Below are 55,237 nucleotides of genomic sequence, written 5' to 3' on the forward strand. Positions count from 1 at the left end.
CGAGGCGTTCCAGGGCATCACCGTCAACGGCCCGCTCGCCAGGACGGTCGAGGACGCCGCGCTGCTCCTGGACGCGGCGAGCGGCAACCACGAGGGCGACCTGCACCGGCCACCGGCCGTGCGGGCCGCCGAGGCCGCGACCCGTGATCCGGGGCGGCTGCGGATCGCGCTGTCGCTGCGGATGCCGTTCACGGCGACGTCCAAGCAGCTGCACCCGGTGGTGCGGGACCGCGTGGTGGCTCTCGCGGGGCGGCTCGCCGCGCTCGGGCACGACGTGGCGGAGGCCGATCCGCGCTACGGGCAGATCGGCCTCGCGTTCGTGCCGCGCGCGACGGCGGGCATCGCGGAGTGGACCCACAGCGTGCCGGACATCGCCCTCCTGGACCCGCGCACGCGGGAAGCGGCGCGCATGGGGCGGGTGTTGGGCGGCGCGCCGCTGCGCCTGGCGCGCCGTGCGGAGGCCGCGTTGCACCGCAGGGTGGGCGCGGTGTTCTCGACGTACGACGTGGTGATCGCCCCGACGACGGCCGCTCCCCCGCCGCGCGTCGGCACGCTGGCCGCGATGAACGGCTGGCGGACCGACCGGGCGATGATCGCCGCCTGCCCGTACGCGTGGCCGTGGAACGTCCTGGGCTGGCCGGGCGTCAACGTGCCCGCGGGGCGCACCCCGGGCGGGCTGCCCGTGGGCGCGCAGCTGCTCGGTCCGGCGGGCAGCGAGCCGCTTCTGGTGTCCCTGGCCGCGCAGTTGGAGGCGGACCGGCGGTGGGACGAGGAGTGGCCGACGCCGGTCCCGGACGTCGCACCGGCGCCGTAGCCCCCACCGCGGGTGCAGGAGCGCGCGCCGCGGGTTCAGGAGGACTCACCGCGGGCTCAGGAGCGCGCCAGCTCCCGCCACAGCCCCGGGTCCTCGAATCCGAGCGCCCACAGGACGGTGTTGCGCACGCCGTGCCTGCGCAGTACGGGCAGGTGCGCGGCTGTTCCCCGCGCGTCCTGGTACCAGACCGTGCGCCGCGTCTTTCCGTCCTTGTACGTGAAGTGCGGGGTGCTGGACTCGGGGTCGATGCGGTAGCGCGCGCCGACCTTGCGGCGCAGCGCCTCCGCCTCCCGCGAGGTCACGTGCCGGGCCCGTTCGCGCCGGCCGACGGCCCAGTCCCAGCCGTAGGCGGGCAGCCCCATCTCCAGCTTGGCGCGCGGCACTTCGGCGGTGGCGCGGCGCAGGATGTCGTCGTACCAGGCCGGGGTGGAGAGTGGTCCCGGCGTGCCTTCGGCCCAGTGCAGGTTGTACGCCATGACGCGCAGTCGGTCGGCGGCCGCGCCGAGCCGCTTGTAGTCCCAGACGCGTCCGGTGCCCGCGGTCTTCGGGGAGACGGTGATGACGCACTGCTTGCGCAGGGTGTGGAGGCGGCGGCAGAGGTCGGTGACCATCGTGGCGTAGCCGTCCCTGACCTTCTCGTACTGGGCGTCGCCGGTCGGCGCGATGGTCTCGTAGTCGAGGTCGATGCCGTCGTAGGCGCGGCTGCGCACGACACGCAGGAGGGCCTCGATGTGCGTGGCGCGGCGCCCGGGATCGGTCACGACGGCGGCGAGGGCGCCGCGCGGCATGGTCTCCATGACGGTGGGCACCACCTTGATGCCGGCCCGGTGCAGCCCGTCGATGATCCGCCGCGACCCCGCGCCGCTGTGCGGGTCGATGCGCCCGGCCGACTTGAGTCGGTACCAGAACGGGCTGACGGTGTGCAGTTGGCCGGCGTGGCGCAGGGCGTTCTCGTACGCGGCCTCCTGGTCCCAGTAGGGGAGCCAGGCGGAGGCGGTGCGGGGCGGCGCGGCCGCGTGCCGCTCGGGGACGGGCCGCGGTGAGGGCTCGGTGGGGCCGGCGGCGGCCGGCAGCGGCGCGAGCACCGAACCCGCGACGGCGAGTGCGGCGAGGGAACGGGCGTTGCGCATGTGTCGTAGCACCATGGACCGAGCCTGCGGGTCATCCGGTGGTCCCGCTCAGCGGATTGGGCCGGACAGGTTCTACGGTGATCCGTGTGACTGCCTTCATCGATGACCCGCACCTGCCCGACACGCCCGGCCGTTCGGGCGCCACCGCGACCACCGAGGCCGAGCCGCGCGAGGTCGGCCGGGTCCGCACGGAGTACGCGCCGGACCGCGACGGCGATCCCGACCCCGGCGAGATCGTCTGGACGTGGGTGCCCTACGAGGAGAACGACGGGCGCGGCAAGGACCGGCCGGTGCTCGTGGTCGCCCGGGAGGCGTCCGGGACGCTGCTCGCCGTGCAGTTGTCGAGCAAGCGGCACGACCAGGACCGCGAGTGGGTGCCGATCGGCAGCGGCCCCTGGGACCGTGCGGGACGTGATTCCTGGGTGGACATCGACCGTGTGCTGCGGGTGCACGACCGCGGGATGCGGCGTGAGGCGTGCGCGCTGGACCGCGGGCGGTTCAACCTCGTCGTACTCCGTCTGAGGGAGCGTTACGGCTGGCATTGAGAAGAACCGGGGGCGTCACGAGTGGCGCCCCGCGGCAGCACGGCCGACGCTGGGACCGTGCCTGAACGCCTCCTCGAACGCGCCGCGCGTCACCGCGCCCTTCGTGCGGTCGAGCACCCCGAACACGACGTGCGCGAACTGCCCAGCGAACCGGCCGCCGTCGCCGAGCAGCGCCCGGAAGGCGCCCGCGACCTGCGCGGGATCGTTCATGAACACCCCGCAGCCCCACGCGCCGAGCACCAGCCTGTGGTAGCCGCACGCGGCCGCCGTCTCCAGGACGCGCCCGGCGCGCGCGGCCAGGGCGTCCCCGATGTCGGCCGTGCGCTCCGGTGTCCTGCGGCGGATCACTCCGGCGTTCGGCGCGGCCGAGGTGAGGAAGCCGACGGTGTACGCCTCCTCCAGGAACCGTCCCCGGTCGTCGCGGAAGACGGGGACGCCGGGCGAGTGGATCACGCGATCGCTGTAGAACGGGTCGCGGTCGGCGCGGTGGTGGGCGTAGAAGCCGGGGACTTCGAGCAGGCACGTGTGGAGCGCGGAGGCCCGGCACAGGGCCTCCTCCTGCGCCTGGGCACCGTTGAGGTAGCCGCCGCCGGGGTTGCGCGCCGAGGAGAAGTTCAGCACCGCCACGGGGGTGCCGGCCGTGGCGGTGAGCCTGCGGGCCGCCTCCTGGCTGCTCTCCCCCGTGACCTCGACGACCGTGCTCACGGCAGGGCGCGGCGGCACCTCCACCGGCTCCGGTCCGAACATCCGTGTGCCGACGCGGGCCGCCGCGACCGCGTCGGCGATCACCGCCTCGCGGCCGTCCGGTGTGGTGTACGCCCCTGCCGCGACGACCTGCTCGGTCTCCTGCGCCTGTCCGCGCAGCCGGGCGCTCATACCCGTACCCCCGTGTCGTTCATGAACGCATGGTGAGCTGCGTGCGTCGGGCGGCGCAACAGAAATTCCCGGTACGAGAACGGCCTGAGGGGCACTCTTGTGCGGAGGCCCTCGAAGGTTTTGGGTGTGACGAGCAGAACCGGATGGAAGGATCCCCGCATGTCTGAGGGAGACTGTACGAAACACCGCCCCGCCGGCCCCACAAGGGCGCGGGACACGGTGTCGGAGGCCGAGGTGGAGGCGCTGGTCCGCGGCATCTGCTTCAAGACCGGGCCGCCCGGCGTCACCGGCGTCGAACTGGAATGGCTGGTCCACGAGCCAGGACTGCCTCATCTGCCCGTACCCGCCGCCCGCCTCGAAGCGGCCTATGCCGCACTGCGGGCCCTGCCCCTGCACTCGTCCGTCACCGTCGAACCCGGCGGCCAGCTGGAGCTCAGCTCGCTTCCCGCCGCCTCGCTGACACAGTGCATCTCGGCCATGGAGGCCGATCTCCGCGTCGTACGCGACGCATTGCGTTCCCATCGCCTCACGCTCAGCGGGGTCGGCGCCGACCCGTGGCGCCCGCCGGTGCGGATCCTGCGCGAGCCCCGCTACGACGCGCTGGAGTCCTGTCTGGACCGAGGCGGCCCGGCCGGGCGCCGCATGATGTGCTCGACGGCGTCCGTGCAGATCTGCCTGGACGCCGGCTACGAGGAGCCGGGCCCGCTCGGCTACGCGCGGCGCTGGCGCCTCGCGCACCTGCTCGGGCCCGTCCTGGTCGCCGCGTTCGCCAACTCGCCGCTGCAGGAAGGCCGCCCGACCGGCTGGCGGTCCACCCGGCAGGCCGTGTGGGCGGGCATCGAGCCCGGCAGGTCGGGCGCCCCGCCGCTGGAAGGGGAGCCGCGCGAGGTCTGGACGCGGCACGCCCTGGACGCGCCGGTCATGTGCGTCAAAAGAGGCCCCGGCGAAGGCCCGTGGAGTGTTCCGGAGGGCCTCACGTTCCGGGCGTGGGCCCAGGCCGGCGCACCCCGCAGACCCACCCGCGAGGACCTCGCCTACCACCTGACCACGCTGTTCCCGCCGGTCCGCCCGCGCGGCCACCTGGAGCTGCGCATGGTCGACGCGCAGCCCGGCGAGGACGGCTGGATCGTGCCGCTCGCCGTGACGAGCGCGCTGTTCGACGACGCGGAGGCGACCGAGACCGCCTACCGCGCCGTCAAGCCGCTGGCCGAGCGGTACGGTCTGCCGGGCTCGCCCGCCGCGCCGCACAATCCGCTCTGGCTGGACGCCGCGCGCCACGGCCCCGCCGACGCCGAACTGCGCGAGGCCGCCGTCCTCTGCTTCGCCGCCGCGCTCGACGCGCTGCCCCGGATGGGCGCGGGCGCGTCCGTGCGGGACGCCGTGGCGACGTTCGCCGCGCAGTACGTCGCGCGGGGCCGCTGCCCGGCGGACGACCTGCTGGACGCGCTGCGCGACGCCCCGCCGTTGCCCGACACACCTGGGAAGGACGCACGCCGATGACAGGCCCCACCGCCGACCCACAAGCCCTGCGGGAGCGCGCGCTGGCCGCGCTCCTGGCCGCCCGGGACCGCACCACCCTCCTCACCAGCTGTGTGGAGGAGGGCGAACTGACCGCGCAGCACTCCCCGTTGATGTCGCCCCTGGTCTGGGACCTCGCGCACATCGGCAACCAGGAGGAACAGTGGCTGCTGCGCGCGGTCGCGGGCCGCGACGCGATGCGGCCCGAGATCGACCCGCTGTACGACGCCTTCGAGCATCCGAGGTCCGAACGCCCGAGCCTTCCGCTGCTCGCGCCCGCCGAGGCCCGCGGGTACGCCGCCGAGGTGCGGGGCCGCGCGCTCGACGTGCTGGAGAAGACGCCGTTCCACGGGACGGCACTCACCGACGCGGGCTTCGCGTTCGGGATGATCGCGCAGCACGAGCAGCAGCACGACGAGACCATGCTCATCACGCACCAGCTGCGCACGGGCCCCACCGCCCTCACCGCACCGGACCCGCCGTCCGGCGAGCCGTTCACCGGGCCCGCCGAAGTCCTGGTCCCCGGCGGTCCGTTCACGATGGGCACGTCGACGGAACCGTGGGCGCTCGACAACGAACGCCCCGCCCACCGCCGCCTCGTCCCGCCGTTCTTCATCGACACGACACCGGTGACGAACGCCGACTTCCTGCGGTTCATCGAGGACGACGGCTACGAGCGGATGCACTGGTGGGATCCGGCGGGCTGGGCGATGGTCCGTCAGAACAACCTCCGGGCACCGCTGTTCTGGCGCCGTGAGGGCGGGCAGTGGCTGCGCCGGCGATTCGGGACCGTCGAGCCCGTACCCGCCGACGAGCCCGTGCTGCACGTCAGCTGGTACGAGGCCGACGCGTACGCGCGCTGGGCCGGCCGGCGCCTGCCCAGCGAGGTCGAGTGGGAGAAGGCCGCCCGGCACGACCCGGTGGCCGACCGGTCGATGCGCTATCCGTGGGGCGACGACGACCCCACTCCCGAGCGGGCCAACCTGGGGCAGCGGCACCTGCGGCCCGCCCCGGCCGGGAGCTATCCGGCCGGTGAATCACCTTACGGCGTGCGCCAGTTGATCGGCGACGTGTGGGAGTGGACGTCCAGCGAATTCCTGCCCTACCCGGGCTTCTCGGCCTTTCCCTACCGCGAGTACTCGGACGTCTTCTTCGGGGGCGACTACAAGGTGCTGCGCGGCGGCGCCTTCTCCGTCGACGCGGTGGCCTGCCGGGGCACGTTCCGCAACTGGGACCATCCGGTGCGGCGGCAGATCTTCTCCGGGTTCCGCACCGCGCGGGACGCCGGCCCCGCGGAGGCCACCGCCCGGGAGGCGTTCTGATGTGCCGTCATGTTGCCTGCCTCGGCCCGCCGGAGCGTCTGGACAGCCTCCTGGTGACGCCGGCGCACAGCCTGTTCCGCCAGTCGTGGGCACCCCGGATGCAGCGCCACGGGACCGTCAACGCCGACGGTTTCGGGGTCGGCTGGTACGCCGACGGCGATCCGGTCCCGGCCCGCTACCGCCGCTCGGGGCCGATCTGGGGCGACCCGTCGTTCGCCGATCTGGCCCGGGTGGTGCGCTCAGGGGCGGTCCTCGCCGCGGTGCGCGACGCGACCGTGGCGGGCGCGGACGGCGAGGCGGCCGCGGCCCCCTTCGCCGCGGGGCCGTGGCTGTTCAGCCACAACGGCGCGGTCACCGGCTGGCCCGGCACGCTCGCCCCGCTCGCCCAGGGCGTGCCGCCCGCCGAGCTGCTCTCGATGGAGGCGCGCTGCGACTCGGCGCTGGTGTGGGCGCTCGTCCTGCACCGGCTGCGCCGCGGCGACGAGGAGGGGCAGGCGCTCGCGGACACCGTCATCGAGGTCGCCGAGGCGGCCCCCGGATCGCGCCTCAACCTCCTGCTCACCAACGGCGACACGATCACCGCGACCGCGTGGGGCGACACTCTCTGGTACCTCACCGAACCCGGCCGCCGCACCGTCGTGGCCTCCGAGCCCTACGACGACGACCCGCACTGGCGCGAGGTGCCCGACCGCACCCTGCTCGCCGCAAGCCGCACCGACGTACTGCTGACCCCGCTCAAGGAGCCCCCTGCGTGAGCCCGTTCCTGCTGACCCGCACCCTGCCCGAGGACGCCACCGGTGCCGCGCTGCGCGCCGACGTCCTGCAGGGCCTCACCTCGACCCCGAAGTCGCTGCCGCCCAAGTGGTTCTACGACGCGCGCGGCAGCGCCCTCTTCGAGGAGATCACCACTCTGCCCGAGTACTACCCCACCCGCGCCGAGCGCGAGATACTCGTCGCCCGCGCCGCCCGGATCGCCGAGGTCACGGGCGCGCGCACGCTCATCGAGCTGGGCTCGGGCTCCTCGGAGAAGACCCGCCACCTCATCGACGCCCTGCCGTCCCTGCACACCTACGTCCCCGTGGACGTCAGTGAGAGCGCGCTGACCGGCGCCGCGAACGCCCTGATCGCGCAGCGGCCGGCGCTGGACGTGCACGCCCTCATCGCCGACTTCACCCGCGGTCTCGCGCTGCCGGGCACGCCGGGCCCGCGCCTGGTCGCCTTCCTCGGCGGCACGCTCGGCAACCTGCTGCCCGCCGAGCGCGCCGCGTTCCTCTCCTCGGTGCGCGGTCTCCTCTCCCCCGGCGACGCGCTGCTCCTCGGCACGGACCTGGTCAAGGACGAGTCGGTGCTGGTGTCCGCGTACGACGACCGGACCGGCGTGACGGCCGCGTTCAACAAGAACGTCCTGTCGGTGATCAATCGTGAGCTGGGCGGCGACTTCGACCCCGCCGCCTTCGAGCACGTCGCCGTCTGGGACCACGAGCGCGAGTGGATCGAGATGCGGCTGCGCTCCACGGCCGACCAGACGGTGAAGATCCAGGCGCTCGACCTGGCCGTCGACTTCACCGCGGGCGAGGAACTCCGCACGGAGATTTCGGCCAAGTTCCGTGCGGACGGCGTCCGCACCGAGCTGGCCGCCGCGGGGCTGCGGCTGACGCAGTGGTGGACGGACGAACGGGAGCGTTTCGCACTGTCGTTGAGCACTATCGCGTAGCCGCAAAAAGCACGAGTGCCCTGCCCCACCGCCCGTGCGGTGGGGCAGGGCCCCGCGTCACAGACCGCCGATGTCCAGCGCTTCGCTGATCCGGCGGGAGGCCTTGCGGGCCTCGGTCGCCGGGTCGCCGCCGGTCAGGACCCTCGTCATGTAGCCCTTGATGGGGTTGTTCTCCTCGACACCGGCCCAGCGCGGCGAGTTGGGGGTCGCCCGGCCCTTGGCCGCGCCGACGGCCATCGCCGCCACGCCCTCCTCGCCCGCGACATCCGAGGCCAGCTTCGCCTTGTTCGGGACGTAGTTCATGGTCCGGGCCAGATCCGTCTGCCACTTCTTGCCCGCCAGGGCCTCGATCACCTCGACCGCGCCCTTGTGGTCGTCGCTGTGCTCGGGCACGACGAGGTCGGAACCGCCGGTGAAGACGGTGCCGGGCTTGCCCGCCTTCTTGCCGGGGATGGGGAAGAAGCCGATCCGGCCCTTCAGCTCCGGGCTCTTCTCCTCGATGGCGCGCACCGCGCCCGGCACCGCGACGATCTGGGCGACGTCGCCGCCCGCGAACACGCCGGCCTGCGCCGGATGTTCCTCGTCGGCATCGCGCGGGCCCTCGCCGAGCGCCTGCAGCCGCTGGTAGAACTCCATGCCGCGCAGCGCCTCGGGGGTGTGCAGACTGCCGCGCCAGTCGCCGGACGACTTCTTGGTCTCCTTGGCGAGGTCGCCGCCCTCGTCCCAGATGAATCCGGCCAGGGTGTACCAGTCCTGGCCCGCGAGGTAGATGCCCTGGTTGCCGCCGGCGTTGAGCTTCTCGGTGGCCGTGATCCACTCGTCACGGGTGCGCGGCGGCTCCGTGATGCCCGCGGCGGCGAACAGGTCCTTGTTGTAGAGGACGACGCGGTTGGCCGCGTACCAGGGGATGCCGTACTGCGCGCCTCGGTAGCGGCCCGGCTCGGCGAGGCCAGGCAGCCAGTCCTCCATGCCGAGGTCGCGGGCGGACTCCAGGGTGAGGTCGTACAGGCCGCCCTCGTCGACGTACTGCGCCACCTGGGTGTTGCCGACCTCGATGACCTCGGGTCCGTCGCCGTCCTCGTCCTTGAGGGCCTTCTTCACCTTGGTGCCGATGCCGTTCCAGTCCTGGATGCGGATGTCCAGGTCGATGTCGTCGTGCTCCTTCTCGAAGTCCTTCGTGAAGCGCTCGACGAACTCGGGCGACGCGCTGCCCCGCATCAGCCAGACCGTGACGGTGCGGCTGTCATCACCGCCCGGCAGCACGCCGCACCCGGCGAGCAGGACGGCGGAGGACAGGGTGAGCGCCAAGGACACGGCGGCGCGGCGGTGCGGGTTCACGTGGGTCACTTTCTTCCTGCGGACAGGGAAGGTCAGCCCGACGCGGGGGGATGAGCAGCTCGGTGCTCGAACGGGTACGGCAGGATTTTGGTATGTACCAATGAGGTGGTCAAGGGGGTACGCCATCTCGCGCGTACGGACGGGCTGGGGCACCGTGGAGTCGACGGCACTCCACGGCGTCGTACGACGCCACCCGACGGCCCGGAGGAACACCTTCATGTCGAACCACACGTACCGCGTCACCGAGATCGTCGGCACCTCCGAGGAGGGCGTCGATCAGGCGATCCGCAACGGCATCTCACGGGCCTCGCAGACCCTGCGCTCGCTGGACTGGTTCGAGGTCACGCAGGTGCGGGGGCACATCGAGGACGGGGAGATCCAGCACTACCAGGTGGGGCTGAAGGTGGGCTTCCGCCTGGAGGACGAGGCCGAATAACTCGTCGCCCCCGGTCCTCAGGTGCGGCCTTCCCGTTCCTGGGCGTCCTTGAGAGGTGCGGACGGGGTGGCCCAGTCGGCCCGGATCACCGGGAAGCCCGCGCGTTCCGCTTCGTCGCAGACCAGGGCGTCGTCGTCCACCAGCACGCGGACCGTGCGCCTGCGGGCGATGTCGCGCAGGATCTCCAGCTTGGTGCGGCGGGCGGGGCGGCGGTCGTCGTCGCGGCGCATCCAGAGCCGTCCGGCCGGCAGGCCCTGGCGGGCCAGCCAGTCCACCGTGTCGGCCCGGCAGCGCTCGGGCCGTCCGGTGAGGTAGACGACCTCGCACTCCCGCGCGCTCTCCAGGGCCAGCTCGATGCCGCGTGCCAGCGGCGGGTCCTGGGGAGCGGCGGCGAAGAACGCGTCCCAGTCGCGCGGCTTGCCCTCCAGGTACCGCTGGCGGTGCGCGGTGTCCGCGAGCGTGCCGTCCAGGTCGAACACGGCCAGAGGTCTCTTGTCTTCGGTCACGTCGTCAGCGTAGAAGCACCGCGACACGCTCCGCGCAGTGGCTCGGCGGCCAGGGCGGGAATCCTGGCGGCCCGCAGGCGTTGAAGCGAGTGTGAGCTCAGTGATCGCAGCAACCCGGTTCTCCGTCCTGGACCGTTCGCGCACCCGTGAGGGGTACGACGGTCCCGCGGCCCTGCGCGACACCGTGCGCCTCGCCCAGGACCTCGAGGCGCTCGGCTACCACCGCTTCTGGGTGTCCGAGCACCACGGCGTGCCCGGTGTCGCGGGGTCGGCGCCCACCGTCCTCGCGGCGGCCGTCGCGGCGGCCACCCGGACGATCCGGGTCGGCACGGGCGGGGTGATGCTGCCCAACCATCAGTCGCTGGTGGTGGCCGAGCAGTTCGGGGTGCTCGAATCGCTCTTCCCGGGACGGATCGACATGGGACTCGGCCGGTCGGTCGGCTTCACCGACGGGGTGCGCAAGGCGCTGGGGCGCGACAAGCACGACGCTCAGGACTTCGCGGCACAGCTCGGCGAACTGCTCGACTGGTTCCGCGGGGCGTCCGGCACGGGGGTGCGGGCCCGCCCCGCCGAGGGGCTGACCGTCCCGCCGTACGTCCTGGCCGTGGGTGAAGGGGCGACGATCGCCGCGCGGGCGGGCCTCCCGCTGGTCATCGGGGACATCCGGGGCCGCGAGAAGATGCTGCGCGGCATCGACGAGTACCGCTCGGGGTTCCTGGCCTCGCCGTGGCTGGCCGAGCCGTACGTGATGATCGCGGGCAACGTGGCGGTGGCCGGGAGCGAGGAGGAGGCCCGCCGGCTGCTCGTGCCAGAGGCCTGGTCGATGGCGTACTCCCGCACGCACGGCACGTTTCCGCCGCTCCCGCCCGCCGAGCGCGTGGAGTCGCTGGCCATGACGGACAAGGAGCGCGGCTTCTACGAGTCGGGGCTGCGCGGCCATGTGCACGGCACGGAGGAGCAGGTGGCCGACGAGCTGGAGCGGGTGCTCAAGGAGAGCGGCGCGCAGGAGGTCCTCGTCACGACCAGCACGTACGACCGTGCCGGCCTGCTGGACTCCTTCCGGCGGCTGGCCCGCGTGGCGCGCCTGACGGCGTGAGACGAGACCCGGCGCAGGTCAGCTGGCCGGTGGCAGCGGAGGGATCCGGGCGGCGAGGAACTTGGGAGCCATCTCGCGGTAACTGTCGGTGATCAGTTCGGCGAGCTCGGTCCAGTCGGTGTGGTCACCGAGAAGGGCGGCGACGACGTTGTGGCCCCAGCCGGGACGGCGGAACGGGAACCCGCCTGCGGTCAGGCCCAGCAGGTCGTCGACGGGCACGCGGAACGTCATCACGACCGGTTCCTGATCGGCGGTCGCGTACGCGGCGTAAACCGGGTGGCGATCCACGTCCGGCGCGTAGACATGGGCGAACGTCCGCTTACGGATCCGCCAGCGCACCCCGATCCAGGCCGGTTCCTCGTACGACTCGGGCAACTGCCGGCAGATCGACCGCACACGGTTCAGGATCTCCGGCGGCACGTCTCCAGGACTGGACATGGGCCGACCCTAGCGACCGACGGCGAATTCCGCGGGGGGGGGCTGCGGTGCCACGACGGTGAGGGCCGGACCGGGAGCGAATATTCGGTGTTCCGCGCACCCCATGAACGCACAAGATGGTGCGCATGACTCTGGCCGCCCCCGTACTGCACACCCCTCGCCTGCGGCTGCGCCCCGTCGCCGACGCCGACGCGGATGCCCTGTACGCGCTGCACAGCAGCTCCTACGTGATGCGCTACTGGGCCTCTCCGCCGTGGACCGAACGGGCCCGCGCCGACCGCTTCATCGCCAGGTGCCGGAAAATGGCGGACGAGGGTACGGGGGCGAGGGTGGCCGTGGACCGGGCTTCTGACGGGGCCTTCGTCGGCTGGTGCGGTCTGATCGAATGGGACCCCGCGTACCGCAGCGCGTCGTTGGGCTATGTCCTGGACGAGGCGATGTGGGGCCACGGCTATGCGACGGAGGCCGCACACGCCGTGCTGCGGTGGGCATTCGACGCACTGGACCTGAACCGGGTTCAGGCCGAGACCGACACGCGCAACGTGGCGTCCGCCCGCGTCCTGGAGAAGGTCGGATTCAGGCGTGAGGGGACGTTGCGGGAGGACCGCGTCGTGAACGGCGTGGTCTTTGACTCGTGGGTGTTCGGGTTGCTCAGGCGGGAGTGGCAGCCGGCGACCGTGCCGGTGCCGGCCCACGAAGAGTCGGTGTGACGGCCGACGGCGGGACGGCGGAGGGCGAAGCCCTGGCCGGCGGCATGGCGAACGCGGGCGCGGTCTTCCGCCGCGGTGATCTCGTGGAACGCCCGGCGCCGCGCACCGCGCGCGCCCTCCATGCCCATCTCCTCGCGCTCGAAGAGCACGGGTTCGATGCGGCTCCGAGGCCGATCCGTCTCACCGCGGACGGCCGCGAACAGCTGACCTTCGTCCCCGGGGACGTCCCCCAACCGCCGTTTCCGCACTGGGCGATGACCGAGACGGCGTTGAGATCGGTGGGAGTGCTGCTGCGGCGCCTGCACGATGCCGCCGCGGCCATTCCGGTCGACCCGTGCGCCGAGTGGCCCCGGTCCCTGGCGGACCCGGCGGGCGGAACGATGCTGTGCCACAACGACGTGTGCCCGGAGAACGTCGTCTTCCGCGACGGCCGTGCGGCAGCCCTGATCGATTTCGACATGGCGGCCCCCGGCCGAGCCGTGTGGGACGTCGCCATGACCGCCCGCTACTGGATTCCCCTGCTCGATCCCACGTCCGCGGCGGTGCACCATCCCGCGGGGCTGGATGTCCCGGCACGACTGCGGACCCTCGCCGACGGCTACGGCCTCTCCCCGCGGGAGCGCGCCGAACTGCCCGGCGTCATCGAGCAGGCCACCGCGTCGTGCCGGGCCTTCGTGGCCGGCCGGGTGGCCGACGGTGACCCCGCCTTCACCCGGGCGGCGTCCGAGCACGGTGGCCCGCGGCGCTGGGACCGTGTCCAGGAGTGGCTGTCGGCACACCACGATGTGTTCACGGCTGCCCTGTTGGAATGAGCGGCCCGGCCGTGGGTCCCGTCCGCGTCGCGTTCAGGGGCCGGCCGGGGACTGGCGCGGAGGGCGCGGTGCCCCCGCGGCCCCACCCGCAAAAGACTCTGCTCTTCGAGGTCATCGAACGTCAGGCGGCCAAGGCCTTCGGCAGCGCGAGCATCAAGGCGCCGTGAGCGATGAGTTTCGGTCGTGGGCCGGGTCCGCCCGGTATGACACGCATCATCGCTGACATCTCGGTCTCCCTCGACGGCTTCGTCACGGGCCCCGACCCCGGCCCGGAAAACGGTCTGGGCACCGGTGGCGAGGCTCTGCACACCTGGGCGTTCTCCGACGACGCCGAGGACCGCCGGTACCTGAGCGAAGGCACCGCCCGCTCGGGTGCCGTCGTGCTGGGCCGCCGCCTCTTCGACGTGGTCGACGGGCCGCAGGGCTGGGACGACACCATCGGCTACGGCGCCGGTGAGGTCGGCAAACCCGCGTTCGTCGTCGTGACGCACTCGCCGCCGAAGTCGGTGCGCCTCACCGGCCTCGACTGGACGTTCGTCACCACCGGCCTGCGCGACGCCATCGGCACCGCACGCGAACGCGCCGAGGCGGCCTCGGCCAACACCGGCAGAGACCTCGACGTCGTCCTCATGGGCGGCGGCGCGACGATCGCCTCGGCCCTCGACACCGGACTGGTCGACACCCTGACCCTGCACCTCGCGCCCGTCGTACTGGGCGCCGGGACACCCTTGTTCACCGGCGGAGTGCCGCGCACGCTGGTGCAGCGCAGTGTGACCTCGACGTCGACCGCGACGCACCTCACGTACGACGTGCGCTGATATCGTTTCGGAATCCGAAACGTCAGGGGCCGCGGAATGCCGGAGGCGAGGGTCCGCAGAACCGCAGGAGGACGGCGATGGCCGCACCGACACCAGGACGGCCGGTACCCGGCTCGACCACCGGACGCCCCCTCATGGCGGCGCTCGACCTGTTCGGGCGGCGGTGGAGCCTGCGCGTGGTGTGGGAACTGCGCGACGACGCCCTGGGGTTCCGCGCCCTGCGCCGGCGCTGCGCCGACATGTCCTCCAGCGTGCTGCGCCAACGCCTCGTCGAACTGATCGAGGCACGTCTGGTGCACCAGACCCCCGAAGGCGACTACGCCCTCACCCAGACGGGGCGACAAGCCCACGCGGCACTGACACCCCTCGTCGACTGGTCCGCCGCCTGGGCCGCCGAACTGGCCGAGCACACCCCGGACGTCCCCAAGTGCTGTGGCCGGGATGGTTCACGGTGATCGGAAGACGGCTCACGGGACAAGCGCGTTCCGCGAAACGACTGGTATTACTGGTACATGCAGGAAGAAGCCGCGCGGTCCGCGATCGACACGTTCATCTCCGCGTTCAACGCCTCGGACGACAGCTATGTCACTGCGCTCCTCTCCCAGGCCCTGACCTCGGACGTGGTCTTCTGGGGGCCGTTGGGCCGCAGCGAAGGGATCGAGGCGGTCGAGCGGTTCGTGCTGGACATCCGGCGCCACCCGGCGGGGACCGGCACGATGGTGCGCTGCTCGGCGGTGGACATGCCTGACGAGTGGGCCCGGTACCAGTGGGTCTTCACCACGCCGGATGGAGGCCCCCGTCTGGCGGGAACGGACGTCGTCCATCTGCGGCGGAGCCTCATCGACCAGGTCATCGTCTTCGCGGGGGAGATCGACCCGTCCGCCTCCTGAGCCATCCTTCTCCTGAACCGGGCCCGTTCGGCGCTCCGGGGCTGCGGCTCGCGGTTGGTCAGGCTGCGGTGTTGAGGAGACGACCGGCCCAGCGGATGCCTTTCTCGCTCCGGGTGCGGGCATGTTCCTTGCGTTCGGCGGCCGGGACGTCGCGGCGGCGCGCGTTGGCGCTGCGCCAGCGCGGGTAGGCGTGCAGGGCCTGGGTCCGCACGGTGTGGTCGGGATGGTGGGAGTTGGCGATGGTGAACTGCCGCAGCGGTCCGAAGTGCGCCTCGACCGGGTGCCCCAGGAGGCGTAGGTCGGGGTGAAGCACAGTTCGACCTTGTTCTTCTTCGCCCAGCGGCGGATGTCGGTGCCCTTGTGGGCGGACAGGTTGTCCATGACCACGTAGTTGGGCGCGTCGTCGGGCCGGGCGGCGCGGATCGACTTCAGCGCGGCCAGCGTGTTCCCGGCGCCCTTCTTGCGGCGGTTGACGCCCCGCAAGCGATCGTCGCCGACCGCGTGCCAGCCGTGGAAATAGCGCACCCCGTGGGTGCGGTGGTCGGTGGTCGACAGCCGCCCGGGGCGCTTCTTCCCGGCCCGGCCGGAGCCCGCCGTGGGCCCCGTCCCGAGCGGGCCGAACTCGTCGAACGCAAAGCCCCGGTCCGGGAACCGGTCCACCACTTCCTCGATCCGGTCCAGCTTCGTCTCGCGCTCGGAGTCCGGGGACTCCTTCCACGTCTTGGTGCGCCGGAAGGTGACGCCGCGCCGCGCGAGCAGGCAGCGTAACGCCTCGCGGCCGATACGGATGCCCCGACCGCGGACCCCACGCTCCACCTGTCGGACGGCCTGTCAGCTCACATCCAGCGGGCCCGCCGTCCAACAGTGTGAACCGAAGCTCGGTGAACCTTCCCGGTCAGAGCGCCAGACAACGTCCCCTCAGACGCTGCGTCACCGCCGGGGACGGTCAGCCCTGCCGGGAGTGGACCGGGCTGTTGGCGACGTGGTCAGGGCAGCGCCGGTGCTCCCGCCGTGTCCGCCGGTCCCGCAGCCCGTCGAACGTGGCCAGCGCCAGGGCGGCCAGCACGGCGACGAGCGCGGCGACGAGCGCCACGAAGAGGGCCTTGCGGTAGTCGTCGCTCCTGCCGAGCACCAGGTAGAACAGGCCCGGCAGGGCCGCGGTACCCACCGCGGCACCGAGCCGCTGCCCCGTCTGCAAGGCGCCGCCCGCCGCGCCCGCCATGCGTACGGGCACTTCGCGCAGCGTCATGGTGATGTTGGGAGAGACGACGAAACCGCCGCCGATGCCGCCGAGCAGCAGCGTGGGCGCGGCGATCCAGGGAGCGATGTCCACGGGTGCGTACCGGAGCAGCAGCGCCGTGCCGCCCAGTCCCGCGATCACGGCCGTGAGCCCGCACACGGTCAGCCAGCGCCCGAGCCGGTCCACCAGGCGTCCCGCGAGCACGGCCGCGCCCGCGGAACCGATGGCGAAGGGCGTCACGGCCAGGCCCGAGCGGAGCGGGGAGAAATCCAGGCCGTGCTGGTAGTAGAGCGCGAAGACCAGCCAGACGCCGCTGAAGCCGATGAAGTACAGCGTTCCCACCCCGGCGCCGACCGCGTAACCGCGCACGGTGGTGAACAGGCGCGGGTCGAGCAGTGGCTGGTCGCCGCGGGCGAGGAGACGGCGTTGCCACCATGCGAAGACGGCGAGGATCAGGGTGCCGGCGGGAAACAGCCACCACAGGCGGCTGATGCCGCCGGAGTCCGCCTGGACCAGCGGATACATGACGGCCAGTACACCGAGGCCGAGGAGCAGTACGTCGGGCACGTCCACGGATCCCTTGCCGGTGTGCCGGACCCGTGGCAGCAGGCGGCGCCCGAGCAGCACGGCGACGATGCCGAGGGGAACGTTGACGTAGAAGATCCACCGCCACCCCTGCGGCCCGGAGGCCAGGGCGAGGATGGCGCCGCCGGTGATGGGGCCCACGGCGGAGGAGATGCCGACGACCGCGCCGAACAGGCCGAATGCGCGGCCTCGCTCGGCGCCTCGGAACATCTGCTGGATGAGCGCGGAGTTCTGCGGGGCCATGCATCCGGCGGCCAGCCCCTGGGCGAGGCGGGCCGCCACCAGCCACACGATGCCGGGCGCCGCGCCGCAGGCCGCGCTGCAGACGACGAAGGCCCCGAGCGCGAGAAGGAAGATGCGTCGCCGGTCCAGGGCGTCACCCAGTCGTCCGGCGGTGACCAGCGCGAGGGCGAAGGTGAGGGCGTAACCGGACACCACCCACTGCACCTGCGCGGCCGAGGCGTGCAGGTCGCGCTGGACGGTGGGCAGCGCGACGGCGACGATCGTCACGTCGAGCAGGCTCATGAAGCCGGCCACCAGCGTGACCCACAGTGCTTTCCACCGTTGCGGGTCCGGCACGTGGCCATCCGACCCGGTGCCGGGATCCTGGCCCGGGCTCGACACCGTCATGGACGCTCCTCCCGTCCGAGGGAGTGATGTCTCGCCCCGAAAGATGTCTCGCCCCGAAGGATCTCGACGTCCGCGTGCCCTTCGCCGGGCGGGACAAACAGCCCGGCCACCGCGTGCGGCCCTCGACAGATGCTCTCGGTTTCCACACTACAGACGTGATCCGGAAGAGGTGACTGCACCAGATTGCGTCACAGCCGGATACTGGTCGGATGCGATTCGCCTTCTTCATGACCCTGCCCGGACTGGTCATCGTCCTGACCCTGCTGGCCTTCGTCGACCAGCTGCTGCTGCGCGCGGGGCGGGCCGGAGTGCTGCCGTGGCGGAACAGCGCACGTCAGGGGCAGATATCGGCGACCGGATTCGAGCAGTTGCATGCGAGCCTCTCACCGGGCAAGCAGCACGAGCTGAAGGAGCGCCAGTCGGCGCTGGTCATGCCGGACGACGAGGACGACGGTGCCCCGCCGAACAGGACGACGGTGGACCTGGCCACGGGCACGGCGGTCGTACGGATGCCGCCGGCCGCGGGCGCGACCGGCCACTGAGCACGAGGTGGCGCACCGCGCCGTCGCGTCGGTGTCCGGTCAGCGCGGTGGTGGCGGTGCGGTGCTCTGTCGCACCACGAGTCGGGTCGGCACGAGAGTGGTGCCGTGTTCCGGCTCCCCGTGTTTGACCTGGTGCAGAACACCGTCCACGCAACGGCGCCCGACTTCGCCGAAGTCCTGGTGGACGGTCGTCAACGGGGGCTGGAACGAGCCGGCTTCGGCGATGTCGTCGAAGCCGACCACGGAGACGTCGTCGGGGACCTTGCGGCCACGCTCGTCGAGCGCGCGCAGCAGACCGAGAGCCATCTGGTCGTTGGCCGCGAACACCGCTGTGCAGTCGGCCTGTCCGGCGAGTTCGAGGCCGGCGCGGTAGCCGGACTCGGCCGACCAGTCGCCTCGGACCAGTGGCGGTGGCGTGCGGCCGGCCTTCACGAGCGCCGAGCGCCAGGCGTCCGTCCTGCGCTGGGCCGCGTACGACTCCTCGGGTCCCGCGAGGTGCCACACCGTTTCGTGCCCGAGGTCCAGGAGATGGCCGACGGCCTCACGCGTGCCGCCGACCTGGTCCGTGTCGACGACCGTGTACCGGTCTCCGGCGTCGGAGTCGGCGACGACGACCTTCACGTGCGGTGGCAGTGACAGGCGCGCGTCGTTGAGGAGGTGCACCTCCATGATGACGATGGCCGCGTCGATGGCCAGCTCCCCCAACCGCGAGAAGGCACCCCGGACTTCGTCCTGGGTGGGGACGGCGACGGGCAGCAGCGTGACCGCGTAGCCCTCCCGCGCGGCCGAGAGGGCGATCGCCTCCAGAGTGCGGACGTTGCCGGTCGTGGAGAGGGTGAAGGTGATGACACCGATGGTGCGGAACTCGCCGCTCTTGAGCGCGCGGGCCGCACTGTTGGGGCGGTAGTGAAGCTCTCTCATGGCGGAGAGAACTTGCCTGCGGGTGGCTTCGTTCACGCCGGGGAAGCCGTTGGAGACTCGGGAGACCGTCTGCGAGGAGACCCCGGCCAGCCGGGCCACGTCCGCCATCGACACCGAACGGCGGCGCGAGCGGGGGCTCGCAGGGGCGGGCCCGGCCTTCGGCGCACGCGGCGCCGGGGGGTGTTCGTCTGTGCCGTCCACGCTCTCCCTCACCGGATACCGCCCTTCGTGAGCAACCCTTGACCGCCCATCTGGAGGCAGTGTAGACATGCCGCCACTGAATGTTTACGTAAACATAACGCCTGACCCGCGTTTGGTCGAGCCGCTTCACCGGCCTGGAACGTCTACGTGAACTGCGGTTTCGGTCCGGGGAAGTACGAGCGAGGGACGCGAGATGACGACGCTACAACCGCCGGCGGCAGCAGGGTCCCGCCCGGCCGGACCACCGGTGCGGCGGGCACGCCGCTCTTGGACGGGATGGGGGTTCATCGGGCCCTTCCTGCTCGTCTTCGCGCTGGTCTTCCTGGCCCCGCTGCTGTATTCGGTCTATCTGAGTCTGTTCCGGACGCAACTCATCGGCGGCACCTCGTTCGTGGGGCTCGACAACTACCAACAGGCCCTGCGGGACCACCAGTTCTGGGACGGGGTCTTCCGCGTCGGACTGTTCCTGCTGGTCCAGGTGCCGATCATGCTGGGCATCGCCCTGCTGGTGGCGCTCGCGATCGACAGCGGGCGCCTGTACGGCAAGGCCTTCTTCCGGATCTCCGTCTTCCTGCCGTACGCCGTGCCCGCCGTCGTCGCGACCCTGATGTGGGGCTTCATGTACGGGCCCCGCTTCGGCCTGGTCGGGGACATCAACGAAGCGTTCGGCGTCCACCTGCCCGACCCGCTCTCCTCCGGGCTCGTCCTCGCCTCGATCGGCAACATCGTCACCTGGGAGTTCGTCGGCTACAACATGCTGATCTTCTACTCCGCGCTGCGCGTCGTCCCGCACTCGCTCTACGAGGCCGCGGAGATCGACGGAGCAAGCCAGTGGCGGGTCATCTCGGCGATCAAGATCCCAGCGATCCGCGGCGCCCTCGTCATCGCCACGATCTTCTCGGTCATCGGCAGCTTCCAGCTCTTCAACGAGCCGGCCATCCTGCAGAAGCTCGCGCCGAACGCGATCACCACCGACTACACCCCGAACTACTACACCTACTCGCTGTCCTTCTCCGGCCAGCAGCACAACTACTCCGCGACGGTCGCCATCGTGATGGGCGTGATCACCATGGTCGTCGCCTACGTCGTCCAGCTGCGCGGCATGCGCAAGGGAGCGTGAGCCCGATGACGGGACTGCCCACCGCGAGCGGCACCACCACGAACGCCACCGGGGCCGGCGCCGCCCCGCGCCTGCGCGCACCGCGACGTCATACCCGGGCCCGTCCCCGGCGCAGCGCACTTCTGACGGCGCTGACCGGCGTCATGCTGCTCTACAGCCTCGTCCCCCTGGTGTGGCTGCTGATCAGCGCCACCAAGACGCAGCAGGGGCTCGCCGATTCCTTCGGCCTGTGGTTCGACGGGGACTTCGCCCTGTGGGACAACATCACCGCGACCTTCACGTATCAGGACGGCGTCTTCGGCCGCTGGCTCCTCAACACCCTGCTGTACGTGGTGGTGGGCGCGGGCGGCGCCACCTTCCTCGCGGTCCTCGGCGGGTACGCTCTCGCCAAGTTCGACTTCCCCGGCAAGCGGGGCGTGTTCGCGGTCGTCATCGGCGCGGTCGCGGTGCCCGCCACGGCTCTCGCGGTCCCCACCTTCCTGATGTTCAGCAAGATGGGACTCACCGACACGCCGTGGGCCATCATCGTCCCGTCGCTGATCTCGCCCTTCGGCCTCTACCTGATGTGGGTGTTCGCGACCGAGGCGGTCCCCGCCGAACTGATGGAGGCCGCCCGCATCGACGGCGCGAGTGAGCTGCGCACCTTCTTCCAGGTCGCCCTGCCCCTCCTCGCGCCCGGCACCGTCACCGTGCTGCTCTTCACCACGGTCGCGACGTGGAACAACTACTTCCTGCCGCTGATCATGCTGAAGGACCCCGACTGGTACCCGCTCACCCTCGGCCTCGACGCCTGGAACAAGCAGGCGGCCACGGCCGGCGGCGACGCCGTCTTCCACCTGGTCGTCACCGGCTCGCTGCTCACCGTGGTGCCCCTCGTCGCCGCCTTCCTGCTGCTCCAGAAGTACTGGCAGTCCGGGCTCGCCGCCGGAAGCGTCAAGGAGTAGCCGCGACACACGAGGTCCGCCGCCGCGGCCCTCGCCACTGTCGCCGAAGCACCCGTCCTGTCGAACCCTGACGAAGTGGAAGTATCGCTATGCCCAAGCACTCCCGTCGGCTGCTGCGTGGTCTCGGTCTGCTCACCGTTCTCGCCCTGGGGGCAACCGCCTGCGGATCGGGGGACGACGACTCCACCCGGAAGGAGGTCGGCGCCGCCGACATCAAGGCGGCGCTGAAGAAGGGCGGCACCGTCACCGTGTGGGCGTGGGAGCCCACCCTGAAGCAGGTCGAGGCCGACTTCGAGAAGAAGTACCCGAAGGTCGACGTGCAGCTGGTCAACGCGGGCACCAACAACGACCAGTACAAGGCGCTGTCGAATGCGATCTCGGCGAAGAAGGGCGTCCCGGACGTCGCGCAGATCGAGTACTACGCCCTCGGCCAGTACGCCCTGACGAAGCAGGTCGCCGACCTTTCGGCGTACGGGGCGGACAAGCTGGACGGGACGTACTCACCGGGTCCGTGGAACTCGGTGAAGTCCGGTGACGGGATCTACGGCCTGCCCATGGACTCGGGTCCGATGGCGCTGTTCTACAACAAGAAGGTCTTCGACAAGCACAAGATCGACGTGCCGACGACCTGGGACGAGTACGTCGAGGCCGCCCGTGCGCTGCACAAGGCCGACCCCAAGGCGTACATCACGAGCGACACCGGAGACGCGGGGCTGAGCACCAGCCTGCTGTGGCAGGCCGGTTCGCGCCCGTACAAGGTCAACGGCACGAAGGTCAGTATCGACTTCACCGACACCGGCGCGAAGAGGTACACCGACACCTGGCAGAAGCTGATCGACGAGAAGCTGGTCTCCCCCGTCACCGGCTGGAGCGACGACTGGTACAAGGGCCTCGGTGACGGCACCATCGCCACGCTCCCCATCGGCGCCTGGATGCCCGCCAACTTCGCCTCCGGGGTCAAGGGCGCGGCGGGTGACTGGCGGGTGGCCCCGCTGCCGCAGTGGACCGAGGGCGAGAGCGCCGGATCCGAGAACGGCGGCAGCTCGCTCGCGCTGCCCGAGCTCGGCGAGAACAAGGAACTCGCCTACGCCTTCGTCGAGTACGCGAACTCCGGTGCCGGCGTGGGGACCCGAGTGCGGAACGGCGCGTTTCCCGCGACGACCAAGGACTTGAACTCCTCGTCGTTCCAGAACACCGCGTTCCCCTACTTCGGCGGCCAGAAGGCCAACAAGATCTTCGCCGAGTCCGCCAAGAGCGTGACCACCGGCTGGAAGTACCTGCCGTACCAGATGTACGCGAACTCGATCTTCAACGACACCGTCGGCAAGGCCTATGTCTCCGGCACGAAGCTCTCCGCGGGCCTGAAGGCGTGGCAGGAGGCCTCCGCCGAGTACGGCGGCGAGCAGGGCTTCACCGTCGACAAGTAGCCCCCGGACGGCTCGCGCGCCGCATCACCGGCGTCCGGCCGACCGTTCCTTGGAAAGGACGCGCATGACCACCCCCCTCACCTCCCGATTTCCGTACGCGAAGGGCCCCGACGGCAGCCGGAGGATCGGCTACGGCGCCGACTACAACCCCGAGCAGTGGCCGCGGGAGGTGTGGGAGGAGGACGTGAGGCTGATGCGCGAGGCAGGTGTGAACGTCGTCTCCCTGGCGATCTTCTCCTGGGCCAGGATCCAACCCACCGCGGACACCTGGGACTTCGCCTGGCTCGACGAGGTCATGGAACTGCTGCACGCGGGCGGCATCGGCGTCGACCTGGCCACCGCCACCGCGTCCCCGCCGCCCTGGCTGACCACCGCGCACCCGGAGGTCCTGCCGGTGACCGCCGCGGGCGAGACGCTGTGGCCGGGCGCACGCCAGCACTGGCGGCCGACCTCACCCGTCTTCCGGACCCACTCGCTGCGCCTGGTCAGGGAGTTGTCCTCGCGCTACGCCGACCACCCGGCCCTCGTCGCCTGGCACGTCTCCAACGAGCTGGGCTGTCACAACATCTACGACTACTCCGACGACGCGGCCCGCGCCTTCCGTGCCTGGCTGCGGGCGCGGTACAGCACTCTCGACGGCCTCAACCACGCCTGGGGGACGGCCTTCTGGGCGCAGCGCTACAGCGACTGGGAGCAGATCCTGCCGCCGCGAATCGCCGCATCGCATCCCAACCCCACCCAGCAGCTGGACTTCAAACGGTTCTCGTCGGACGCGCTGAAGGAGTATCTGCGGGCGGAGCGGGACGTCCTGCGCGAGCTGACGCCGGATGTGCCCGTCACCACCAACTTCATGGTGATGAGCGGCATCAAGGGCATGAACTACGCCGACTGGGCGGGCGAGGTGGACTTCGTCTCGAACGACCACTACGTCCGCCCGGACCCGCAGGGCCGGGACGAGTTGTCCTTCTCCGCCAACCTGACCAGCGGTATCGCGGGCCACCGCCCGTGGTTCCTGATGGAGCACTCCACCAGCGCCGTCAACTGGCAGCCCGTCAACCTGGCCAAGGGCCGGGGGGAGCTGGCCCGCGACTCGCTGCTGCACGTCGCGCACGGCGCCGACGCCGTCTGCTTCTTCCAGTGGCGCCAGTCGGCGGCCGGCGCCGAGAAGTACCACTCGGCGATGGTCCCGCACGCCGGGGCCGACAGCGAACTCTTCCGTTCCGTGACCTCGCTGGGCCGGACCCTCGAAGCGCTCGCTCCGCTCGCCGGCTCCGCGCGCGAACCCGCCCGCGTCGCCATCCTGTTCGACTGGGAATCCTGGTGGACGAGCGAGCTCGACTCCCACCCCACCTCGCGCCTCGACTACCACCGCGAGGCCCTCGACTGGTACTCCGCGCTGTTCCGCCTCGGCGTCCGCGCCGATGTCGTACCCGCCCACCGCACGGACCCCTCCGTGTACGACGTCGTGATCGCGCCGGTCCTGCACGTGGTGCCGCAGCAGCTCGCCAAGGAGCTCACGCGGTACGTCGAGGGTGGCGGTCACCTCGTCACCACGTACTTCTCCGGCATCGTGGACGAGAACGACCACGTCTGGCTCGGCGGCTACCCGGGCGCGCTGCGGGAACTGCTCGGCATCCGGATCGAGGAGTTCGGGCCGCTGCTCGACGGGGACCGCGCCGGTCTGGACAACGGGACCACCGGGAGCATGTGGAGCGATCGGATCGATGTGACGGGACCGGACGTCGAGGTTCTCGCCCGCTACCGCACCGGAGCCCACGCCTCCCGGCCCGCCGTCACGCGGCGCTCGGCGGGCCGGGGTACGGCCACGTACGTCTCCACGCGCCTGGGGGCCGAGGGCCTGGCCGGGCTGCTGCCCGAGCTGCTCGCCCCGGCCGGTGTCACCAGCGAACTCCCCGAGCGGGCCCGGGGACTGGTCGAGCTCGTGGTGCGCCACGACGGAGAGAACCGGTTCCTCTTCCTGGTCAACCGCGGCGACGAGTCCGTCCCGCTGCCCGGCCTGAGCGGCGACGTGCTCCTTGGTCCCCCCTCCTCCGGCGACTTCGTGCTGCCGGCTCGCGGCATCGCCGTCGTGCGACAGCCCGTGAGGTGAGAGCGAGTCGCGTTTCAGGACCGGTGAATCCCCTGTGGGCTCGTCCGGCACACCGCCGTGTGCCGGACGAGCCCACAGGGGCGAAAGGGCCCGGGCGCGTTCAGGAGCCGGCGCGCTCCCACCGCTGATGGGCGGCTTCGCCGTCGCAGGGCCACTGGATCAGGGGGGCTCCGTCACCGGTGGACCGGTTTTGGACGTCGAGGCACTTGCCGCTGTGCCGGGCCTTGAGGTGAACGCCTCCCCCGGGAGCGTTCTGCACGGTCCAGCGCTGGCTGTCGCCCTCGCCGCAGGCGGACTGGACGACGGCGGCGCCGTCCTCGGTGGAGGCGTCGCGGACGTCGAGGCACTTCCCACTGTGCCGGAGCATCGCGCGTACCGTGCCGTCACCGGAGTCCTGGAACCAGAACTGCTGGTTGAGGCTGCCCCGGGCGCAGGACCACTGGAGCGCGGTCGCGCCGTCGTCCAGGGACTCGTCGGCGATGTCGGCACACTTCCCGCTGTGCCCGGCGGTGAGCGTCTCCCAGCTCCCGGTGCCGTTCACCGTGCCGGCCCCCGTCGCGACGGAGATCTGCGGGTAGTAGTCCATCGTCATCGTCTCCCTGGTGGGGAAGTCCAGCGGGAGCCACACGTACTGGGAGTCGTTGACGTTCCCTCCCATCGAGTTGCCCCAGCGGTCGCCCATGTAGAGGTACGACGTACCCGATGTGCCCTGGACCGGCAGGACGTACGCGGTCTGCGAGCCGTACGCCTTCCCGTTGCCGATGTCCTTCAGGCCGGTCCAGTCACCGGTGACGCTCTCGGCGCTGCTGTACTTCTGCTGGTTCGGGGACCAGCCGGTGGCGCCGGACGTCAGCAGGAAGTACCGGCCGTCGCGCTTGAACATGGCCGGGGCCTCACGCGACTGCCCCTCCCACAGCTTGCGCACCAGCGAGTCCACCTTGGTGTAGTCCCCCGTGAGCCGGTAGACGTGCAGGTCGGCGTTCTCGTTCGCCGCCGAGATCATGTAACCGGTGCCGTCGTCGTCGACGAACGTGGTGATGTCCCGTGACATGTGGTCGAGCGGCCGGAAGCTGCCCTGCCAGGTGTAGTCGCCGTCCACGGTCGAGGAGACCGCCACGGCGGCGCGGGCCTCGCCGTAGTCGCTCGCGTTCTCCTTGTGCATCCACATCACGAACGTGCCGGTGGCCTTGTTGTAGATGACCTTGGGACGCTCGATGTTGGCGCTCTCCAGCTCCGGGTCGCTCCGCTGGGTCAGGACGTGTGTGCGGAACTCCCAGGTCTTCAGGTCGGTGGAGCGGTAGGCGGAGACGTACCGGAAGGTGTTGTCCTCGTTCCGGTTCTCACCGAACCAGTAGTAGTACCCGTCCACCTTGATCACACCACCGCCGTGGGCGTGCACGACGTCGCCGTTCGGGTCGGTGAACTGAGTTCCGTTGGTGACGGTGACGGCGGCGGGGGCTGGGGCTGCCTGGGCCGGTCCCAGGGGAGCCAGGAACGAGAGGAACAGCCCCGCCACGGCGGCGAGCAGCAGGGCGCTCGCACCTCTCGCCTTCCGCCCCCTGGGCCTTGATGTTCTCCTGTGCGCCTTCGCGGACATGGGTTTCTCCCTGTCGGAACGTGGGGGATGCGCGCATCGATGTTTACGTAAACACCGCGTTGCGGAGATGAGTCTGGAAATCTTGTCCAGCTCTGTCAAGGCTTTGGTCAGGATCGGGTGCGCCCCGCCGCCTCGCGGTGTCGGCGGCCTGTCGGCGGTTGCGGGGCGCCGCCCTGTTCACCGGCCGTCGCGGTCGTGCCAGTGCTCCTGCCAGCGCCAGTCGATGGGGTCCTCGGCGCGCTGGTACCGGATGTCGGTGGACAGGCGGGCCACCTCGTCCGGGTCGGCGTTGTCGAGGGAAGCGTGCACCAGGTACGGGGAGTGGACCACCATGTCGCCGGCCTCGTAGTCGGCGATCAGCCAGCGGGTGTCGAACTCCTCGGCCAGCGCCGGGAGATCGGCCGTGATCGACGCGGCGGGCCTGCGACGCCGTCCGTCCCGCTCCTCGGCTTCTTCGTCGGCGCGCACCCGCTCATGACTGCCTTCGAGGTAGACGAGACCGCCGCGCGTGGCGGGGCAGTCGCCCAACGGGATCCAGGAACTGAGCACCCGGTCGGTGCCCTCCCGCAGATACACCAGGTCGTAGTGGGCCTGGGTGGCGAATCCGATGCCCGTGTCGCCGGGCCGCTGATACCGGATGATCTTTCGCCGGTGCAGGAAGGCCGACGCGCCCAGGAACCACGCGTACCAGTCGCGCACCGCGGGTTGGGTGCAGAACTCCTGGTAGACGGCGCCCGGCACCACCTCCTTGAACAGCACGCGGCGCAGGACCGCCGGATCCGGGTCGGCGCGGCCGTGCTCCCGCAGCCCGGCCGGGGCGAGGGCGTCGAAGTAGTGGCGGCGCATCGCGGTCACGCCGTCCACGGGCAGGGCACCCTTGAGGTAGAGGTAGCCGTGGCGGCGCAGGCGGGACCAGAGGGCGTCGCGGTCGTGCCGTTCTGCGTCGGGGACCGGTACGAGGGGGCCCATTCTGGTGGGCGCGGTGTCGAGTACGTAGCCGTTGGACGTCAGCATGGCCACGATCCTGGACTGGTCCCACCCACGGGACCATGGACGAAAGCGGTTCCGATGGGGGACGTTTCGAGGCGCGTCACGTCCGGCCTACAGTGACCGCATGCCGGGCTGGTCGCGCCATCTCACCCCCGCCGCCGCGCACTGGAGGCTCGGCCTGGTGTGTCTGGGTGCGGGCGGCCAGAGCGGCCGCATCGGCACGGTGCGCGAGCGGGTGCTGTCCTCCCATGCCGTGGTCCTCGTGACCTCGGGCAGCGGACGCTGCAACGACCGTCCGGTCACCCCGCCGGCCCTGTTCCACCTGCCGGCCGGCGTGCCGCACACCTACGGCCCGGACGAGCACGGCTGGAGCGAGCAGTGGGCGCTGTACGACGGCCCGGCCGCTCACGCGTACGCCGAACTCGGCTATCTCCCGGCCGAGGCGACCCCCCTCACCGACGCCGCGTCGGCAGCCCTGCTCTTCACCCGGCTGCGCCGCGCCCTGGACCGACCCGACCCCGAGACCGCCTCCGCCGCCGCGCTCCACGAGCTGATCACCGCGCTGGGCCGCCCACGGGCCGAACACCCCGTCCTGACCGCGCTGGCCCGCAACAGCGCACTCCCCCTCGCGGTCACGGCCCGCGAACTCGGCCTGGCTCCCGAGACGTTGAGGGACATCGTCCGCCGCCGGACCGGGCACGGCCCCAAGGAGTACGTGCAGCGGCTCCGCGTCAGCCGGGCCAAGGAGCTGCTCGCGGAGACGGACCTGTCCGTCTCCGCGATCGCCCACCGCACCGGTTTCAACGACCCCGGCTACTTCACCCGCCAGTTCACCCGTCGCACCGGCGTCACGCCGTCCGCCTTCCGAACCCAACAGCGCAGGGCATGAACGCCGGGCGGGACGGACCGATGCCGGGCGGCAGCGCTAGGGGGTCACCGTCCCGAGGCCGTTGTCACCGCTCAGGTTCCCGCCGAACAGTGCCTTCGTCGCCGGCGCGCCGATGTCCTCCGGGTTCCACGCGACCGACCGCGAGGCGGTCAGGCCTGCGGAGCTGCCGCGCAGCTGCCACACCGCGCCGCCGTTCACGACGGTGCCCAGGTTCTCGCCCGGCGCACCCGCGACCAGATCCGCCTTGCCGTCACCCGTCATGTCGAGCAGCCGTGCCGACCCGCCGAACACGTCGCCGGACTCCGCGACACCCGGCACGCCCGCCGTGTCCTGGTGGAACGCCTGCGCGCCCGTGCCGGTGATCCCGTCCTTGCCGCCCTTGAGCAGCACCACCGCGCCGGCCTTCGCCTTCGAGCCGATCGCCTCACCGGGGACGCCGACGGCCAGGTCGGGGTATCCGTCGCCGTTCGCGTCGCCCGCGCTCAGCCGCCCGCCGAACTGGTCGCTCTTCTCACTCTTCCCGGGCACGCCCGCCGTGTTCTGCGTGATCGTCCGCGTACGGGTCTGGCTGGGGCCGGACGGCGAACCGTAGTAGATCTTGACGGTGCCGGGGTCCTCGTCGGTGGCCTCGGTGTCGCCGTTCGGGAAGATCCGGGTGGCGAGGTCGGCGTAGCCGTCCCGGTCGAAGTCGGCGACGGCGGCGCCTGCCGCGGAGTTCAGCGGCTTGGGGGCGGTGGACAGACCGTCCTTGGTGCCGAGCCACAGCTTGCCGCCCTCGGCGTGGTTCTCGTAGACGTAGAACGTCGCGAGGTCCTCGATGCCGTCGCCGTTGAAGTCGCCCGCGGCGGTCGAGTTGATGAAGTTGTCGGTGCTGTACACCTTGACCTGCTGCTCGCGGGCGGGGACGCCGTTCCGGCCGAGGGGGCCGTAGAGCACGTCGTGGTAGTCGTACTCCTCGCCGTTGCCCATGAACAGGTCCACGTGCCCGTCGCCGTCGAAGTCGCCCGCGGTGAGGTCGTCACCGACCTGGGCGTTCGCCGGGGCGGCGATACGGACGGAGCCCTCGCCGGAGATGCCGCCCTTCCGCCCCCACAGAACGATCACCGATCCGTTGACGTTGTCGTCCGGACGGTGGTCGCGGGCGACCACGGCCAGGTCGGTCAGGCCGTCGCCGTCCAGGTCGCGGGAGATCATCGAGTAGCCGAAGACGTGGTTGTCGCCGGAGGCGCCGGGCACACCGGCGGTGTCCTGGCTGATGACCGTGGTGCGCGCGGGGTCGAGGCCCTGCGCAGAGCCGTAGCTGATCGTGATGTACCCGGCCCAGGTGTGACCGCCGACCTTCGCGCCGGAGGCGGCGACGGCGACGTCCTGGTAACCGTCGCCGTCGAAGTCCTCGCGCACGGTGGCGGCGGCGTCCTTCGCGGACGCGGTGGCGGCGCCGTCCTTCGCGGACGCGGCACCCGCGACGAACGGGACGCCGAGCGACCCGATCAGGGCGGCGGCCACGGCGGTCGACAGGGCGGGTCGGGGGATGCCCACGGTTCCTCCTTAGAGCGCGAGCATGTCGAGACACGTGCTCGCGGATGTGATTCATCTGCGAGACACGTGGAAACGGCTGATGGTTGTGCGCTGAACGACATCTGAATGCGCGGAGACCGGTGGGGGACTCGGCATACGGGAGGAGCGGCCCCCTCCCCCTCCCGCATCCCTCCCCCGACGCGGGCCCTCGCCCCTGATGGCTCAAGCGGGGACCGCGAGGCGTCTCCCTGTGCCGACTGTCCCTGCCGACTGCCTCCGCCGGCTGCTCACGCCCGGCGCAGCGCGGAGCGCCCCGCGAAGCGTGCCGAGTCGCCCAGCTCCTCCTCGATGCGGATCAGTTGGTTGTACTTCGCCGTCCGGTCGGAGCGCGAGAGTGAGCCGGTCTTGATCTGACCGCAGCCCGTAGCCACCGCCAGATCCGCGATGGTGGTGTCCTCCGTCTCGCCCGAGCGGTGCGACATGACCGCCGTCCAGCCCGCCTGGTGGGCCGTGGTCACCGCGGCGAGCGCCTCGGTGAGGGTTCCGATCTGGTTGACCTTGACCAGGACGGAGTTGCCGACGCCGGTGCGGATGCCCTCGCGGAGCAGCGTCTCGTTGGTGCAGAACACGTCGTCACCGGTGAGCTGGCAGCGGTCGCCGACGCGGGCGGTCAGCTCGCGCCAGCCGTCCAGGTCGTCCTCGGCCATCGGGTCCTCGATGGAGACGACGGGGTAGGCGTCGATGAGCTTGGCCAGGTACTCCACCTGCTCGGACGGCGTACGGCGCACGCCCTCCCCCACGTACTCGTACACCCCGTCGCGGTAGAACTCCGACGACGCCGGGTCCATGACCAGGCCGATGTCCACCCCGGGGCGGTAGCCGGTGCGCTCGACGGCGGACATCACGAAGTCGAGCGCCTCCTCGGCGGTACGCAGCATGGGCGCGAAGCCACCCTCGTCGCCGACGCCCGTGGAGTGCCCGGCGGCCAGCAGGTCCCTGCGCAGGGTGTGGAAGACCTCGCTGCCCATGCGGACGGCTTCGGCGAAGGTGTCCGCTCCCACGGGCGCGATCATGAACTCCTGGAAGTCCAGCGGATTGTCGGCATGGGCGCCGCCGTTGACGATGTTCATCATCGGCAGCGGCAGGAGGTGGGCGTCGGTGCCGCCGAGGTAGCGGTAGAGCGGCTGACGGTGGGACGCCGCGGCGGCCTTGGCGGCGGCGAGGGAAGCGCCGAGGATCGCGTTGGCGCCGAGCCGGGACTTCGTGGGGGTGCCGTCGAGGGCGACCAGCACGGCGTCGAGACCCGTCTGGTCCGCCGCGTCCCGGCCGTGCACGGAGGCCGCGATCTCCCCGTTGACGTGCGCCACGGCTCGGTCGACTCCCTTGCCGTGCCAGCGTGCGGAGTCCCCGTCGCGCAGCTCCACGGCCTCCCGGGCGCCGGTGGAGGCGCCGGAGGGGACAGCGGCACGCCCCAGGGATCCGTCCGCCAGGACGACGTCGACCTCGACCGTGGGGTTGCCCCGGCTGTCGATGATCCGGCGTGCGGTGACGGCCGCGATGGCGGTGGCGTCGGCGGTGCAAGAGGTGGCGTCGGGGGTGCCGACTTCCTTTGCGGACATGGGAGTTCCTTCCCGTTGTCGTGTGCCGGGGCCCGGCTGCGACAACGCTGGCGCTGAGCCCGACAACACCAAACCCTACAGCAATGCTGTTCAGTTTTGCTGTGTAGTGGCGCGCGGCTCGCCGCTGTGCAGGTCAGGTCCTCGGCCATGCCTCGTCCCTGCTGATCAGCGGGGTAAAGTGCCCTATGCCCACCTCGGAAGCCGCCGCCATCGCCGCCGAACTGCGCACCGCGATGGGAAAGCTCACCCGGCGTGTCAAGCACGAGGACCGCATCCCCCTGGGCCAGGCCGCGGTGCTCGGCGCGCTCGACCGCAACGGCGCCATGACCACCAGCGACCTCGCCGCCGATCAGCGCGTGCGCCCCCAGTCGATGGCCCGCGCGGTGGGACTGCTCATGGAACAGGACCTGATCACGCGCCGGGCACACCCCACGGACGGACGCAAGTCGCTGGTCGAGCTGTCGGACGCGGGCCGGGCCGCACTGGAAGCGGAGCGTGGCCGCAGGGCCGGGTGGCTTGCGCAGGCCATCGATGCGGAACTCACCGAGGAGGAGCAGGAGTTGCTGGCACGGAGCGCCACGCTGCTGGAGCGGCTCGCCGCACGCTAGGGCCGCGCGCCCACTCGCGGTCCGCGGTTCGTGGTGCGCGATCCCCTCACTGGTGGCCCTCGGGCGCGAGTCCGCAGGGGCCCGTGTACGGCAGGGGACGGCCGGTGGATGACCGCGGCCCGCTTGATGGACGAGGCGTAGCCCTTGTCACCGTGCCGTCCGGCGGCCCGGTGGCGGGCAGCTTGCCACGCAGGACGAAATACCGCGCGTCACAGGCCTGCCGGCCGGCCTGACCCCGCAAGCCGCCCTGCGGCAACCGGACCTCCTCGTCACCGCCCGCGCTCTGGCTGCCGCAACCGGAGGCGCCCGTCAGACCGGCGGAGGACGGGACAACCCCCGGCAGGCAGACTGGCGGCGCGTGACGCCGGACCGAGCATGCGACCTCCTGGCCCAAAGGGGGCGCAGGCCCGGTCAGGCGGGCGAGCGGCGTGAGGTGCGGCCGTCGCCGTGGCCGTTCAGCGGGATCAGGCTGTCCAGTCTGGCGCCCTTGACCCACGAACCCAGCAGATTGCGGTGGAGGGCGACGATGTCGTGCCGTACCGCCAGGCCCAGCGCGGCCTTCGTGAACGTACGGCAGGTGGTGACGAACAGGGCGACGTCCGCCCCGTGCTCGTTGCGGGCCGTCCCGAGGAACTTCTGCATGTCCTGCGAGGACACGCTGCGCTCGGGCGCGTACTTCTTGCACTGGATCACCAGCTTGCGGCCGTCCGCGAGGTACCCGACGACGTCGGCGCCCAGGTCACCGCTCTTCCCGCTGACGACAACCCTCGTACAGCCGTCCCGTCGGCACAGGTCGGCGACGTACCGCTCGAAGTCCTGCCACGACAACGCGTCGACCTCGACCATCGTCAGCTCCCGCGCCCGCGCCTCCTCCTCCGCGCGCCACGCCCGGTCACGCCCGACCGCGAGCCGGTGCGCCCGCCACAGCCCGTACCCGGCGCCGCCCACCAGACCCACGATCAGCACGGCCAACAGGACAGGCCACACGCTCGCCCAATTCACCACCACGCAGACCGCGGCGACCGTCGCGGCCGCGATGCCCCCGAGCCGGAGCTGCCGACGCGTCTTCCTACGTAATCGTCGGCGCCGTCGCCGTACCGCCATCACTCCCCCAACCGTCCGTGCCCGTGCCCGTGCCCGTGCCCCGAAGTCTGAAATCCCCGCTTCCTCCCGGCAAGAGGGCCTGCGGCGGGCGACCGGGCGGGGTGAGAAGGATGTCGTCGTGCGGGTCGAACTCAGGCTAGTCGGGCGGAAATTCATCAAAGTGCACCCTCTCCGTTCTTCGCCCTGCGCCCGGCTCGCCCCTGAGTGGTCCCCGACCTGCCCCGGAGAAACCCCTGACAGAGGCACCACAGGGGCGACAGCGCACCTAACGTGACCACGGTGCTCCGGCCGGGCCCGCACCCCTGACACAACCGCTCTCTTCACGAGGAGGATCCATGCCGTCAAGGGGCAGATCCGCACTGCGGCACATCGCTGCGCAGGGCACGGCCGTGGTGGTGAGCGCCGCCCTGGCCGTCATCGCCGGCCTCGCCGTCGCTCCCGCGGTCCACGCGTCGCCGGCTGCCACCGGGGCCCTGCGGTGGGCACCCTGTGACGACCCGGCGAAGCCGGGAGCCGAGTGCGCCACCCTTACGGTGCCGGTCGACTGGAATCACCCTGACGGGCCGGGACTCGAGCTGGCCGTGGCCCGCCGCAAGGCCACCGGCCCCGGCACACGCGTCGGTTCGATGGTGTTCGGCCCCGGCGGGCCGGGCGACTCGGGTGTGGAGATGGTGGTGGGCCGTATCAGCCGGTTCAGCCCGGAGACCAGCCGCAGATTCGACATCGTCAGCTTCGACCCGCGGGGTGTGGGCGGCAGCAACCCGGTGGCCTGCTCCGCCGACCTGCTCGGCCGGCGGCCGTCACCGGAGCTGAAGAGCCAGACGGACTTCGACGCCACCCTGGCGTACAACAGGCGGCTCCGTGCCGACTGCCGGGCCCGTACCGGCCCGGTGTTCGACCACCTCGACACCGCCCAGACCGTCCGGGACCTGGACGCCCTCCGGGCCGCCCTCGGCGAGCGGAAACTGACCTTCCACGGCAGCTCGTACGGCACGCTGCTCGGGGCGCAGTACGCCGAGACCTACCCGCGCCGCGTGCGCGCGATGGTGCTGGAGAGCGTCATGGACCACAGTGTCCCGACCACCCGTGACTTCCTGCGGGACGAGGCGGCCACGGCAGAGGACTCGTTCCAGGAGTTCGTGAAGTGGTGCGACGGTGCCGCGGACTGCGCGCTGCACGCCCGCGACGTCCGCGCCGTGTGGCAGGACCTGTTGGCACGGGCCGGGCGCGGCGAGCTGGAGGACCCGGCGAAGCCGGGCACCTCGCTGTCCTCCTCGGACCTGGTCAACAAGACCGCGTTCCGGAAGTTCTACCAGGCCGACTTCGCGGGCCTGGCCACGGCGATCGCGGAGATGGCCGCCAGTAAGCCGCTGCCCGCGTCGTCCACCTCGATGGCGTCGCTGCCTCCGGCCACCCCGGTCTTCTGCTCGGACTGGCGCCTGCCGGTGCGCGACTACCAGGAGTACGCCTCGCTGGTCGCCATGATGAACACGACCGCGCCCGACCTGCCTCACCTGCTGCCGCTCCACATGGCAGCGGCGTGTCTGGGCGCGCCGACCGCCAACCCGCAGCACCGCCTGCACACACCCGGCGCCCCGCCGATCCTGCTCTCCAACGCGCTGCACGACCCCGCCACCGGCTACCCGTGGGCGGTCTCGGTGGCCCGGCAACTCGGCCGCAGCGGCGTGCTCCTCACCTACAAGGGCCACGGCCACGGCAGCGTCACCAGCGGCCCGTGCATGGAGGACGCCGTGGACAGCTACCTCACCGACCTGGCAGTCCCGCCCCGAGGCACCAGCTGCCCCGCCGTGCGTACGTGAGTCGGAGCGGGACGTGGGGCGCGGGCCCGTTTCCGGCGGAGGAGCCGATGCACGATCGCGGGGCCGGCCCGTGCCGGGATCCGCGGCATCGGCGTGCGCTTCGAGAAGGCGCCCGCGCGGCCCGCCGGCACGGCGTCGACCGCACCGCCGTCGTCGAAACCGACGTCCCCTGGCCGGCCCGGAACAGCGCTCAGGACGCGGGGAGCAGCACCGCCGTGTCCGGTTCCGGCCCGGTGTCGAAACCGCCGGTGACGGCGAACCGTTCCAAGTCGACGACCGCGATCCGGTCGGTGCCGAGCAGCGACACGTAGGCCGTCGGCCGGTCGGGGTGGAGCGTCACCGCGGCCGGGACGCCGTCCACCGTGAGTGAGCGGATCGGCCGCAGGTCGCTGTCGTGGAGGGTGAAGGTGTTGGCGACGATGTCCGTCACCAGCAGCCGCTCGTCATCGACCGTGTACAGGCGCAGCGGATCGCCGGTCACGTTCCGGCTCCGCCGCACCTTCAGGGTGCCCGCGTCGAGTGCGACCAGCGAGGAACTCTGGCGGGCCCCGACGAACAGCGTCTTCTCGTCCCGGCTCAGACAGCTGCTCTCGGGAAGCTGTCCTGGAGTGACCAGAAGCGGTGGGACGGCGGCGTCGTGGGGGCGCACGAGGCTCACCGTGTGCGACAACAAACCAGTGACGTAGGCCCGTTCGCCGTCCCGGCTGAGCGAGAACAGGTGGGTCTTCAGCCCGTGGGTGGGCACCGCTCTGGTCGGCGCCCGGTCGGTCTGCGGCGTGTCGAACCCGAGCAGGACCGCCTTCTCCTCGCTCAGCGCGTACAGCCGGTCGTGACCGTCGATGCCCATGCCGTGAATGCGGTTGAACGGCCGCGTGTCGATGGTGCGCACCAGGGACCGCTCGGCCAGGTCGATCACGAAGACCGCGGCGCCGCCCTCGCCGACGGTGGAGGACATACGTACTCCGTAGTGCCCGACGTAGGCGAATCGCCGACGCGAATCGACGACCATCTCGTGCGGATAGTGGGGCAGTTGGACGCTCTGACGCCGCTTCCCCGATGCCACGTCGTAGAAGCTGACGGCGTTGCCGCTCTTCTCCACCACGACCAGTTCGTCGGCCCGCGCGGAGCGCGAGGCGGCGGCCGCGGGCACCGCCGACCCACCCACCAGTGCTCCGGCTCCCGCGGCCTTGATCACCGTACGACGCGTCGCCACGTCCCTGCCTCCGCTCTCTCGACACCTGGACACGGGCTGGTTCTACGGCGCCAAGGTGCGCAGGACGCAGAACTCGTTGCCCTCGGGGTCGGCCATGACCACCCAGTTCCGGTCCCCGCCCTGCCCCACATCCACCCTGGTGGCGCCGAGGGCGAGCAAGCGGGTCACCTCGTCCTCGGTGCTGCCGTCGATCGGGCTGACGTCGAGGTGGAGCCGGTTCTTGGCGGTCCTGCCCTCGGGCACCTGGATGAACTGCAGGGTGGGCGGCATCTGGCGGGCGCGAACCTCCTCGACGGTCGGCTCCCAGGAGCCGATCTCGACCTTGCCCTCGCTCCGGTCGATCACCTTGAAGTCCAGGACCTCGCACCAGAAGACCGCGAGCCCCTCAGGCTCATGGCAGTCAACGGTCAACTCGGTGAACCTACTTGTCATTGCTCTCCCAGCTCGTGCGGACGGGGCTCAGGGTAGGCCGCCCGTCCGAGGAATCGGAGATCTTTTCGAGCAGGCCGGGTTCGTCACAGGCCGGCGCGCAACCCCGCGACGAGCAGCGCGACCATGCGGCGAGCGTCGTACCGGTGGTGGGCGCCCGCGCCCGCGCACAGCCCTCCGATGCCCCGCATGAGTTCCTGGGCGTCCTGGCCGGAGCGGATCTCGCCCGCTTCGCTCGCGGCAGTGAGCAGTCGGGTGCAGACCGGCACCAGCCGCTCGACGAAGTAGTCGTGCAGCGGGTCGAAGCAGGGGTCGTCGGACTGCAGGACGGCGGCGAGCCCCTGCTTGGTGACGACGAAGTCGACGAAGAGGTCGATCCAGCGCTCCAGCGCGGTGTACGCGGTCGCGCTGTCCGCGAGCAGCGCGGGGCCGGCCTGCGCCAGCGCCTCGACCTGGTGCCGGTAGACGGCGACGATCAGGTCCGCGCGCGTGGGGAAGTGGCGGTAGATCGTGGCCGTCCCGACGCCCGCCTCGGCCGCGATGTCGCGGATCGGCGCCTCGACCCCCGAGGTGACGAAGACCGTGGCGGCCGCGTCGAGGAGTGCCACCTCGTTGCGTCGCGCGTCGGCCCGTTTGGCCCGGCCGGCCGGCCCCGCGCCCCGTCGGCTGCTGTCGCTCACCGGACTCCTCCCTCAGCGGACTCGCCCCTCACCGAACTCGTCCGACAGTGAACTTGTTAACCGGGACAGTGTCCCATATCGTAAACGGGACAGTGTCCCGGTTGAGTGAGGGTGGGAAACCGATGACGACATATCTGCTGGTGCACGGCGCCTGGCACAGTGGAGAGTGCTGGGAGCGGGTGGCACCACTGCTCTCCGCGGGCGGAAACCGCGTGGTAGCGCCGACACTGACCGGCTACGGCGACACAGCCCATCTGGCCGGCCCGGAGGTCGGACTCGACACGCACATCGACGACATCGCCAAGGTGATCACCGAGGAAAACCTCACCGATGTCGTCCTCGTGGGCCACAGTTACGCGGGGCTCGTCGTCTCGGGCGTGGCCAACCGGCTCCCTGGCCGCATCGCGTGCTTGGTGTATCTCGACGCCATGTTCCCGGCGGACGGCGAGAGCGCGGCCGATGTCCTCCCGGTGACGCGACGACTGATCGACCAGGCCCTGGCGTCCGAGAGCGGCTGGCGGATCCCGCCGCCCTCGGAACTGCCGCCGCCCGCAGGCCTGTTCGGGGTCACCGACCCGGCGGACCTCGCCTGGCTGCGTACGATGCTGTCGGACCAGCCGGTGCGCTGCCTCCAGCAGCGTGTCCGCCTCGACGACCCCGCGATGGCCGCGATCCCGCAGGCGCACATCCACTGCACCGTCGGGCGGCCCGCGAGCATCGTCCGGCGGCCCGTTTCCGCCACGCAGCCCAACGGAACGCCTTCACTGGTGTGGGAGTTGGCCACCGGGCACGACTGCATGATCACCGAGCCGGCCCGCCTCGCCGAACTGCTGCTCAAACTCGGCTGACCCGGAGCGCGCACCGCCGGCTCCAGAGGGCGGTTTCCCCTCCGTCAGCCACTCCACCACGTCGACCGCCCCGTAGGGGCCGCCGTCCGGGCTCAGCTCCGACAGGAAGTCCAGGTCCTGCCCCAAGGTGACGACCGGTGGTTCGTCGAGCCCGCGGGGATGCCGCTGGCCGAGCCCGATGGTGGCCATCAGTCCGTTGCACAGGCAGAGGCGGCCCTCGGTGTCGGTGGCCGATCCTCCCTTGCGGAGGTGAGCGGCCTCCGGTTCGGCGGGGCAGCGGTAGCCGATCGCGCCGCTGGTGGTGCGATAGGGGACGCGCAAGTAGCCCAGATCGCAGACACGACGGCGGGCGGTCCGCACCGCGGGGTCGGACAGCGTGCCCGCCAACTCGGCGACCTTGAAGGGGAAGTCGGTGGGCGATGCCATGGGGTCGTTGCGCACCCTCAGCCGCTTCGCGCGCGCCCGGGACCTCAACTCATCGCGCAGACCGGGCTCCAGGCCGGACTCCTCGCAGAGCGCGAACGCGCTGCCGACCTGCACACCGGCCGCCCCCAGGGCCCGCGCCGCCGCGAGCCGTTCGGGGTGGGCGGCGCCGCCCGCGAGCCAGTAGGGAATGCCGATCTTCGCCATCTTCGCGAGGTCGGGATGGTCACGCGGCCCGTAGACGGGTTCGCCCTCCTCGTCGAGCCGCAGGGCGCCGCGGGGCGGAGCGCTGTGACCGCCCGCACCGTGGGTCTCGATCACGAATCCATCGGGGGCGGTGGCTTCGTCGCGGGCCAGGTACGCGGCCAGGAGAGGCAGCGACACGATGGCAAGCACGTGGGGGCGGCGCAGCGGTCCGGCCAGGGCCGGCGATCGGGTGGCAGAGGGATGGGGGGCCGTGGACGGCGGGCTTGCGGCCGGGGCGACCGATTGGATCCGTACATCCTGGACTCGGCGCACCGGGGGTGCCGACTGCGCTGGGAGCGCCGACTGCACCGGGGGTGCCGGTCGCGCCTGCTGCGACCACCGCCGCCCTTCCGCCCCCGCCTGCCCCACACCGTGCGCCTCCGCCCCCGCCCCCGCCTCCACCTCCACCGATTGCGCTCCACTGCATCCGGCCCCCGCACCCCCGCCCGTACCCCCGCACCGGCAGCCCTGGTCCACCCCGAGCCCCGAGCGGCCCAGCAGAGCAACCGGATCGAAGGAGTGGTCATAGTCCTCCTCGGCCCCGTCCAGCCGGACACGTACGCTCACCGACTGCATCCGCGCGAGTCGCCGCGCCAGTTCGGGGACGTGCCCCGGGACGCCCGCGCCCACCAGGACACAGTCCACCCCCGCAAGGATCGCACCGAACAGACCCGGAGCAAGGGCCAGTTGGATCTTCTCCAGGTAGTTGATTCCGACCGGGCCCTCGTGCCCTTCCTTGGCGAGCCACACCTCCACGAAGTTCCCGAGCACGGTGAGCAGTTCGGCAAGCTCCCCGCGCTCGACCCGCAGCATCGGCTGCGCGCGGAAGCGCTTCCCTGCCGCGACACCGCCTTCGACGTAGAAGCGGTCCAGGACCGCGGCCGCCAACTCCGGTACGGGGAAGGCCGCGAGGGCACGGCGCACGTCACCGCCCGGGTCGCCGAGCTGGAGCCGCCGCGTCAAGAGCGCGTCGAGAGCCGTGCCCGACACGACGCCGAGCTGTCCGGCGCGGCTGACGGCCCGTGCGAGTCGCCAGCCGGAGACACCGACACCCATGCCACCTTGGATGATCTCGGGCAGTCTCCCGCTCGTCGTGACCCTCGGCATACCCCACCGCCTCGCTGCTCGCGCTCCACAACCTACGGTTCCGTAGGTTTCGGCCAGGAGCCCAGTCTTGACCACCGCGGCCCGCGGGCTCGTCGCCGAAAGGCCCGACTGGCGGTGACCAAAGGCCTCCGGACGACACTCCCCACACACAGCTGACCGCCATGGCCATCCCCCACGGCCGATCCCGACAACGGACCACTCTCACATGACCGAAATTGCACCTCTCTATACGTCATGTGACGCATTGACCCCACAGCGCTGTCACGGTTGCATGCTTGTGGCCCTTCGGCGCGAAGCCGGAGGCGAGACCATGTCTTTTTTTGGGGGGAAAATGCGGGGAAAGGTACATCGGAGCAGCACCAGACGGGTGCGGGCAGCCCTGGGCGCGGCCATGGCGGCCTGCGCGGTCACGGCGGCGCTGCCCTCCACCATCGCCTCGGCCGAGCCCGCGGCGGGTGCCGCAGGGGCTCGCGGAGCCGGTGTCGAGAGGATCAGCGTCGCGGCCGACGGCGCTCAGGGCGACGGCGACTCCACAGGCGCCTCGATCACGGCCGACGGCCGCCGCGTCATCTTCTCGTCGTCCGCGACGAACCTCACGGCCGACAGCACGACGGGAGGCGACAAGGTGTTCGTCCGCGACCAGCGGACGAGACAGAACCAGCGGATGGGGAACCTTGCCCCGACCCAGCCCCCGGTGATCAGCGGTGACGGGGAGTACATCGGCTACGCGCATCAGTGGATCACCAACGTCCGGATCACCCAGTACCAGGTCAGCACGGGACGTACGGCGTCCCTCAACTGCTCGGCGTACACCTGCGACCAGCCGTCGCTGAACGCGGACGGCCGCTACACCGCCCATGTCCTGCGCAACCCCAGGCAACCGTCCTTCGGCCAGCGCATCGAGGTGCAGGACTGGAACAACGGCGGCGCCAACCAGTCCGTCGCCGCCTTCGACCACACCCAGCCGTCCCGGCCCTCCATCAGCGGTGACGGCCGCTATGTCGCCTACCAGGACGGCAGGGCGAAGGACGTCTTCGTGTGGGACCGGACCGGCCCCACCACCGCCGGCCCGATCGAGGGCGCGTCCCAGGAGGCGACGCTCGTCCAGCTCAGCGAGGACGGCAGCAAGGTCGTCTACCTCTCCGGCTCCGACACCTACGTCCATGACGTCCGCGCGGGCACCGCCCAACTGGTGCCGAACGTCAAGGGCGTGGCCATCGATCCCACCGGCCGCTACCTGCTGTACGCACCGAACGACACGACCGGACCGTCGCTCACACTGCGCGACCTGCGGACCGGCACCGACGAGGTCGTCTCGAACCAGCCCGCCACGGCAGGGACCGACGCGGTCAGTGCCGGTGGGCGCGACGTGGTCTTCCAGTCCGCGGCCGACGACATCGTGCCCGGCGACACCAACGGCAAGTCGGACGTCTTCCTGCGCCAGCTCTACTGATCGCCCCGCCCGAAGCACGCCCCGCCCGAGGTACGCGCCGTCGGCCGCACGCGGCCGACGGCCACTTCACCGGTCAGCTCTGCGGCCCCGGGCAGCCCGAGCGCTTGAACACACCGCGCTGCTCGTCCTCCTCACTCCCACAGGTAGCCGCCCATGACCGAACCTCAACCGCTCCTGACGCACTTCACCGACGCCGCCCACGGCCGCTTCCCGCCGTGCGACGCCGGCGTATCGGCGGTGCCGCCGCTGCCGGGCGGTCTGGAGTGTTCGGTCGCCTTCACCGGGCACGCGGTCATCGCGACCGCCCTCACCGCGGCCGAGGCGCGGGCCCAGAGGCGGACGGCTTCGGCGCCTCCATGGCGCCCGGCTTCCTGCGCCACCTCGCCGAACTGGCGGGCGGCGCGAACGGAACGGACGCCCTGCGGCTTCACCCCGATCGGCAGCGAAGTGATCCTGCGCCCGCAGAGACTCCAGGCCCTCTCTGGCCATGAGCGCACCACGTGGACAACGCCTACGCACCTGCCGACGGCTCACGCAAAGCTCTGCACCACGCGGGCGGAAGTCGGCCGTGCGTGCGCTCATGAGTGCGTACCGGCCCTCCCCGGCCGGAACTCACCCTTCGTATCCCGGCCCCCGGAGCTTTCGGCGCGGATACCAGGCCACCACCAGCGCGCCGACCGTCACCACCAGTACCGCCAGCACCCGCATCGCGGTGTCGAGGGAGGCGGTGAAGTCCGCGACGACGGCGTGTCGCAGGTCGGGCGAGGTCAGGCCCTGGGCGGCCAGGTGCTGTTCGGCGGCAGGGACGGTCGTCGGCGCGGCGGGGCCGCGCAGCGGCGCGGGGAGGCCCGCGGTGAACGCCGCCGTCACCACACTGCCGCTGACCGCCACGCCCAAGGCGCTGCCCAACTCCCGCGCCAGGCTCTGCAACCCCGAGCCCACCCCCGCCCGGTGCGCCGGCAGCGCGGACATCATGCCGTGTGACAGCAGCGGCGTGGCCAGGCCGCACCCGGCCGCGGTGAGCGTCGCCCCCAGTGCGTACAGGAAGTATGGGGTGCTCGGGCCGACCAGCGACACCGTGCCCAAACCGGCCGCCAGCACCGCGAGGCCCGCCCCGAGCGTCAGCCGCGGGCCGGTGCGCCGCTCCAGCGCCACCGCGCAGCGCGGTGCGAGCAACAACGCCCCCGCCATCGGCAGCAGCCGCACCCCCGCGCCCAGCGGCGAGTAACCCTTGGCGTACTGCAGATACTGACCGTTGACGTAGAACAGACCGAACATCCCGACGAACACCAGCGCCATGCCGACCGCGCCCGCCCTGACCACCGGCACGGTGAACAACCGCGGATCCAGCATCGGGTGCTCGCGCCGCAGCTCCCGGAGGACCCAGCCCGCCAGCAGCACCGCCGCCGCCCCGAACCCGCCGAGCACCCGCGCGCTCCCCCAACCGGCCTGCGGACCGGTGACGATGCCCGACAGGAGCGCGAGAAAGCCGGCCGTCAGGAGGCTCGCGGACACCAGCGACATCGGACGGTCGTACCGCGGGGGCGCCGGGGCGAACGCCATCACCAGGACGAGCGCCGCCACCGACAACGGCACCACGCACCAGAACAGCGCCCGCCACGAGCCCAGTTGCAGCGCCGCGCCGCCACCGACGTTGCCGAGCACGGCCGCCAGGCCCGTCATCGACGCCCACACCGCCACCAGACGCGGCCGGCGGTGCGCCGGCGTGCCGCCCACCATCAGCGCCAGTGTCGTCGGCAGCACCGCGGCGGCACCCACGCCGCTGACCACCCGGCCCGCGATCACCGTGCCGACGCCCGGTGCCACGGCACACAGCACGCATCCCGCGGTGAACAGGGCCATGCCCGCGGCCAGCACCCGCTTGCGGCCGAGCCGGTCGGCGAGCGCGCCGCCCGGAATCAGCAGGCAGGCGAAGAACACCACATAGCCGTCGACCACCCACATCACCGACTCGGCCGAGGGGCGCAGCGAGCTGCGCGACAGCGCGGGGATGGCGAGGTTCACGGCGGACACCATGCCCACCACCAGAGTGACGCACAGACACATCACGGCGATGGTCAGCGGACCGGGGCCTTGTGGTCCGGGGGCCGGGGGCACGGGCTTGGGGCTGCGGCTGGGGCTGAGGTCGGGTTTCGCCGCGCCTCGGTCCGGACTACGTGCCGTCCTGCCTGCGCCCTCGCGGTCGTGGTTCACCGTTCGCCTCCCGTCCACCGTTCGCCTCCCAACCACCCCGCGCCGCCGTCACCCTCGTCGCCCTGCCGGGCCGGGCCGCCGTGCGGCCCCGTATCCGTATCCGTATCCGTATCCGTATCCGGAAGGGTGCGAAGGAGCTCGGCGCAGAACGCGAGGCGGTCGCCGCGGATGCGCAGGAACTCGAGGTCGACCGGGCGCCCGTCGGACATCCTGGTCAGCCGTTCGACGGTGAACAGCGCAGAGCCGGCGGGGATGTCCAGCAGCGCGCACGTGTGCGGGTCGCCGGCCACCGCGTGCACGGTGACGCTCGCCGAGCCGAGCCGGTCGCCGGTGGTCTGCTCGATCAGCCCGAACAGGTCCCGGCCGGCAAGGTCGGCGGCCAGCAGCGGCTCCCCGATGTCCGAGGCCAGGTAGGTCAGGTCCAGGGACAGCGGTACGCCGTCCAGCAGCCGGAGTCGTTCGACGTGGACCACCCGCCCGCCGTCGGGGACGTGCAGCTTGCGCGCCACCTCGCCGGGCGGGCGCACCAGGTCCGCGACGCGCACCTGATTGGTCACCTCGCCGTGCGCGCCCAGCGTTTCGGCCAGGCCGGTCAGCCGCTCAAGGGTGTGCTCGTACGGCCTGCGCACGATCACCGTGCCCACGCCCTGGCGCCGCTCGACCACGCCTTCGTCGCGCAGCACGCCGAGCGCCTCGCGGACGGTGTTGCGCGACACCGCGAAGTCGGCGATCAGCACCCGCTCGTCCGGCAACGCGCCCGAGGCGAACGCTCCCGAGGCGATCTGGCGGCGCAGCACTTCGGCGACCTGCCGGGCCCGGTCCGCGCGGGTCCGCCGCCGGCTTTCCGGTGCGGGGCCGTGCGCACACGGCTCCCCCGGCCCGCTGCCCGCGTTGGGGAGCGCGGGCTCGGTGGGCGAGGCGTTCATGGGTCCTCCGCTGCGGGTCGGGGCCGGGGCGGACAGGGGCGGGGCGCCGGGGTCCGGTGTACGTACCCGACGGCGGCACCGACCGGCCCTGCCGAGCGGGCGCCGGTGGCCGTGTCCTTACGGCACCGGCCGTGTCCGGCCGGGATGGAGCATGTCCGACCGGGCGACTGTCCGGTCCGTCCGGCCGCCGTCCATCCGTACGGCATCCGTTCGGCTTCCGTTCAGCATCCGCCAAAGCTAGGGCGCCAACGTTTCCAGTAAGTTACGCCACCTATGTTGACCTGCGACAACGCCCGTGACGTGCGGTTCGGCGTGGAGTGTGGACCAGTTGCGCCACCTTGCCGTCGCGAGATCACCGGCGAGTGAAGCCGGTCAGCCTTCGCGCCCGAACCCCACCCTCCATTTCCATCTGTCGAAACTCTTGTTCCGCCTTGCGGGCTCGCTTAGGGTCGGCGCCCCGGCCCGGCCGCCCCGCGCGGCCGGGCCTTCCCTGTGCGAACACGAAGGAGCGTGCGGTGGCACAGCAGGCGTGGCAGGCGTGGCATGACGGGTCGTCGGGCGAGGACGACGGGGCAGGCGGGGTGGGGCGGCGCGGCTTCGTCGTCGGGGCCGGGCTGGTCGGGACCGGCGGTCTGCTCGGTGCCGCGGGAACGGCACCGGCGGCCGCCGCCGGACGCGCCGGCCACGACGCCTCCGGCCCGGAGGAATTCGGCCCGAAGGACCTCCGTGGCCGACGGCTGCTGCTCGTACCGGACGTCGTCCTGTTGCCCGAAGGGCCGGTCAAGGACCGCGCGGTGCTCGTCCAGGACGGCACCTTCCGGGCCGTCGGACCGGTGCGCAAGCTCACCCACGAACACCGGGACGCCCGCACGGTGCGGTTGAAGGGCCACCTGCTCATGCCGGGCTTCGTGGACGCCCACCACCATCTGACGCAGAGCTTCGGCAAGGCGCAGGCGTTCGGGCAGCCTTCGGAGATCTTCAAGACCGTCTGGGAGCCCCTCGAACACGCCCTGGACGAGGAGACAGCCCATCTGTCGGCGAAGCTCGCGGCCCTGGAGGCGCTGCGCGGCGGGTTCACCACCGCCGCCGACGCCGGCACCCGTGCGCCGGTCGACGTGGCCGTCATCGCCAAGGCCGCCGAGGAGGCCGGGTTGCGCTGCGTGCTGTCCAAGGTCGTCTCGAACGGCAAGGGCGGCAAGGAGCACCTGGAGCGCTTCCAGGACTCCCGGTTGGTCCACCCCTCGCTGGCGATCCCCGTACCCGAAGACGCCACCGAGGACATCCTGAAGAAGACCGCCGACCTGTGCGCGGACGCCGGCGCGGTCTTCCAGATCCACGTCAACGAGCACCTGGCCGCCGTGGAACGCTCCCTGAAGAGCGTGGGCCGCCGCCCGGTCTCCTATCTGCACCACATCGGCGCCCTCAATGAGCACACCCTCGGGGCCCACGCCACCCTGCTCACCCCCGACGAGATGCGCATGCTCGCGGACACCGGCGCCGCGGTCAGCTACAACCCGGTGGCCAGCGCCTGGAAGGGCAACGGCGTCGCGCACGCGCTGATGTGGCGGGCCATGGGCATCCGCTTCGGCACCGGCACCGACGGCACCCGCGGCAACGGCTTCCGCCTGATCGACGCCGCGGAGAGCGCCCAGCGCCTGGCCTACGGCCTGCCGTCCGGCGACTCCTCGTGCGGTGCGGGACGCACCTGGCTCACCCACGCCACCGCGCTGAGCGCCGACGCCGTCGGGCTCGGCAAGGTGACCGGCGAGATCGCCGTCGGCAAGGCCGCCGACTTCCTGCTCGTCGACCTCCAGGTGCCCGAACTCACCCCGTCCTACGACCTGTCGTGGGAGCTGGTCCGGCTGGCCGACCGCGACCAGATCACCGCGGTCGTCGTGGACGGCGAGCTGCGGCTGTGGCAGGGCTGGCCCACCGACTGGGACGGGCGCGCGCTGGTCCGCAAGGCCGCGGAGGTGGGACCGAAGGTCGTGGAGCGCGCCCGCATCCAACGGGTGGACCCTGACCCGGACGGCACCACCCGCCACCCACGCCGCGCACGCCCTTGAACCGGCGGCCGGCCCACCGCTGACCCACCCCGGCCGCCGGGAGGACGACCACGACGTCGCTCCTCTCCGGCGGCCGACCGGGGGCCTCGTTGGCCGGTTACCGGATCGTGTGGCGGGGGCGGGCTTCCGTACGCTCGGCGGTAGCGGGATTCGGCTGTCCCACGAGAAGCCCTGGGGGTTGGCGTGCTGTACGCATTCGCCTTCGAGCGGGTCGGCGTCGTGGTGAGCGACCTCTACTTCCTCAACCCGCATCCGTTGCGGGGACAGGAGTCCCCGGAGCGCGGTGTACGGCTGGAGCTACGGGTCTTCGAACGTGGCGAGTTGCCCGGTTCCCTCTACTCGGCGCGCCCCATCACGATCGGCCGCCCGCTGTGGCGGGTCGATCTCCTCCAGGACGCGAACTCCGCCCCGAACACCTTCGACCGGACCCACCACCATCCCCACGTCGTCGGCTGGGACCCCGGCCCGCGGGTCTTCGTCGAGGAACTGTCCGACGAGCCGCTGGTGTGGCTGGCCGACAAGCTCACCCACCTCGCCGGCCTGTCGGCCGAGACGGGAATCGCTCGGGACGACATCCCGGCGGCGGACGCGGACGGTCTCCGCACAGCGGCACCCGAGATCGTGGACACCGTGCGTCGGCTCCTGGAGCGGGTATGGGCCGGCGAACTCGCCCGCCCGAAGGGCGACACCGGTTCAGGAACGGTGACCGGCGTGCGGGCCGGCTGGCTCTGGCTCGATTCCCGCAGCTGGCTCCCGCTCTATTCCCTCATCCTTCCGTGGGCAGGAACCGCCGCGCGCGGCCCCACCAGCTACCCCTTCGCCCACGCCGGACACAAGAATGAGCCTCGGGAGTGAACCTTCCTGCCCCGCCGAACCGCTGATGTCGGCCCCGCGTCGACACCGGCATGAACAGCCGTGATCTTCATCTGACGGAGCCGGGCCTGGCTCGCATCACGATTCTCTCCGCCGACGAGCACACCGTGAACACGCTCGCCTACGCCATCGCGGCACACCTGAACGCCACCGGACCCTCCGCTCCGCACTCGGTGCCGGGAGAGGCCGGGGTCGCGGTCACCCTGCATGCCTGCACACACTCCACAGGAGGGCCGTCCGCGGCCTGGTTCAGGGGCAGATAGCCACAAGCCGCGGCGAGGCCGGGCGCGCGATCCGAGGCCCTGCGCGGAGCCACCTGCCGCGCAGGGCCACCATCTTGACCACGGCCGCGCCCACCGCTGTCCGGGTTCACCAGCTGATCCCCGCTGCCACAGGCAGGTGATCGCTGCCGGTCGCCGGCAGCAGCCACGCGCCCTTCGCCTCCACTCCGCGCACCAGGATCTGGTCGATCCGCGCCACCGGGAAGGACGCCGGCCAGGTGAAGCCGAAGCCGTCACCGGCCGTGTCCTGCACCGAGCTCAACCGCGAGGTGACGCCGGCGAACGCCCGGTCGCCCATCGTGCCGTTCAGGTCGCCGAGCAGCACCACCCGCTCGTTCCGCTCGGCGGCGACGGCCTCGCCGAGCGCCTGCGCGCCGTCGTTGCGCTGGGCCGCCGAGAAGCCTGCCCCGGGATGCACGCGTACGGAACCCAGGTGGGCCACGTACACCGCCAGCGGCCCCTGATCCGTGTCCACCGTGGCACGCAACGCCCGGGGCGTGGGCTTCCTCTCCTCGGCCGACAGGTGCTCCGCCAGCCGCCCGGCCATGCCCTGCATCGCGACGTCGACCGTCCGGACGTCCGACAGCGGCCGCTTGCTCCACAGTCCGACCGTGCCGCGCACCGCGTGGTGCGGGTACGTCCTCGCCAGTTCCTTCTCGTACGTGGCCCTGGCCTGGTCGGTGATCTCCTCCAGGGCCAGCAGGTCGGCCCCGGACGCTGCCAGGTCCTTGGCGGTTCCGGCCGGGTCGGGGTTCTCGGCGCCGACGTTGTGGCCGGCCACGGTGAGGTCACCGCCCGGCCGGGACTTGTCGCCGAGCAGGCCGCCGAAGAGGTTCAGCCACACCACGGCAGGCAGCAGCAGCGCGACCACCGCGGAGGCGGAGCGGCGCCACAGCGCGGCGGCGAGCAGCACCGGGACGCCCAGGCCGAACCACGGCAGGAAGGTCTCCACCAGGCTGCCGAGGCCGAGACGGTCCGTGATCCGCGCGTGCAGCAGCATGAGCAGGCCCAGCGAAAGGGCCAGCGCCGCGAGCACCAGACCGCGCCGCCACGGCCCGGGCCCGGTGAGGGCGCGGAGTGCCCGACGCATACGCGGCTGCCGAGCCCGGACGACACCGGTCCTTCCATCGGCCTCGGCCCCGGTCCCGACCGCCGGGGCACCCGCTCCGGCACCCTGCGCCCGGGCATCCGCCGGAGCGCCCTGCCCCGTCTTCCCCGTCGCCCCCGTCTCCGCTGCCGCCACCGTCGCCGCCGCGTCCGCCCGCGTCATCGTCCGTCCTCGTTCACTGTCGGTCACTTCCGCATCCTCGGGTCCTCGGTGGGGTCGGCGTACATGCGCGGGCAGCCACGGTCGGCCGCGTCGGCGCGCAGTTCGTAGTGCCAGGGTTCGTTCCGGTAGATCTGGCAGAGCCCGTACTCGGCGCCGTGCTCGGACAGCCATGTCGTGGCCCGGGAGCGTCCGAGGTCCACCGCCTCCCCCGACACGTGGGGCGACGTGGACGGGGTGGCCACCCATCGGGCGGCTTCCTCTTCGGACCCGTATCGGGAGACGGCGTCGCGCAGAAGCTGATTCTGGTATTCCGTGGACCGCCAGCCACTGTTGACCTGGAATCGGATTCCGTCGTCGGCGGCACTCGACGCGGCCTGACGGAGGGCCCCGATCAATTCCGGATCGAGTTTGGCGACAGCCGGAATCGCGTCGTCGAAGACGGTGACGCCGTCGGGGACGACACCGTCGTCCTTGTCCGGAGCATCACGGCCCTCGCTCCCGGGCGTACGCGAGCGCGCGCCGGCCGAGGGGTCCGCGCGCGACAGGGAAGGGTCGGAGAGGGACGTCCGGGGCGAGGAACGCGACACCTGGAAGGCGAGGAACACCGCGGCGATCACCGCTGTGGCGACCACGAGGCCGACGACGATCAGCCGGCGGCCCCGGCGGGGCGATATGTGTGCTGGTGCTGGGTTTCCCTTCATGCCGCCAGTGAAGGAAATCCGATGTTGCCGGCCCGTATGCGGTTTTCGATACGCCGACGATATGTCCCGCCCCGTCGTCTCGGAGGGCTCTGTACGAGGGATCCATCTGCGGCGGCCCCTTCGTCGCGCCCCCGCCGGAACCGACCGGCACGGAACGGCGTCTGGCACAGGACGACCGGCTCCGTCGACGTCGGCGGAGTCGGCAACACCCGAAAGGCAACGGCAACATGTTCGTCCTGCTGATGTACGGCGCTGTGCTCGCCGGAGGGCTCTGGGCCGTCGCGGTCGTGGTGAAGCTGGTGTCGGTCGCCCTCCCCGGGCGTCGGCCGGACTGGCCCAGGGACCTGCTGACGTGGGGCGCGGGCATGGCGGCCGTGGGCGCCGTCATCGTCTACACGATCGGGCTCGGGCTGGTCCAGTGGGAAGCGGGCGAAGCGGAGTCGGGTGCGGGGTCCTCCCCCGCGGTCCTCTGTCGCTCCCTCCCGCCCGGCACACTCGACCAACTCGCCGGGTGGGAACCTTCCTACTTCCCGCTGGGCTTCGACTGCCTGCTGGACGACGGTCGCGTCGTCGCGGCCGACGGGCCCTACGACTCGCTCAACGTCCTGGCCGTCGCCTTCGCCCTGGCAGCGGTGCTTTCGGGGATCGCCGCGGGAACTCTCGACGAGTACCGGGCTCGGGCGGGGAGGAAGGCGGAGCACGCGAACGTCCCGCGGGAAGCGCCCTAGCCGGCCCCCGGCCGGTCGGACGTTGCTGCGTGATGTCGAGAACGGCGGGGCGGCCCCGTCCCAGGGGCAGACGCGGCCGACGTGGCCGCACCGTCCCGTACCGGAGGACCTCCGTGCGCAAGCTCATCGTCCAGCAGTGGATCACCGTAGACAACATCGCCGCCGAGGAGGACGGCGGGCTCGGCTTCGTTTCGGGAGAACCCTTCTCCGACACCACCAACCCGGCGTTCAAGGAAGAGTTGACGGGGTTCATCGACTCGGTCGACACGATGATCCTCGGCGCGACCACCTACGCCCAGTCCCACGGCTACTGGCCGCACGCCGAGGACCAGGGCGAGTACGGCCGTAAGCTCAACGAGCTCACCAAGTACGTCGCCTCGTCGAAGCTGGACGACGCCCCCTGGGGCGACTACCCCGCCGCCACCGTGACGCGCGACCCGATCGCCACAGTCCGGAAACTCAAGGAGCGGAGCGGGGAGGGCAGCAAGGACATCTGGCTCTGGGGGAGCTTGACCCTCATGCACTCCCTGCTGGAGGCCGGCGTCGTCGACGAGGTCCGGATGCTGGTCTGCCCGGTGTCCCGCGGCAAGGGGACGCGCGTCTTCACGGACCGGCAGGACCTGAGGCTGGCGGAGGCCACCGCGTTCGAGAACGGCCTGGCGCTTCTGCGCTACGAGATCAAGAAATAGGCCGGGGCCTGCCCGACGCGGTGATCACTGTTCCGTTCGAATCGTGCATTCAGGTGATTCAGGCGATAACACGGATCTTTGCTTCTTAGCATCTCTATCCGTGACAGACGGGAGGATTCGAAGACCGGTCGAGCACACCACCACGGTGGTCGTGCTCGCTCACCGCGGCGCCCGAAGGGGCCACCGTGGTCGACATCGCGGGCGGTAACGGGGAACTGCTCAGCCGATTCCTTTCCGCGCACCCCCGCCCGCACGGCCTCCTGCTGGAGCGTCCGCACACCGTCGAGGCCGGGGCGGCGACGTCTACGTCCTGTCCAGGGTCCTGCACGACTGAGACGACGACCGCTGCCGGGAGATCCTGCGCCACTGCGCCCGCGCGATGTCCGACAGCGCCGATCTGCTCGTCGTCGAACGTGTCCTGCCCGACGACGGCTCGGCCTCGCCGGCCACCGCCGGGGACCTGCACATGATGGGCAACGTCGGCGGCCGCGAACGGCGCGCCGACCACTACGCCCGGCTGTTCGCCGACGCGGGCCTCACCCTGGTGGACCTGGCGCCGCTGCCCCTGGACGGCAGCGTGCCGCACGTGCGCAGGACCGGTTCAGCGCCCGGGGTGGCCGTCGAGCACCGCTCCGCGAAGGACTGCATGATCGTCCACCCCACGCCTGTCACCAAGGTGATAAATCCTGAGATGAGATGCCATTTCAACACATTCAACCGGCTTGTAGCGCGCTTGGCGTTATCCCGGTGACACAGGTGACAGAAGGAAACGAAGACGGATCCACAGAGTCGACACCGAGCAGTGCAAGGAGTCCTCAGCTTTGTCTTCACACTTCCGCCGACAGCACATGCCGGACCTGCACCAACGCGGCTCCGGAAATCCGACGGTCACCGTCCCGGTGAAGGTCTGCGCCGACTGCGCCTGCTGCATCGAGGGATTGTGCCTGCGCGGACCGGGGTCCGGCTGCCCCGACGCCCTCGACAGCCGCTGGCCCTACCCGTGCCCGTGCACCGCCAACACGATGGACGCACCCCACCCGTAACGGCTCAGGGGTGCGCCCGGGCCTGCGAGACTCCCCGCCGGCGGATTCAGAACTGGAAGACGCGCCCGGTCTTCGCGTGCATCTCGCAGGCGTTGCCGTACTCCCTGTCGAAGTCGACCGTGCGCCCCTTCCACACCCCGTGCGCCTCGGCCCTGACCGGGGCGTAGATCATGGTGCAGGTCGTCTCGGCCGGCCGCCCTTCGACGGCGCCGTTCCGCGCCGCCAGGTCCGCGCAGGCACGCGCCGCGGCCGGGTGCGATCCGCCGCTGGGCTCGCACTTCAGAGTGACCGTGCGGGGTCCGGCGCGCTCGGCGTCGACGGGGGTCAGCGTCAGGGTCAGGCGGGACGCCGCGCGGGCAGGGGTTCCCGCCTCGTTCGCCTGGGCGGCGGAGGCCGGTGCGGCGATGGCGCCGAGGGCCAGAAGGGTGGCGGCGATCTTCTTGGTGAGGGTCATGGCGGCACAACGAATGTCCCGCCTGCCAGGTGGCGGCTCCCAGGCCGACTGCCCCCGGAAGACGCGGGATCCCACCCGTTCGCCCCCGCCTCACCCTGCTTGCCGCCCCGACGGCACGTCGCCCGCACGGAGCGGCCATAGGTCGCATCTATAACTCTCATGGATAATGCGTATTGGACACAATAGGCGCAGGTCAACGACTCTGGATGAGGCAAGGGCAGCGCGGGAGGCACACCGGCCTCTCGACACACCACACCCACCGACGCCACCGGAGGCACCCCATGGACTTCGCACAGCGCACCGTCGACCTCGCACGGCAGAACGTGGAGGACGGCGGCCGCCCGTTCGCCACCGTCATCGTCAAGGACGGCGAGGTCATCGCCGAACGCGCCAACCAGGTCGCCCAGACCAATGACCCGACGGCCCACGCCGAGGTACTCGCCATCCGCGACGCGTGCACCCGGCTCGGCACGGAGCACCTGACGGGCACCACGATCTACGTACTCGCCCAGCCCTGCCCGATGTGCCTGGGCGCCCTCTACTACTGCTCGCCGGACGAGGTCGTCTTCGTCACGACGCGGGACGCCTACGAGCCGCACTACGTCGACGACCGCAGGTACTTCGAACTGAGCACCTTCTACGGCGAGTTCGCCAAGCCCTGGGACGAGCGCCGGCTGCCGATGCGCCACGACCCGCGCGAGGGGGCCGTGGACGTGTACCGCCTGTGGCAGGACCACAACGGCGGAGACCGCCGGGTACCGGGCGCGCCCGCTCCCGACACCGAGCGCTGACCCCCTTTCCCAGGCGGGCCACGGTTAATGCACCCGATCGTGTCGTTCCGAACGGTCCCCCCGCGGACAGACATCGCCCAGCGGCGCGCACGTGCCGCGCCGCCTCCCGGGCGATCAGGCGCCCGGGGGATCGTCGGTACGACGTCAAGGAGGGCCCCGTTGTGGCCAGCCAGTTCCAGCAGGACAAGCTCCGGGCGATGTTCGCGGCCTTCGACGCCGACTCCGACGGGTACCTGCGGGAGGACGACTTCGACGCGCTCGTGATCCGGTGGGGCCGACTGCCCGGCGTGGAACCGGGAACCGAACTGCGGGCGCGGGTGGAGGAGATCTGCAAGGGTTGGTGGGAGGCGCTGCGGGCCGCCGCCGACGCGAACCGCGACGGCAAGGTCGACATGAGTGAACTCCTCACCGTCGTCGATCAGTTGCCCACGATGCGCGAGAAGGTCACCGCCACGGCCGACGCCCTCTTCGACGCCGTGGACGCGGACGGGGACGGGGGCATCTCCCCCGCCGAACACCAGCTGCTCGTCGAGACGTGGCACGGTCACCCCCTCGACACGCGCGACGTCTTCCACCTGTTGGACCTCGACGGTGACGGCCGCATCACCCGCTCCGAGTTCGCCGTCCTGTGGACCCAGTTCTGGATCAGCGACGACCCCGTCGAACCCGGCAACCTGGTCTGCGGCCGCATCCCCGGCCAGAGCTCGGGGAGCCAGAGCGCGGCACGAGCCTGAGACCGCCCCCAGCGGCCGCCGGGCGCATCGCGGGGGCCTTGTTACCAAGTACGGACAGAACTCGCTGAACGTCCCCCGAGCGGGGTCCATCTGACGGGATGCAGCAACGAGAAGATCCGGCGGACGTCCTGCCCGAGCAGGCCGGCGCCGGATCCCGATCGCGATATCCCGTGGGGGGACTTTCATCATGACCGCTCGCCGTGTTCGCCGTACCGTCCGTTCCGCCGGCCCGGTGGCCGTCGCCGCCGCCGCGGCCTTCTCGCTGACCGCCTGCCAGACCGGGGGCGATGACAACGTTGGCCCGGGAAAGACCGACTCCGCCGCCGCCCGCTCCGCCGGAAGCGGCGGTGCGATCGACGCCTCCGGCGTCGGCCTGGCCGTGCGGCAGACCGCCAAGTCCTCCTCGCGGTCCTCCTCGGGCAGGGCGGCCGCCCCGGTCCGCACCCAGAAGCTGGCGGACGGCGTCAGCACGGCCAGGATCTACAAGCTCGGTGACCAGCACTACCGGGCCGAGATCGTGGCCCGCGGCGATGTCCTCGGTGACCTGGAGGCGGACGGCGACGACGCCGGACTCGACGCCAACGACATGTTCCTCGTCCTGACGCCGGACGGAAAGGTCACCTCCTGGATGGGCGGCGGGCGCCAGGGTCCCGGCACGTTCGGGCTCGCGGGCGGCTGGACGGCCAAGGTGACGAAGGTCGGCGACCTCCACTACCGCGCCCGGATCCTCGGCAGGGACGGCTCGGTGGACGGCACGCTGGAGGCCGACCAGCACGACGACGGAGGCGTCGCCAACGGCGTGTACATCGTGCTCGGTGCCGGTGGCGTGATCAGCGCCCACGCGTAACTCCCCCGCACCGCGACGGAAGAACCAGGGGGCGGACACCACGGGCCCCACAACGACCGACCGGGATGGTGGGGGCAGAGATGGTGTCTCTCGCGGAGCTGCTGCGGGAGTTCAAGGAACGGTCCGGCCTCAGTTACGGAGTGCTGGCCAAACAGCTCCATCTGAGTACGTCGACGGTGCACCGGTACTGCAACGGGGACGCGGTACCCGCCGAGTTCGCGATGGTGCAGCGGTTCGCCCGCCTCTGCGGGGCGTCGCCGGACGAGTTGGTGGAGGTGCACCGGCGGTGGGTCCTCGCGGACGCGGGACGGGGCCGGGCGGCGGAGCCCACCGCTGCCGGCCTCACCGTCGATCCCACTCCCACTCCCACTCCCCCCACCGCCTCCGACCTCG

Annotated in this window: 55 protein-coding genes and 1 pseudogene (2 of these 56 cut by a window edge); 34 read left to right on the forward strand and 22 right to left on the reverse strand. The window is 71.5% G+C overall.

Going from position 1 to position 55,237, the window contains the following annotated elements; genetic code table 11:
- Window positions 1-814, forward strand: the 3' portion of a protein-coding gene (locus ACZ592_RS25315) for an amidase (RefSeq protein ID WP_471583899.1). Its footprint begins 614 nt before the window's first position; 814 of the gene's 1,428 nt are visible here — the last part of the coding sequence; its start codon lies beyond the left edge, outside the window; it ends in the stop codon at window positions 812-814.
- Between the two features lie 56 nt (window positions 815-870).
- Here ACZ592_RS25315 and ACZ592_RS25320 read toward each other — a convergent pair whose 3' ends face one another.
- On the reverse strand, window positions 871-1,959 hold the full coding sequence (locus tag ACZ592_RS25320) for a glycosyl hydrolase family 18 protein (protein WP_471583900.1): 1,089 nt from the start codon (window positions 1,957-1,959) through the stop codon (window positions 871-873).
- Window positions 1,960-2,030: 71 nt separating this feature from the next.
- Here ACZ592_RS25320 and ACZ592_RS25325 point away from each other — a divergent pair, with 71 nt between their 5' ends.
- On the forward strand, window positions 2,031-2,489 hold the full coding sequence (locus tag ACZ592_RS25325; RefSeq protein ID WP_471583901.1) for a type II toxin-antitoxin system PemK/MazF family toxin: 459 nt from the start codon (window positions 2,031-2,033) through the stop codon (window positions 2,487-2,489).
- Window positions 2,490-2,504: 15 nt separating this feature from the next.
- Here ACZ592_RS25325 and ACZ592_RS25330 read toward each other — a convergent pair whose 3' ends face one another.
- Window positions 2,505-3,365, reverse strand: coding sequence for a TIGR02452 family protein (locus tag ACZ592_RS25330; protein WP_471583902.1), 861 nt, complete (start codon window positions 3,363-3,365; stop codon window positions 2,505-2,507).
- Window positions 3,366-3,524: 159 nt separating this feature from the next.
- On the opposite strand from ACZ592_RS25330, the gene egtA reads away from it, so the two are divergent.
- The 4 genes from egtA to egtD are packed head-to-tail and all read left to right on the forward strand — an operon-like array spanning window position 3,525 to window position 7,919.
- Entirely contained in the window at window positions 3,525-4,865 is a 1,341-nt protein-coding gene (gene egtA, locus ACZ592_RS25335) for an ergothioneine biosynthesis glutamate--cysteine ligase EgtA (protein WP_471583903.1), read from the forward strand.
- Window positions 4,862-6,205, forward strand: a complete 1,344-nt coding sequence (gene egtB / locus ACZ592_RS25340) for an ergothioneine biosynthesis protein EgtB (protein WP_471583904.1) — start codon at window positions 4,862-4,864, stop codon at window positions 6,203-6,205. Before egtA ends, egtB begins: the two co-directional genes overlap by 4 nt.
- Window positions 6,205-6,960, forward strand: coding sequence for an ergothioneine biosynthesis protein EgtC (egtC, locus tag ACZ592_RS25345; RefSeq protein ID WP_471583905.1), 756 nt, complete (start codon window positions 6,205-6,207; stop codon window positions 6,958-6,960). The genes egtB and egtC overlap by 1 nt, the downstream gene beginning before the upstream one ends.
- Complete coding sequence (gene egtD / locus ACZ592_RS25350) at window positions 6,957-7,919, forward strand: L-histidine N(alpha)-methyltransferase (RefSeq protein WP_471583906.1); 963 nt, start codon at window positions 6,957-6,959, stop codon at window positions 7,917-7,919. Before egtC ends, egtD begins: the two co-directional genes overlap by 4 nt.
- A gap of 57 nt (window positions 7,920-7,976) precedes the next feature.
- On the opposite strand, the gene ACZ592_RS25355 is transcribed toward egtD, so the two are convergent.
- Window positions 7,977-9,266, reverse strand: a complete 1,290-nt coding sequence (locus ACZ592_RS25355) for an extracellular solute-binding protein (RefSeq protein WP_471583907.1) — start codon at window positions 9,264-9,266, stop codon at window positions 7,977-7,979.
- 208 nt (window positions 9,267-9,474) lie between these two features.
- On the opposite strand from ACZ592_RS25355, the gene ACZ592_RS25360 reads away from it, so the two are divergent.
- Window positions 9,475-9,693, forward strand: coding sequence for a dodecin (locus tag ACZ592_RS25360; RefSeq protein WP_471583908.1), 219 nt, complete (start codon window positions 9,475-9,477; stop codon window positions 9,691-9,693).
- A 17-nt stretch (window positions 9,694-9,710) separates the two neighbouring features.
- Here ACZ592_RS25360 and ACZ592_RS25365 read toward each other — a convergent pair whose 3' ends face one another.
- Window positions 9,711-10,199 (reverse strand): phosphatase domain-containing protein, encoded by a 489-nt coding sequence (locus ACZ592_RS25365; RefSeq protein ID WP_471583909.1) that lies wholly within the window; start codon window positions 10,197-10,199, stop codon window positions 9,711-9,713.
- Window positions 10,200-10,290: 91 nt separating this feature from the next.
- Between ACZ592_RS25365 and ACZ592_RS25370 the strand changes: the two genes are divergently transcribed.
- A complete protein-coding gene (locus tag ACZ592_RS25370; protein WP_471583910.1) occupies window positions 10,291-11,295 on the forward strand; it encodes an LLM class flavin-dependent oxidoreductase in 1,005 nt (334 codons plus the stop codon).
- 18 nt (window positions 11,296-11,313) lie between these two features.
- Here the strand turns inward: ACZ592_RS25370 and ACZ592_RS25375 are convergent, their stop codons facing one another.
- Entirely contained in the window at window positions 11,314-11,733 is a 420-nt protein-coding gene (locus ACZ592_RS25375; protein WP_471583911.1) for an MmcQ/YjbR family DNA-binding protein, read from the reverse strand.
- 125 nt (window positions 11,734-11,858) lie between these two features.
- Between ACZ592_RS25375 and ACZ592_RS25380 the strand changes: the two genes are divergently transcribed.
- From ACZ592_RS25380 to ACZ592_RS25400, 5 genes are all read left to right on the forward strand, one after another.
- Entirely contained in the window at window positions 11,859-12,443 is a 585-nt protein-coding gene (locus tag ACZ592_RS25380) for a GNAT family N-acetyltransferase (RefSeq protein WP_471583912.1), read from the forward strand.
- 44 nt (window positions 12,444-12,487) lie between these two features.
- Entirely contained in the window at window positions 12,488-13,255 is a 768-nt protein-coding gene (locus ACZ592_RS25385; protein ID WP_471583991.1) for a phosphotransferase enzyme family protein, read from the forward strand.
- A 203-nt stretch (window positions 13,256-13,458) separates the two neighbouring features.
- Window positions 13,459-14,073 (forward strand): dihydrofolate reductase family protein, encoded by a 615-nt coding sequence (locus ACZ592_RS25390; RefSeq protein ID WP_471583913.1) that lies wholly within the window; start codon window positions 13,459-13,461, stop codon window positions 14,071-14,073.
- Between the two features lie 77 nt (window positions 14,074-14,150).
- Entirely contained in the window at window positions 14,151-14,528 is a 378-nt protein-coding gene (locus ACZ592_RS25395; protein WP_471583914.1) for a winged helix-turn-helix transcriptional regulator, read from the forward strand.
- 57 nt (window positions 14,529-14,585) lie between these two features.
- Complete coding sequence (locus tag ACZ592_RS25400) at window positions 14,586-14,963, forward strand: nuclear transport factor 2 family protein (RefSeq protein ID WP_469279528.1); 378 nt, start codon at window positions 14,586-14,588, stop codon at window positions 14,961-14,963.
- Window positions 14,964-15,021: 58 nt separating this feature from the next.
- Here the strand turns inward: ACZ592_RS25400 and ACZ592_RS25405 are convergent.
- Window positions 15,022-15,773: pseudogene (locus ACZ592_RS25405) on the reverse strand (transposase); the annotation flags it as partial.
- A gap of 136 nt (window positions 15,774-15,909) precedes the next feature.
- Entirely contained in the window at window positions 15,910-17,418 is a 1,509-nt protein-coding gene (locus ACZ592_RS25410; RefSeq protein ID WP_471583915.1) for an MFS transporter, read from the reverse strand.
- A gap of 209 nt (window positions 17,419-17,627) precedes the next feature.
- Between ACZ592_RS25410 and ACZ592_RS25415 the strand changes: the two genes are divergently transcribed.
- Window positions 17,628-17,960, forward strand: coding sequence for a DUF6191 domain-containing protein (locus ACZ592_RS25415; RefSeq protein WP_471583916.1), 333 nt, complete (start codon window positions 17,628-17,630; stop codon window positions 17,958-17,960).
- Window positions 17,961-17,999: 39 nt separating this feature from the next.
- On the opposite strand, the gene ACZ592_RS25420 is transcribed toward ACZ592_RS25415, so the two are convergent.
- Window positions 18,000-19,082 (reverse strand): LacI family DNA-binding transcriptional regulator, encoded by a 1,083-nt coding sequence (locus tag ACZ592_RS25420; protein ID WP_471583917.1) that lies wholly within the window; start codon window positions 19,080-19,082, stop codon window positions 18,000-18,002.
- A gap of 193 nt (window positions 19,083-19,275) precedes the next feature.
- Between ACZ592_RS25420 and ACZ592_RS25425 the strand changes: the two genes are divergently transcribed.
- The 4 genes from ACZ592_RS25425 (at window position 19,276) to ACZ592_RS25440 (ending at window position 24,683) form a co-directional block, all read left to right on the forward strand.
- Complete coding sequence (locus ACZ592_RS25425) at window positions 19,276-20,202, forward strand: carbohydrate ABC transporter permease (RefSeq protein ID WP_471583918.1); 927 nt, start codon at window positions 19,276-19,278, stop codon at window positions 20,200-20,202.
- Between the two features lie 5 nt (window positions 20,203-20,207).
- Window positions 20,208-21,146 carry a carbohydrate ABC transporter permease gene (locus ACZ592_RS25430; RefSeq protein WP_471583919.1) on the forward strand — a complete coding sequence of 313 codons (939 nt, stop codon included), beginning with the start codon at window positions 20,208-20,210 and terminating at the stop codon, window positions 21,144-21,146.
- An 89-nt stretch (window positions 21,147-21,235) separates the two neighbouring features.
- On the forward strand, window positions 21,236-22,573 hold the full coding sequence (locus ACZ592_RS25435) for an ABC transporter substrate-binding protein (protein ID WP_471583920.1): 1,338 nt from the start codon (window positions 21,236-21,238) through the stop codon (window positions 22,571-22,573).
- 64 nt (window positions 22,574-22,637) lie between these two features.
- Window positions 22,638-24,683 (forward strand): beta-galactosidase, encoded by a 2,046-nt coding sequence (locus ACZ592_RS25440; RefSeq protein ID WP_471583921.1) that lies wholly within the window; start codon window positions 22,638-22,640, stop codon window positions 24,681-24,683.
- A 100-nt stretch (window positions 24,684-24,783) separates the two neighbouring features.
- Here the strand turns inward: ACZ592_RS25440 and ACZ592_RS25445 are convergent, their stop codons facing one another.
- Together ACZ592_RS25445 and ACZ592_RS25450 are read right to left on the reverse strand one after the other, a co-directional pair.
- Window positions 24,784-26,280 carry an RICIN domain-containing protein gene (locus ACZ592_RS25445; RefSeq protein ID WP_471583922.1) on the reverse strand — a complete coding sequence of 499 codons (1,497 nt, stop codon included), beginning with the start codon at window positions 26,278-26,280 and terminating at the stop codon, window positions 24,784-24,786.
- Between the two features lie 177 nt (window positions 26,281-26,457).
- Window positions 26,458-27,294, reverse strand: a complete 837-nt coding sequence (locus ACZ592_RS25450; protein WP_471583923.1) for a phytanoyl-CoA dioxygenase family protein — start codon at window positions 27,292-27,294, stop codon at window positions 26,458-26,460.
- Between the two features lie 100 nt (window positions 27,295-27,394).
- Between ACZ592_RS25450 and ACZ592_RS25455 the strand changes: the two genes are divergently transcribed.
- A complete protein-coding gene (locus tag ACZ592_RS25455) occupies window positions 27,395-28,159 on the forward strand; it encodes a helix-turn-helix domain-containing protein (RefSeq protein WP_471583924.1) in 765 nt (254 codons plus the stop codon).
- Between the two features lie 36 nt (window positions 28,160-28,195).
- On the opposite strand, the gene ACZ592_RS25460 is transcribed toward ACZ592_RS25455, so the two are convergent.
- Together ACZ592_RS25460 and eno are read right to left on the reverse strand one after the other, a co-directional pair.
- Window positions 28,196-29,698 (reverse strand): FG-GAP-like repeat-containing protein, encoded by a 1,503-nt coding sequence (locus ACZ592_RS25460; RefSeq protein WP_471583925.1) that lies wholly within the window; start codon window positions 29,696-29,698, stop codon window positions 28,196-28,198.
- Window positions 29,699-29,964: 266 nt separating this feature from the next.
- Window positions 29,965-31,296, reverse strand: coding sequence for a phosphopyruvate hydratase (gene eno / locus ACZ592_RS25465; protein ID WP_471583926.1), 1,332 nt, complete (start codon window positions 31,294-31,296; stop codon window positions 29,965-29,967).
- 185 nt (window positions 31,297-31,481) lie between these two features.
- Between eno and ACZ592_RS25470 the strand changes: the two genes are divergently transcribed.
- Window positions 31,482-31,904 carry a MarR family winged helix-turn-helix transcriptional regulator gene (locus tag ACZ592_RS25470; RefSeq protein ID WP_471583927.1) on the forward strand — a complete coding sequence of 141 codons (423 nt, stop codon included), beginning with the start codon at window positions 31,482-31,484 and terminating at the stop codon, window positions 31,902-31,904.
- 411 nt (window positions 31,905-32,315) lie between these two features.
- On the opposite strand, the gene ACZ592_RS25475 is transcribed toward ACZ592_RS25470, so the two are convergent.
- On the reverse strand, window positions 32,316-33,008 hold the full coding sequence (locus ACZ592_RS25475; RefSeq protein ID WP_471583928.1) for a restriction endonuclease: 693 nt from the start codon (window positions 33,006-33,008) through the stop codon (window positions 32,316-32,318).
- A 335-nt stretch (window positions 33,009-33,343) separates the two neighbouring features.
- Here ACZ592_RS25475 and ACZ592_RS25480 point away from each other — a divergent pair, with 335 nt between their 5' ends.
- Window positions 33,344-34,828 (forward strand): alpha/beta hydrolase, encoded by a 1,485-nt coding sequence (locus ACZ592_RS25480; protein ID WP_471583929.1) that lies wholly within the window; start codon window positions 33,344-33,346, stop codon window positions 34,826-34,828.
- A gap of 190 nt (window positions 34,829-35,018) precedes the next feature.
- Here ACZ592_RS25480 and ACZ592_RS25485 read toward each other — a convergent pair whose 3' ends face one another.
- The 3 genes from ACZ592_RS25485 to ACZ592_RS25495 all read right to left on the reverse strand — a co-directional run bounded on the left by ACZ592_RS25485 (window position 35,019) and on the right by ACZ592_RS25495 (window position 37,150).
- Entirely contained in the window at window positions 35,019-36,041 is a 1,023-nt protein-coding gene (locus tag ACZ592_RS25485) for a YncE family protein (protein WP_471583930.1), read from the reverse strand.
- Window positions 36,042-36,083: 42 nt separating this feature from the next.
- Window positions 36,084-36,473, reverse strand: a complete 390-nt coding sequence (locus tag ACZ592_RS25490) for a VOC family protein (RefSeq protein WP_471583931.1) — start codon at window positions 36,471-36,473, stop codon at window positions 36,084-36,086.
- A gap of 83 nt (window positions 36,474-36,556) precedes the next feature.
- The gene (locus ACZ592_RS25495) at window positions 36,557-37,150 is read right to left on the reverse strand and encodes a TetR/AcrR family transcriptional regulator (protein ID WP_471583932.1); all 594 of its coding nucleotides are present in this window, start codon (window positions 37,148-37,150) and stop codon (window positions 36,557-36,559) included.
- Between the two features lie 122 nt (window positions 37,151-37,272).
- Here ACZ592_RS25495 and ACZ592_RS25500 point away from each other — a divergent pair, with 122 nt between their 5' ends.
- Entirely contained in the window at window positions 37,273-37,998 is a 726-nt protein-coding gene (locus tag ACZ592_RS25500; protein ID WP_471583933.1) for an alpha/beta fold hydrolase, read from the forward strand.
- Here the strand turns inward: ACZ592_RS25500 and ACZ592_RS25505 are convergent.
- Window positions 37,912-39,723 carry a nitronate monooxygenase gene (locus ACZ592_RS25505; protein ID WP_471583934.1) on the reverse strand — a complete coding sequence of 604 codons (1,812 nt, stop codon included), beginning with the start codon at window positions 39,721-39,723 and terminating at the stop codon, window positions 37,912-37,914. The genes ACZ592_RS25500 and ACZ592_RS25505 overlap by 87 nt on opposite strands.
- A 418-nt stretch (window positions 39,724-40,141) precedes the next feature.
- Here ACZ592_RS25505 and ACZ592_RS25510 point away from each other — a divergent pair, with 418 nt between their 5' ends.
- The gene (locus ACZ592_RS25510) at window positions 40,142-41,227 is read left to right on the forward strand and encodes a hypothetical protein (protein ID WP_471583935.1); all 1,086 of its coding nucleotides are present in this window, start codon (window positions 40,142-40,144) and stop codon (window positions 41,225-41,227) included.
- Window positions 41,228-41,839: 612 nt separating this feature from the next.
- On the opposite strand, the gene ACZ592_RS25515 is transcribed toward ACZ592_RS25510, so the two are convergent.
- Window positions 41,840-43,441: an MFS transporter gene (locus ACZ592_RS25515; RefSeq protein ID WP_471583936.1), complete on the reverse strand. Its 1,602-nt coding sequence runs from the start codon at window positions 43,439-43,441 to the stop codon at window positions 41,840-41,842.
- Window positions 43,438-44,367 carry a GntR family transcriptional regulator gene (locus tag ACZ592_RS25520; RefSeq protein ID WP_471583937.1) on the reverse strand — a complete coding sequence of 310 codons (930 nt, stop codon included), beginning with the start codon at window positions 44,365-44,367 and terminating at the stop codon, window positions 43,438-43,440. The genes ACZ592_RS25515 and ACZ592_RS25520 overlap by 4 nt, the downstream gene beginning before the upstream one ends.
- 515 nt (window positions 44,368-44,882) lie before the next feature.
- On the opposite strand from ACZ592_RS25520, the gene ACZ592_RS25525 reads away from it, so the two are divergent.
- The 3 genes from ACZ592_RS25525 (at window position 44,883) to ACZ592_RS25535 (ending at window position 47,569) form a co-directional block, all read left to right on the forward strand.
- A complete protein-coding gene (locus ACZ592_RS25525) occupies window positions 44,883-46,433 on the forward strand; it encodes an amidohydrolase family protein (RefSeq protein WP_471583938.1) in 1,551 nt (516 codons plus the stop codon).
- A 183-nt stretch (window positions 46,434-46,616) separates the two neighbouring features.
- Window positions 46,617-47,288 (forward strand): hypothetical protein, encoded by a 672-nt coding sequence (locus ACZ592_RS25530; RefSeq protein WP_471583939.1) that lies wholly within the window; start codon window positions 46,617-46,619, stop codon window positions 47,286-47,288.
- 50 nt (window positions 47,289-47,338) lie between these two features.
- Window positions 47,339-47,569 carry a DUF6207 family protein gene (locus tag ACZ592_RS25535; protein ID WP_471583940.1) on the forward strand — a complete coding sequence of 77 codons (231 nt, stop codon included), beginning with the start codon at window positions 47,339-47,341 and terminating at the stop codon, window positions 47,567-47,569.
- Window positions 47,570-47,675: 106 nt separating this feature from the next.
- Here ACZ592_RS25535 and ACZ592_RS25540 read toward each other — a convergent pair whose 3' ends face one another.
- Window positions 47,676-48,677: an endonuclease/exonuclease/phosphatase family protein gene (locus ACZ592_RS25540; protein WP_471583941.1), complete on the reverse strand. Its 1,002-nt coding sequence runs from the start codon at window positions 48,675-48,677 to the stop codon at window positions 47,676-47,678.
- 203 nt (window positions 48,678-48,880) lie between these two features.
- Complete coding sequence (locus tag ACZ592_RS25545; RefSeq protein ID WP_471583942.1) at window positions 48,881-49,558, reverse strand: M15 family metallopeptidase; 678 nt, start codon at window positions 49,556-49,558, stop codon at window positions 48,881-48,883.
- Window positions 49,559-49,785: 227 nt separating this feature from the next.
- On the opposite strand from ACZ592_RS25545, the gene ACZ592_RS25550 reads away from it, so the two are divergent.
- From ACZ592_RS25550 to ACZ592_RS25565, 4 genes are all read left to right on the forward strand, one after another.
- Window positions 49,786-50,286, forward strand: coding sequence for a hypothetical protein (locus ACZ592_RS25550; RefSeq protein WP_471583943.1), 501 nt, complete (start codon window positions 49,786-49,788; stop codon window positions 50,284-50,286).
- Between the two features lie 113 nt (window positions 50,287-50,399).
- On the forward strand, window positions 50,400-50,975 hold the full coding sequence (locus tag ACZ592_RS25555) for a dihydrofolate reductase family protein (RefSeq protein WP_471583944.1): 576 nt from the start codon (window positions 50,400-50,402) through the stop codon (window positions 50,973-50,975).
- Between the two features lie 379 nt (window positions 50,976-51,354).
- Window positions 51,355-51,726, forward strand: a complete 372-nt coding sequence (locus ACZ592_RS25560) for a methyltransferase (protein WP_471583945.1) — start codon at window positions 51,355-51,357, stop codon at window positions 51,724-51,726.
- Window positions 51,727-51,796: 70 nt separating this feature from the next.
- Window positions 51,797-52,018, forward strand: a complete 222-nt coding sequence (locus tag ACZ592_RS25565) for a hypothetical protein (RefSeq protein WP_471583946.1) — start codon at window positions 51,797-51,799, stop codon at window positions 52,016-52,018.
- Between the two features lie 46 nt (window positions 52,019-52,064).
- Here the strand turns inward: ACZ592_RS25565 and ACZ592_RS25570 are convergent, their stop codons facing one another.
- On the reverse strand, window positions 52,065-52,472 hold the full coding sequence (locus tag ACZ592_RS25570; RefSeq protein WP_471583947.1) for an SSI family serine proteinase inhibitor: 408 nt from the start codon (window positions 52,470-52,472) through the stop codon (window positions 52,065-52,067).
- Window positions 52,473-52,753: 281 nt separating this feature from the next.
- Between ACZ592_RS25570 and ACZ592_RS25575 the strand changes: the two genes are divergently transcribed.
- The 4 genes from ACZ592_RS25575 to ACZ592_RS25590 all read left to right on the forward strand — a co-directional run.
- On the forward strand, window positions 52,754-53,263 hold the full coding sequence (locus ACZ592_RS25575; RefSeq protein WP_471583948.1) for a nucleoside deaminase: 510 nt from the start codon (window positions 52,754-52,756) through the stop codon (window positions 53,261-53,263).
- A 161-nt stretch (window positions 53,264-53,424) separates the two neighbouring features.
- The gene (locus ACZ592_RS25580; RefSeq protein ID WP_471583949.1) at window positions 53,425-53,997 is read left to right on the forward strand and encodes an EF-hand domain-containing protein; all 573 of its coding nucleotides are present in this window, start codon (window positions 53,425-53,427) and stop codon (window positions 53,995-53,997) included.
- 187 nt (window positions 53,998-54,184) lie between these two features.
- Window positions 54,185-54,844: a hypothetical protein gene (locus ACZ592_RS25585; protein ID WP_471583950.1), complete on the forward strand. Its 660-nt coding sequence runs from the start codon at window positions 54,185-54,187 to the stop codon at window positions 54,842-54,844.
- 80 nt (window positions 54,845-54,924) lie between these two features.
- A protein-coding gene (locus ACZ592_RS25590; RefSeq protein WP_471583951.1) for a helix-turn-helix domain-containing protein crosses the window boundary here: on the forward strand, window positions 54,925-55,237 show its 5' end (the start). The gene runs 1,007 nt beyond the window's last position; 313 of the gene's 1,320 nt are visible here — the first part of the coding sequence; it begins with the start codon at window positions 54,925-54,927; its stop codon lies off the right edge, out of view.

The sequence above is a fragment of the Streptomyces sp. NPDC040622 genome (assembly GCF_055593965.1).

Excerpts from the sequence above, each read along its gene's own strand:
- ACZ592_RS25475 (WP_471583928.1), bottom strand. The coding sequence starts at position 33,008 with ATGGCGGTACGGCGACGGCGCCGACGATTACGTAGGAAGACGCGTCGG.
- ACZ592_RS25520 (WP_471583937.1), bottom strand. The coding sequence starts at position 44,367 with ATGAACGCCTCGCCCACCGAGCCCGCGCTCCCCAACGCGGGCAGCGGG.
- egtA (WP_471583903.1), top strand. The coding sequence starts at position 3,525 with ATGTCTGAGGGAGACTGTACGAAACACCGCCCCGCCGGCCCCACAAGG.
- ACZ592_RS25390 (WP_471583913.1), top strand. The coding sequence starts at position 13,459 with ATGACACGCATCATCGCTGACATCTCGGTCTCCCTCGACGGCTTCGTC.
- ACZ592_RS25505 (WP_471583934.1), bottom strand. The coding sequence starts at position 39,723 with ATGGGTGTCGGTGTCTCCGGCTGGCGACTCGCACGGGCCGTCAGCCGC.
- ACZ592_RS25395 (WP_471583914.1), top strand. The coding sequence starts at position 14,151 with ATGGCCGCACCGACACCAGGACGGCCGGTACCCGGCTCGACCACCGGA.
- ACZ592_RS25570 (WP_471583947.1), bottom strand. The coding sequence starts at position 52,472 with ATGACCCTCACCAAGAAGATCGCCGCCACCCTTCTGGCCCTCGGCGCC.
- egtB (WP_471583904.1), top strand. The coding sequence starts at position 4,862 with ATGACAGGCCCCACCGCCGACCCACAAGCCCTGCGGGAGCGCGCGCTG.
- ACZ592_RS25480 (WP_471583929.1), top strand. The coding sequence starts at position 33,344 with ATGCCGTCAAGGGGCAGATCCGCACTGCGGCACATCGCTGCGCAGGGC.
- ACZ592_RS25410 (WP_471583915.1), bottom strand. The coding sequence starts at position 17,418 with ATGACGGTGTCGAGCCCGGGCCAGGATCCCGGCACCGGGTCGGATGGC.
- ACZ592_RS25470 (WP_471583927.1), top strand. The coding sequence starts at position 31,482 with ATGCCCACCTCGGAAGCCGCCGCCATCGCCGCCGAACTGCGCACCGCG.
- ACZ592_RS25535 (WP_471583940.1), top strand. The coding sequence starts at position 47,339 with ATGAACAGCCGTGATCTTCATCTGACGGAGCCGGGCCTGGCTCGCATC.
- ACZ592_RS25540 (WP_471583941.1), bottom strand. The coding sequence starts at position 48,677 with ATGCGTCGGGCACTCCGCGCCCTCACCGGGCCCGGGCCGTGGCGGCGC.
- ACZ592_RS25490 (WP_471583931.1), bottom strand. The coding sequence starts at position 36,473 with ATGACAAGTAGGTTCACCGAGTTGACCGTTGACTGCCATGAGCCTGAG.
- ACZ592_RS25560 (WP_471583945.1), top strand. The coding sequence starts at position 51,355 with ATGTCCGACAGCGCCGATCTGCTCGTCGTCGAACGTGTCCTGCCCGAC.
- ACZ592_RS25400 (WP_469279528.1), top strand. The coding sequence starts at position 14,586 with ATGCAGGAAGAAGCCGCGCGGTCCGCGATCGACACGTTCATCTCCGCG.
- ACZ592_RS25440 (WP_471583921.1), top strand. The coding sequence starts at position 22,638 with ATGACCACCCCCCTCACCTCCCGATTTCCGTACGCGAAGGGCCCCGAC.
- ACZ592_RS25585 (WP_471583950.1), top strand. The coding sequence starts at position 54,185 with ATGACCGCTCGCCGTGTTCGCCGTACCGTCCGTTCCGCCGGCCCGGTG.
- ACZ592_RS25360 (WP_471583908.1), top strand. The coding sequence starts at position 9,475 with ATGTCGAACCACACGTACCGCGTCACCGAGATCGTCGGCACCTCCGAG.
- ACZ592_RS25435 (WP_471583920.1), top strand. The coding sequence starts at position 21,236 with ATGCCCAAGCACTCCCGTCGGCTGCTGCGTGGTCTCGGTCTGCTCACC.
- ACZ592_RS25415 (WP_471583916.1), top strand. The coding sequence starts at position 17,628 with ATGCGATTCGCCTTCTTCATGACCCTGCCCGGACTGGTCATCGTCCTG.
- ACZ592_RS25385 (WP_471583991.1), top strand. The coding sequence starts at position 12,488 with ATGGCGAACGCGGGCGCGGTCTTCCGCCGCGGTGATCTCGTGGAACGC.
- ACZ592_RS25425 (WP_471583918.1), top strand. The coding sequence starts at position 19,276 with ATGACGACGCTACAACCGCCGGCGGCAGCAGGGTCCCGCCCGGCCGGA.
- ACZ592_RS25430 (WP_471583919.1), top strand. The coding sequence starts at position 20,208 with ATGACGGGACTGCCCACCGCGAGCGGCACCACCACGAACGCCACCGGG.
- ACZ592_RS25330 (WP_471583902.1), bottom strand. The coding sequence starts at position 3,365 with ATGAGCGCCCGGCTGCGCGGACAGGCGCAGGAGACCGAGCAGGTCGTC.
- ACZ592_RS25550 (WP_471583943.1), top strand. The coding sequence starts at position 49,786 with ATGTTCGTCCTGCTGATGTACGGCGCTGTGCTCGCCGGAGGGCTCTGG.
- ACZ592_RS25545 (WP_471583942.1), bottom strand. The coding sequence starts at position 49,558 with ATGAAGGGAAACCCAGCACCAGCACACATATCGCCCCGCCGGGGCCGC.
- ACZ592_RS25500 (WP_471583933.1), top strand. The coding sequence starts at position 37,273 with ATGACGACATATCTGCTGGTGCACGGCGCCTGGCACAGTGGAGAGTGC.
- ACZ592_RS25380 (WP_471583912.1), top strand. The coding sequence starts at position 11,859 with ATGACTCTGGCCGCCCCCGTACTGCACACCCCTCGCCTGCGGCTGCGC.
- egtC (WP_471583905.1), top strand. The coding sequence starts at position 6,205 with ATGTGCCGTCATGTTGCCTGCCTCGGCCCGCCGGAGCGTCTGGACAGC.
- ACZ592_RS25450 (WP_471583923.1), bottom strand. The coding sequence starts at position 27,294 with ATGCTGACGTCCAACGGCTACGTACTCGACACCGCGCCCACCAGAATG.
- ACZ592_RS25375 (WP_471583911.1), bottom strand. The coding sequence starts at position 11,733 with ATGTCCAGTCCTGGAGACGTGCCGCCGGAGATCCTGAACCGTGTGCGG.
- ACZ592_RS25445 (WP_471583922.1), bottom strand. The coding sequence starts at position 26,280 with ATGTCCGCGAAGGCGCACAGGAGAACATCAAGGCCCAGGGGGCGGAAG.
- ACZ592_RS25455 (WP_471583924.1), top strand. The coding sequence starts at position 27,395 with ATGCCGGGCTGGTCGCGCCATCTCACCCCCGCCGCCGCGCACTGGAGG.
- eno (WP_471583926.1), bottom strand. The coding sequence starts at position 31,296 with ATGTCCGCAAAGGAAGTCGGCACCCCCGACGCCACCTCTTGCACCGCC.
- ACZ592_RS25320 (WP_471583900.1), bottom strand. The coding sequence starts at position 1,959 with ATGGTGCTACGACACATGCGCAACGCCCGTTCCCTCGCCGCACTCGCC.
- ACZ592_RS25575 (WP_471583948.1), top strand. The coding sequence starts at position 52,754 with ATGGACTTCGCACAGCGCACCGTCGACCTCGCACGGCAGAACGTGGAG.